The following is a 57,671-nucleotide window of genomic DNA, read 5'->3' on the forward strand; positions in this document are numbered from 1 at the left end:
GGCTTATTTATTTATGCCTTTTTTAAGTCACTAGATACGCATATCAAGGTTACTGCTCCCTATAGTAAATATGAAGTTTGGAATGTTAATTCAAGTCTTTTCACAGAAAAAGGCTATTTTATCCTTATACAAATGAGTGAGAACATACTGTATTTCATGCTATTTATCTAAGAAAATTTAACTGGGAAATGGATGTTATACACTCCCTAGTCATCTATTATTTGATTCAACTAATGTATAGAAATTAGGTGGATTCACCTCAAATTTTATATACATTTATATATTTTCTGGTATTATCCCTCCTTCTATATAAATCCGATAGCACTTCTTATTAGATATCTTTATAAATAATGTTAGTCCTTGTTCTCTTTCTGTCACTTTTGCAGTCCACTTTAACGCTTGTGCCTCTTCTACTTCTGATTTTCACTATTCACAAAAAGCACAATTGTTCAAGTTCTAGAAATGTTATTCATGTTCTCACTTAGCATTTACTTCTCCATCCAAATTCTTTTAGACCGATGTAACAAATAAATTGTAAACACTGACAGACCCTTTTCTAATGTAATTTCCTTTGTGAGAGTAGTAATACGCTCTTACTCTTTACTAATCATTCTGCATTCCCTTGGTCAGCAAGAAACAAGACGTTTCACCAATACATTTCCCCTCTCAATTATGCAAATGAATCGTACTTAAACTAGCCCTTTATGAATTTGTTTTTTCCTTTTTCTTCTATGTATTGAAATTAAATAAAATTTTTCCGCTAAATCATTTTTATATGCATAATTATTCCTACCAGATTTCTAATTGCAATAAAAAAGGAAGCTCCAAGTATACATATCACTTAGTTCTTCCTTTTCCCCTGTATAAACTACCATCACATGATTTATATCGTAGTTCTTCATTTGTACTCCCTAATAACTTATCTATATCAATCAATATATCATCGGGCTCTTTAGATTACTCTTTTAGATCAACTAATACTATTCAAACATTATTTTATATCTTTTTGTTATGTTATGAATCATAAATAATCCCACCTGCAACTTGAAAACAACATAAAAAGGACTTCTTCAAGTCGATTAAAAATGTGCATAACAAAATTAGCTATATATGCACTAATCGGCTCAAAGAAGCCCTTTCAAAATTGAAACAAGAACACAACTTGCTTCTGCAACTCAACCACAACACATAAGGCGTGGGAATAAACGGAATTCAACAAATAACACTATAACTACATATTATACAATTTAGATTTTTGTATCAAGAATTTTTTTATTATCTTTAGTCATTTGTCAGATTTTATACAATCAATAGTATCATCTAATAAGTTAATCCCAAGATCAGATATTTTAATATTAATAGTAATCACCAGTGAAGTTTCACTAATGATGATAAATAAAAGACGCCAACTAGCGTCTTTTATTTTCCCTTCTATATTTTGGTTTTTCAATAATTTAAATTTCTACCTATAAAATGTACTCCTCGTACCATTTTGCTTTTTTAGTTTCCACTTTACTCTCTTTTTCTTCATCTCACTCTTGTATTTCTTCGTACATACGCTGCTGCTCCTTTTGACACTCCCACGGCTAAAGCCGCAAGTCCTATACCTTGCGGTGTAACGGATGGGATTCTTGAATGACTAAGCATTCGCAGTCCATTTCTGTTTTGAACAGCCTTCAAGATGAGAGTGTGCCATCACCCCTCCTAAGACAGACCATATAGGTTCTTAGGCTGATTGACTATTACCGCCAACCACAGTTGCGTAGCGGATATTCATCGCCCCAACGATATCACGATATTTCTCAAACCCACATTGACACTTGTATTTTCTGTCTTGCGCCTTGTTCTTTCCAGAACATTTCGGACATGTTTGACTTGTATAAGAAGGGTTCACATATTCGACCTTTATGCCAACTAATGTCGCTTTGTACTCGATGAATTGTGCTAAACGATGGAATGACCAAGTGTGTAGATTTTTTTCGTTTTTACGGCTTGTTCGTGCCGTCTGTCTAATGTTCGTTAGTTGCTCTAATCGAATGACAGAAATATTATTATCCGTTGCAAAATCAACGATTCCACGACTTACTTTGTGGTCTTGGTCTTGCATCCATCTTTGTTCTTTATCATCAAGTTGACGAAGGGCATTCAGTTTCTTAGCTTCTCCTAATTTCTTGCGAACACTACGAAACTTACGTTTCATAAATTTATTTTGCCTACCGTTCCCGAAGAAACAAACTTTATCATCATCTGTGATGGCTACCGCAGGAACTTTGAGACCTAAGTCTACTCCTAAAATCTTTGTTCCCGTTTTTTCGTTTGTAGGAATCGTGACAGATATTTGAGCAATCCATTTAGCAGATTTCTTCGTGATACGAAGTGTACCTAACTTGTGCTTCAGCAATTCGAAATTGCGATTATATTTGTCGATTAATAAAGCGCGAACCTTTAAACGAGTTGACTTTCCGTTTACCATAAACGGAATTGAAATGTGTGTGAAGTCAAATGAATAGTTTTGGTTATTCCATACACAAACAGGTCTTTTTAGAATCGGAACGATTTTGTATTTACTCTTTTTACCTTTGTAGAAAACACACTTTTCGCATCTTTAATTGCTTGATTTTTCGCCGCACTTGGGATATTGGCCTCAATATCCTTTGTACTTTTCTTCGTGCTTTTCTTTGCTTCAACCATTTCAGATACAAGAGCATTAATGACTTTTATATACTCGTGGCTACTTTGTTCCAATAGCATGATTTGTTCTTTTGTTGGAAGCAATTTAACTTTAACCGTGATGGTTTGTGGCACAAGTTTCACCCCCTCGTTTTTTGATTTTCAACATAATGTTTTATTGTCTCACTTGATACACTTCCAGCAATAGAAACAAAATAAGAACGCGTCCATAGGCTCGGCAAGTGTTGAAGATGTGAAAATTCTTCTCTCAAACGTTTTGATGTCACTCCTTTAATTTTTGCCATTGTATCAGCAGGACTAAGTGTTGGTGGTGTATTTAAGAACAAGTGAACGTGGTCTTTGTCGCATTCCATTGCAACAATAGAAATATCCAATCCTCCGCATATTCCTTGAACCAACTCCTTGAAACGTTCAATAAGTGATATGTAAATTTTTTTACCTTTTCACTATATGAATTACTTTATATTACATTATAATAATGTTTTTTCAGTCTTTTAGCAAATATTGTTAATCCGTTCAACGTTGATTTAAGGGTGGAAAATGAATAATTCGAATTTTTAAGGAGTAAAGATAAAATTTCATTTGCGAATTCACATAATTTTCACGCATTAAAACTCTGCATGTTGATATTTGTTATATAATGAAACCAAGCCTTAAGTAAGATAGTTTCCCTGTTACGAGTAATGAGATAGTTTGTTTCACCTTTCTATATTATCTAAAAAAGAACTTGTAGTGATGCCTACAAGTTCTTTTTGCATTTTTTATCATTTTAGCCAAGAAGACACATACCAAAATGAAGATGAATCAAGTGATGATTAATAAAGCCTATAAATTTCGAATCTACCCACATCTTGCACAAGCAATTCTAGGCAACAAAGTTAATGTTATCTCTTTACTATCAAGCGAAGGTTTTATAGTACCCTCAGAACGAAATTTTGTGCTAACTTGTAACAAAACAGCTCATTTTTTCGTTTTAAGGTATTTCAAAATATGGGCTGGATGGGTATGTATAGTGACCTCCACTTAATTATCAGAAAAACCTTAGCCTCTAATTGCATACACGCTAATTACGATGATTTCCCAATTCCAGCACCATAATGAATCTCTCCTTCTCCTCTTTTCATCAGTATTGATAGGTAATAGAGGGGCCAGTCACAAAAACAGGTTGTGAAGAAAGTCTTCTTCACAACCTGAGAGTAAGTTCTATATCCAAATATGACCTGTTCTTTTAAGTATTTAGTCTTTTATAATCTGTTATAATCGATATAACTAGAGTCATAATAAATCCACTGACCTGTTCCAATTCTTAGCCAACCATTCTTTTCTTCATATACTGTAACTTTTTCGCCTTTACTTGTCTTTCTAACAATAGAATAGTTTGTACCTGACCCGCTTCGAACATTTACCCCAATACCATTAATTTGAGCCGTTCCAACTACCTTTTCAACACTGCCATTTTCAATTACTTGTAGCATATTTAGAATGAATGTTGCTGTTTCACCACGAGTTGTTGTTCCTTTAGGGTCGTATTGATTTTCACCCTTACCTTTGACAATACCTAAGCCATACAATCTTTGTACATCTTCTTTATAGCTAATTTGGTCTTTGTCTGAGAATGGTAGGTTTACAACTGGTCCCCATATACCTTTATACTGTAAAGCCTTGTTTACAATAATTGCTGATTCTTCTCTTGTAATAGGTGTGTTTGGGTCAAAATAACCATCTCCTCTACCTTGAATGATACCTGCACTTGCAGTACGTTTAATACCATCTCGTAAAGTTGAATTTGCATCGTTTAGGTCTTTAAATGAAGCATCTCCAGCTGGCAGGTTTAGAGATTTAGAGATTAATTGAGCAAATTCGGCTCTTGTTATCGCTCTATTGGGTGCGAAAACTCCGTTTCCTTCCCCTATCATAATACCCCTTCTATTTAACTCTCGAATAGCTTCTTCATACCAACCTCCTGTAATGTCATCTTTTGGTTGATAAAGATTATTATAATATCCCTCAACGCTATTTACGAATACATCCCATTGCCCATTATTAATCATGTTAGCAGGGCAGATTTTACCGCTCCATTTTTGGTGTTTTACAATGTTATTTAACGGTACACCAGTTTCTTTCATTAAATAAGCTACAAGTTTCTTAGCGTTATCTACTGCTTTACTGTAGTTTCCGTCACTGTTAACTGCGATTTCAATTGCAATAGATTCTCTATTACCTGGACCATCACCGTCTCCTGCGTGCCATCCGTTCTCGTTTAATGGTAGATGTTGATAAATCTCTTTATCGTCTACTGTAAAATGCCACGATGCAGCTCGGTCCGTGTTACCTACTGCTTGGTTATATAGGTATTGAGCATGGTTTCTAGCACCTGCTCCTACACTTGTATTATCAGTCTCATGAATTGTAATATACTTTGGACTCATGTAGTTTTGAGGACGAATATTATCGTTACCTGTTGGAACAATCCATTCAGTGAATGGAACACCGTTTATTGTACTAGAGGTGCTAGGTGATATGGGAGACAGACTACGTTTTGTTCTGTTTGAATTGTTAGGAACAGTTAATGTGCCTGTTTCTTCATGAATACCCTCTGAGCGTTGAAGACTATCTGCTTTCTTATTGTCGACAGTACCTCCACCACGTCCGTCTACCTCTTCAAAACTAGCTTCAATACTTTTTAAAGCCTGTTCATCTGTTGTTTGAATTTGGTCTGTGTTCTCTTGCACTTGAAGGCTTGTAGATTGCTTATTGTTTACTGATTGTTGTTCCTCTGCAAACGATACCAATGGTGAAGATAATACCGTTAATCCTGCCGTGAATGCTACTACTTTTTTATTAAATTTAATGTTCATTTCTAATTTGGTATACCTCACTATTTTAATAGATATACCTTCCTCCTTGTACTTCTTTTAGTGTGAATGTTAGTTTAAATAATGGTAGCCTGAACCTTCAAAATGACGGATTGATTTTACATTTCATATGTCAAACCGACATCTATAAGTCCTACATGAAATGTCAGTACTTTAGAATTATAACACAGCACGGTTGCAATAATTCCAAGACTCTTGCAAGTAATCTCCTAATCTTCGACATGCTGATAGGATGACTCTAAAAAAGGGCATTATCAGTATGGAAAAGGGAAATTTGTTTAAATGGGGCATTATCACAGCGCTATCAAGCTAAAGTTTTATACCACCCATAAAGCAAAAAAATGTTATCCTTTCTGTAGAATTATAGGAAGGGATAGCATTTCTTTATGAATTTTTAAATGCTTACGTTTACTGAAGAATTACAGCGGCATATGCCTCCCCAGGTTCTATAAAGGACGAAGCACTTGATTATCAACATGATTGATCGCATCTAGTTTCTCAGGATAACATTTTAAGAGTTCCTATTTCAAATGGTGAAGATTACACTATAGATGATAAATTTACAACTTCACTCTTATTATTCATCTGCATAGTTTATCATAATGGAATAGCATTCAAAAAATTCCCTAACAATATAAATCCCCCTCTCCAATTCCTTGAATCTGAGCAATCGGTACATCCTTACTGGTCTTTTTGTTTTTATCGTCACCCTTTCAAATCATCTTCATATGTTGTATATAGATATCTCCTTTCGAATTGACAATGATGCCTCTTTCAAGTCCTTAATGGTACGCCTTACAAAGAGCACTTTTGAAAAGTGCTCTTTGTACTTTGTAATACACTCAATCTATAATAAAGTAATTTTAATGTATGAATAATTTACACCTGCCTCTTTGTATGAATTGTAATTATTTGTACACACTATAATTGGAAGGCTTGAATCATTGTCATTGAAAAATGTTCAGCACTTCCGCTCCTTAAGAGAACAGTCTACGCAACTGTTCTCTTTCCTTTTTTAACAAATATAACAGGACAAGCATAGTTAACTATCCTACGATCGATTGCATTGCAACAGTCTCAACGTTTCCTCAACAATTTCTCAATATTTTTCATGGACAATAGCACACTTCCTCACCGTTATTAATATCTTAATATTAAATACTGAAAGGAGGTGCTAAAAAATGACTTGGTTCATTATTTTAGGATTTATGCTTATTTTAAGTATAGGCAGCTTTCATACACATAGTATTCATATCATTTTCAAAATAGATTCAGACATAAAAGCTATGCCAAGTTGGTCTTTCATTAATAAAATAAACTTTCAAACATTTAAAGAATTTTTAAAAAACCCAAACAGGAATAAACTCAAAAGCCTTACCATAGGAGAGCTGTTTATCCCTTTAAGTCTATTCAATAAATTATTTGGAAAAACATTAATTTTTCTACTCCTATTCTTCTATTCTCAATACTTCAATTAAATATAATATGAGTTGAGTAAAAGAATAGCAGTCGCCAACCATAACAAACAACAGACCGTCTATTACAGACGGTCTGTTTTAAAACAAATTGACTATATCAACAGAATAAGGACACTTTAAATATTCATTATATTCTTATTATTAATGAAAAAAATGGTAGTAATAAGTGCATTAGCATATAGCACGAATAGTTTACATGCACCTCAACAATCTTCTTCTAATGGTAGAGATACACCAGCACCAACAATTCCTAGTGTCTCTGTAGAAGTATCTATTAATTAATGTAATACATTTTTCTTAGTTATAAAATCAGAAAATTCAACTTTTTATAAAAATGGTGAATACACCGGATTGAATATTGAACCCTTAGTCCGAAACAAATTTGTTTCGGACTATTCACGTTACTATAATTGTACGTAGAATGATAGACTAAAACTTCCACTTAGTCTTGTTCTGTAATTTCTTCTCTTTTTGAAGTAAGGCCTTTAACTTTTTTAAATAATCGATTTCCATACGTAAACATTCATTTTCATCTTTTAATGTCTCTATACCCCCTTCAATAGTTGCATTATTTAACTTTGATCTTGTCTTTTCCATAACTGCCCACCTTTCTTCTTTTTATATGAGAATTCCACGCCTTTTAAATCATATATTTCCCTTTACCTACTAACTATTCCAATAAATTCTTTAACACAAGCAATTCATTTATTTCATTTGTTTTTATTTTATTTCTCAGAATTTCAAATATATCTTTTGAAAAACTCCTGGTATTCCATTCATATTTATCTCTCCTAAATAAATCGTAATACATATTATACCCAACAAATTTATAAGCTTTAATCTTATTTTTAACAAAACCTTCATAATTTTAAATACACATAACACTTCATGCTGTCAACTCCCCCTATATTGATAAATGTGAAACATCTAATTTACTTGACATTTCAATGACTTATGACAGGAAAATATATACATTTAATTAAACCTAATGTATCTTTGGTTTGTAAGTCTTAGTTAGTTGGCCAACTTTTAATACAATTTAATAATTAAAAATAAGGGGGATTTAAAAATGAATCAAGTATTAAGGAAAAGTAAGAAAAAAATGATGTATCTAGTCGGTTCACTTCTAATTTCTCTATCAATGTTTTCAACTACAAGTTTTGCAGCTACAGAAGGTGCTGTAAAAAGTGTTACAAATAGTAATTATACTGGAATTGCAACTGATATAAACCTACCAAAATCAGTTGTTGTTAAGGATGGATATGTGAATTGGTATTTAGGTATTGGAGCATCTAAAGTTGAAGGTGGTATTTCAAAAACACCAAGTGGATATAAAGTATTTCTTAATTCAGGATATAATGAATCAGGTCAAAACAATAAGTATTGGAACACACAATATGATACATCAATTAAAGATGGTGATCGAGTAAACCTTAAAATAATTAATAACGGCAATGGTACGGTTACTATGTATGTAAATGGAATCCCTAGATATACAAATCAGCCTGTATATGGCTCATTTTCTCAATACGAACCAGTAAAAATGGTTCAGGGCGTTGAAGATACTGGACGTAATTCATTTAGCCAAGCTAGCTTTTCAAACGTACTTCTAAGAGCAGATACATCTGGATCTATCTACACGAGTTGGAACAGTTCTATTTCTTCCACATTTTCTAAACATGGTACTTATAGTGACAATTTCACAATTTATTCTCAAGTACCATTAAGCGCAAGTTTACGCTAAGGTTGCTCTTGTATACGAATGATTTTGTAAAAAAAGGTAGCTGTACTTTTTGTACAGCTACCTTTTTCATATGGTGAATTTTTAATAGATATTCTATCAGACATAAGTTACATTCTTCATATTTTAGCTTCTTTGAATTAAATAGTACTTAATCAGCTTGTCTTATTACTTCACTTAACGTAACGAGATTCAGCTTATAGCAACTACAACACGCTTTATTATTAATAATACTACTCTTCTTATTTTAACTTTAATTCCATTGCATTGATTTTTTAATAATAAATATACAACTTAGTAATGTTAATAGATATACAATAAGAATAATATACAACTGTTTTGGTTCAATGCTATTCATATAAAGACTCATAATTGGATATGACCAAGGAAATAGTATCCAATAGTTTGTATGAGAGATAAAAAAACTACCCAGTCCACCTATAACTCCTACTAATAATGAAAGTAGAGGGATTTTATAGAATATTATATTTATTAAAAAATGTAGATTCACTATAATTAGAGAGCTAATTACCATAAAAAGTATAGAAAAACTTAAACTTTGATAAACAGTCCCGAGACTATCAACCGTTAATACTATAGGTATACTAGTTATGACTAAAGCACATATTAAATAACAAAAAGTAATTATTGAACAAAACAAAAACTTATTACTTAATATAGTTTTTAAAGTAACTCCATGATAAATAGCAGACATATATCCTTTTCTTCTGAATTCGTTTACAAAAGAAAATGACACTAATAGACCTATTGCAATTGGTAAAAATAATCTACAAAAAAGACTTAGAATCGCTATATGCATGTCAACGCCATCTTTTACTTGAGACAATACAGTTAAAAAAACTTGAAAACTTATTGGTATCAACAAAAATACTAGTAACAGGATATACAACCCATTATGAAGACTTTTTTTATATTCACCTAAAATACCCACTTATTTCACCCTTTATTATTCATATGTATAATATTTAAAACTCACACTTAATAACATAATTCCTAAAATATATATTGAAGAACTTGCAAGATATATTAAAATAGTTGGTTTTTTAATCATTACGTCACTTACTATATTCAATGCATAAAATATTGGAAATGTCTTTGTGAATATTGCAGGGAATAATCCATATGTTACGCTAAAGAAAATCCAAATAACTGACAAGGATGCTGCTAGAATTCCCTTTTTTATAATTAAATGAAAAAGCAATTGAGAATATGGTATTGCTAAAGATAAAATGGTACAAAGTAACAACATTTTTAAAAAATACAGTATGGGTATTTCATATCCATTTATAAAAATATAGATACCTACAACTGTAAAATTTAAAATATTAAAGATCAAATAGAGCAGTATAAACAATAGATTTTTAGCTACCAATAACTTGAATTTTGAAATTGGCTTTGTATAAATAATAGCCCAAGTACCATATTTATTTTCAGAAGAAATAATAAAATACCACATACAAGCAGAAAAAATGCTTAACGTTAGTGTATTAAAGTTAACTGTAATTGCTATAAGATTTGTAGATTGAAACATGTCAGGGTTATTCTTGTTAAAAATAAAATAACTTATACACAAAAAGCTTGATAATAATGAAAAAAACAAAGAAAATAATAATAATTTTTTCCCACCAATTTTCCTCATCTCACTATTCACACTTTTAAAGATAAATTGCATTATTATAGTAGCTCCTTTTGTTTAGTTAAAGATAAAAATACTTCCTCTAACGTTGGCTTTTTAGGGCTAACTTCAAAAATATCTATATCATTCCTAATTAATATTCTAGTTAAACTAGGAACACTGTTTTGATCTATTATTAGCTTGAATACCCCTTCTTTTTCTATGCTATAAGATATACCCTCTGCATTCAAAATTCTTTCTGTGACAGTTGTATCATTAACATGAATAATATATTCTCCAGAGGTAATAATACTGTTTAAATTCCCTTCATAGAGTAAGCTACCCTTATGTAGTAACGCTATGTGATCTGCTATCATTTCAATTTCAGCTAAATTATGACTAGAGATAAATATAGTCTTCCCCTCATTTTTTACTAAATGAAGTAACAAGCGTCTAATCTCATGTACTCCCTCTGGGTCTAATCCATTTGTCGGCTCGTCCAGAATTAGTATTTTAGGATTATTAAGAATAGCAAAGGAAATACCTAGCCTTTGTTTCATTCCTAAAGAAAAATCTTTCACTTTTTTATCCTTTGCTTTATATATTCCTGTAGTTTTTAATACTCTATCTATTTCTTCTAAAGGTTTATTAATCATTTTTTGTACATAGGCTAAATTTTCATAAGCTGTTAAATTAGGATAATAGGTAGGTGAGTCAATAAAACAACCCACATTTTCAAATAATTTTTCTTTCCATTCTTTGATATCTTTGTTATTAAATAATATCGTTCCTTTATCTAATGGAATTAATCCTAATAACATTCGCATTGTTGTTGTTTTCCCTGCACCATTTGGTCCAATAAAAGCATATAAACTTCCTTCAGGAACAGATAAGCTTAAATCTCTGACAATGGATTGATTATCAAAAGATTTTGTTAAATTTTTAGTTTGAATTGCTAATTTCATTTTGTTCCTCACTTCCTCATTCCAAAATAAAAGTAAGTATCTAATAAGTCCTCGACTTATTAGATACTCTATTTATCCTTTACCTAATGTTTGCAACTTGGATTTCGAAAATATTTCTCGTTGTTTTAATTTTTTATCAGTAAGCTCATAAACTCTATCTACACGTTCTAAAATACTTTCGTCATGAGTGATAATAATCTTAGTGGATGATAAGGAAAATATATTTTCAATAACAGTATTTGCTGTTTCTCTATCTAAATGGTTAGTTGGTTCATCTAAAATAAGAATCGGATATTCTTTCATGAACAGGCGTAACATTGCTAACCTTTGTCTTTGGCCACCGGAGAAATTTGTTCCTCCCTCAGATATAAAAATATCAGTTACACTTTGAAATTGAATATAATTACTTAAATTCAATTTATCTATAGCATTCTGGGTTTTTAAAGGGTCATAATTTATATCAAAGTAAGATAAATTCTCAAATAGACTTCCTCTAAAAAGAACTCCATCCTGGGTCATTAGTCCTACCTTTTTTCTTAGTTCCTCACTGTTCCAATCTTTAATATCTCTATCGTCTATTAATATATTACCCTTATCGGGAGTATGTAATTTTAATAATAAGTTAGCCAAAGTGGATTTACCGCTGCCACTTTCTCCAACAATAGCAATACTTTCGTTATTTTTAATGTTTAAACTTAAGTTTTCTATTATTTTTTTATCATCAAAACTAAACGAAATATTATTGAATTGAATTGAGCCTCTAAGAATGTCTACTTCGGTATCCGATCCATTTTTTTCTAACACCTCTTCCAAGATATCTAAAGTTCTTAATAAAAGAGGTTTAACTGAATTCCAATTTAAAATTGATCCTATAATCGTTGAAACCGGAGAAAATATAATACTAGATATGGCAATAAAGAAGAAAATATTACTTAAATCCCCTTCTCCCTTACTAAAATTATAAAATCCTACAGCAAGCATTATGATAATAAATATTGTTGATAGGGAGCTATTAAATGATTCTAAAGCATTTTGTTTTAGCACTCTTTTATGTACCGTATCTAGATATTTATTATAATCTTTTTTCCATACAGATTTAATTCTAGAAAAAATCCCCGTGGCCTTTACATAATACATCGCTTTTAATGATTCATTAATTTTCCCTCTATGTTCTCCTAGGTAATACGTTTCGACTAAATTAGCATTATATATAAATTTTCCTAAGGAAATATTGATGAATAGGGAACTGGCAATAAAAAACATCAATATTAAAGTATAAAAAGTCTCAGTATATAATAGATACATCAATAATGGAATGATAACTACTATTGATATAATCATTTCAATTAGATCTTCTAAAATATATCCTCGTATTGACTCTAGACTCATGATTCTTACATTTAAATCACCTGCGTGACGTGTAGTAATCTTTTCTATGGGGATATTAAACATATGCTCAAAAACTTTTGTTGTACTTTTTCTATCAATTTCTTTTTGAAATTTTACTTTTATAATTGAAGTTATAGATTTTATCCCTATAACAACTATTAAACTCCCCAAAATAATTAAAAGATATTTTACATCAACTTCCTTTGAAGCATTCAAAATATCCATAAACTTTTTCAAAATAAAAGGGAAAGCAAAAATTGAGATTTGTGCTAATAATACTAATAGTGCTAGTAAAAGAATCTGACTAGGGGATACAAAATGATCAATATATCTAAGTAGTATATGTTTTTCACGCTTTTTAATATTTGGCTGTATATCTTCTTTGTTTTCTATTACTAAAATATAGTTACAAAACATCTCTTCAAAACTTCTTATATTGATTACCATTGGCCCTGCCTTAGGATCTACAATATAAAATTTATTTTCTTTAACCCTTTCAATAATTACAAAATGATTAAAGCCCCAAAATGCTATCATCGGCTTTTGTATCCTTTGTAAATCAGTTATATTTTCTATCCTATATGCAGTTGCAGAGAGTCCATACGATTCACTAACTTTTTTTATGTCCAACAAACTCCATGACGATTTTTTATTAATAATTTTACTGTTTCTAATTTCCCAAGCTTGTACTGCTAAACCGTAATAATGCATAATCATTGCTAGACAACTAGGTCCACAATCAAAAGATGTCATTTGCGGTATAAACTTAATTTTCTTTCTTAACATATTTATCACCTATTCTAGGCATTAAAGTATAAAATGCTATTTAGTTTATTATTCTCTAACCTTTGTAAAAAATACAAAATACTTCCTAAACCTGTAAATAATGAAATTTTATGAGGATTAAAATCTTCTATATCAAAATTATTCAAAAAGTTATTTGTTACTTTCATAACAATTTGTTTTTCATTTCGCTCTAGCATACCTCTATTTTCTAACTCCAATAAAAAGTCTAATTTCCCCATTAAACCATGACATAAACAATAATCACTGTTTTCATTTAATGTACTTAAGATTTGATTTTTAAAAAAGATTAAATCCGATTGTATATCTTCATTTTGATATGATTCTAAAATTTTAATTCTTGATATTCCCATTCCACTAAACCCTTTACACCAGCTATCAGTATACTCATATTTACTCGTACTCATTTTCTCACTTTTATGTATACCATGTATTACTCTATCGTACTTATTGGTTTTTAATATGTCTTTTAACTTATAAAATGCGAGAAGTTGACCTGATAATCCATGAACAAATCCCTTTAATGAATCTTCTAAATTTAGAGTATCGTGAGCTTTCCAATATACAAATTCATTATCTGTTTGCATATTATTGACAATGTAGTCACCGAGATTTTCAGCCACTTCAAGCAATATTTTATACTTAGGATTAACTTGATAAAACTTAACTGCAGTTAAAACTAGACCGGCTGAACCACCTAATATATCAAAATGTTTATCGTTATATCCACCTTTTTCGATATCTGAGTTGATACTCATAAATATTTGCAATATCACCTTTTCATTGAGAGAGGTTATATGCGGTAAATTTGTTAAATAGTAAGAAACAATAGCATTAACACCATTTACAAAACCATAATTATTTTTATTTTTGGTTAGAATTTCTAACAAGGCTTTTTGTTCGAGTTTATTTATAAATTCAATGTAATTAGGATCAGCATTATTTCTCAATAATGAACTTATTCCCAATAATCCATCATATATTCCATTATTCAAATGGTTTATCTCGAGCTCCCCTTGCCAATTTGTTTTTAGTCCAATAAAATCTACATCACCGCCTTTTGATATATAACTACCATCCAGAATTTTCCCTGTAATTGCTTCCTTTATTTTATTTGTAGATAATTTAGTCTGAAAATTAATTGTTTCCTTTACTGAATTCAGCTTATATAGATTATCATTTTGATTGGAAAGGGATATTTCTATAATTTTTCTTTGTAATAAAAAGTCAGCATATGAAATTTTTTGGAATTTCATTTCTAAATCTATTTCATTACTTGATAAACTCTCGCAAGCCCCCCATTCATACTTATTAAAGAAATATGGAACATCATAGGATAATAGTGCCTCTATCTCTTTTTGAATAATATCTTTCCTCGTAGCCAAATATGTGTTTTTTTCGAGAATATTTCGTAAATATTTTATAGTCTTTAATTTATTCTCTAATAAATCCGGAACATTTAGTCTATCTAATAAAAGAGTATAGACTTTTGTATTTCGATATACTTTTCGATAATTCCATTTAGAAATACTGTTTTTTAAAATATACATATATTCCTCTTTATTTTTTAAAACTGAATTATATGCATCTTCGAAACCTTTAATAATATCATTTATATAATTATCATACTCGTATATATCATTGTTAAAAAAAGGTAAATTCTGAACTGTATCTTCTATTATTGTCTCTTCTCTTATTTCAATTGGATTGGATGTAAATTCATTTTTTATTTTAATTGTTTTTACCAAAGTCTTCATTACTCTCCCAATTGCACTGTAATCCCTTATTACCTCTCTACCTCCACTAAACCTTATAGGTAGCATTCTAGAATTTAATACTGAATTAGATAATATAAAACTACTGTTTTCTTCAGCGATACTTGGATTTAATGTACTTCCTAATGTCTCAAAATCAATTATGACTGGTGAGGATCCTTGAGCTATAATATTTTCATTATGTATGTCACTTCCATTAATCAGATATATTACAGAAAGCACGACGCCTAAATTATAATAATAATCTTTAATTTGCTCATTAGATTCACATGATTCATGATTAATAAATTCCATATATCCATAATTTTTTTTATTAACTACTTGTGGAATAAAGATATCTGTATTTAAATCTTTATTCAGTTGATTAATTAAACTGTGATATAAAATAGAATTTTTCAAATCAACTGGTTTTAAAATTATCTTATGATTAAATTTATCTTCTAAAAGGATTGTTCGCTTTCCATTATTATGATAGTCACCTAGGTTAGTAACTTTTTCCAGATGCATAATATTAAAACCCGACATTTTATGAATTTCTTTTTGATCTTTTTTAAGAGCTCCTTGTAACCACATCAAATAATTTATTTCATTTTCAATTATTGTAAAAATTTTTTCATTTAGTAAAGGTAACATTTTAAAGAAATTCACATGAATTTTTTTAAAATGAAAGAAATTCCTCGTAAAATACTTATATTCTTCATTGGTATCCATTCCTATTAAAGCTTTTTCTACTCTAAGTTTATTTATGTATACAATTAAGGATGGTCTTAATACTTGATATAATCTTTTTTCTAAATCCAACATTATCGATTCAGAAATCCTCTCAACATTACCAAAAAAATCAATTTTATTTATTATCATATTTTTAAAGAATGCTACATATGTTTGTATTATTTTTTGAAAGTTATAGTTTTCATCATTCTTAATAACATCGTTACATGAAAAATCCTCTAAAAAGATAATAAAATTTTTTTCTAGGTCTTCTTTTGTTACTAAAGAGGACACATTATCTATTGTATTTAAAATTCCACGTGAATTATTTTTCATAATAACCTCTTCTTTTTATAGGTAGGAGAAATAGTTAGAAATTCATTATCATTAAAGAGAGTAAGGCCTTTTGCCTTACTCTCTTTAACTATTAGTAGCATCTTTTACAAGTCCAGATTCCATTAATTGGTACGCATATTTGAGGTGTCACTCTTGGACAATCTTTAGTTAAAGTTTCAATATAACCAGGTCCTATACCACCAACTAATTGTTCAAGCTCTTCATCTTCTACAACTTGTAAATATTTTTCATTCTCCATTCCAATACCTACCTTCTTATTTTTTTGAAAATGTTGTTATAAATTCAATAATCTACCACAACATTGTCTGAAAATAATATACCATTAAATGTTAATTAAAAAAAGATATATTTACAAAAAATAAAATAATAGGATATTTAACTATATTGATATAATAAAAAGAAACGTGCTTATTATAGCGTTAAAATTTAAACACTATTTTCTTAACTGATATTTTTTTATTTTATAAATTTGTTATAATCGATGCTGATTATTAATTTAAATAATTCTTCTAATACCTAAATAACGATTAAGAATTGTAATTACACTTATGAAAAAAATTAGATTTATAGAAGATAACTATCAAGAATATTTTACCATAAAAGGAGATAATCGACTCTTTTTCTTTAATTGTATATGAACTCGCCAATAAATTTCAATTATGAAATAACTTTAATATATTTAATTTCTCTTACAAAATCCACCCTGCCTAAAAGGCTTTGTCAGAATCTAATATCAAGCTTGAATTGCAAAAATCGTGTCAAAAATAAAAAGATGAAATTGTAAGTATGTTCACTTCTCAATTCCATCTCTTTTAAAAATTGTATATCATCAATTCTCTTGTTCCTCGCTATTCTACCAAATTAATAGCAACACATTATGTAGATATAGGTTTATACTATTCTACATTTAAATACATGTAATATTGCCTATACTTTGTTATTTTCATGTGAAACTAATTCACTATATATCTCTTTCTCTATATTTTTCAAGAGAATTTCCAACCTATTTTTTGTAGCTAGATTAAAATGTGGATTTAATTCTTTTATTATAAATTCAAGTATCTCAAAGCTTATGTAATCTCCTAATTCAAGTGAATATTGATCACCCAAGAAAGTTTTTAATTTTTTAGAGATCTCCACTTTATCTTTTTTGGTAATATTTACCCCATCCGATAACAAACCTCTCTTAGATTAGTCTTAAATACTAATTCAAAAAGTTTTTATAACATAATAAAAATATTTTGGAATTAATATAAATCATATAATGAAATTTTTACAAATAAATAAAAAATATACATCATAATCATTAAACAATATATTAAGCATCATAAACATATATTGGCTCGTCATAAAGGCGTAAACATTTTGACCAATTTCCACATAACGTTTCCCATTCACCAGCAGGATATACTTCCGTACGCAATATATGAAGTGGTATACGTAAATTCAATAACCGACCACTAAGCGTCGTACGAGTAACTCCCGCTGGCATTAAAAACTTTGCTTCAATTACCTTTTTCAGTTCCATCAACGAGTATTCTGGATAACTCATCAATATTTCATTTGAATGAGGCCAGACCTCAGTATCATTTGAATGACGGCGTACCGTATACTCATGTTGATATAAGCTGACAATACGATGCCATATCTCTAAATGATTAAATAAATCGCTATTTAAATCCCTTGCATATAAAAAATGTACTTGTTTATTTGCTTCTGTAATTTTTGCAAGCAAACGTTTATTAGCAATAATCTTACCTGACCAAATTATTGTAGGTTCTTTCTTTAAATTATTTACCCATTCCCCCATTGGTAATAAATGATTCCAAGCACGAATTTTTATTTTTTCATCAGGTACTACCTGTACAGCAACGCGTTTACAACCTAATGCCATCATAGCCTTCATACGATGGGCACCATCAAGTAACAGATAATTACCATCACTAAGCTCAGAGACTAAGGGAGGATTCCGTAAAACACCTTCACTTTCCATTACACGACAAATTTGTTCCAATCGTTTGTGTTCATATGATTCATGAAAGCGAATTTGCTTGGGATGTAAGAGATCTAAGGCCGAAATAATTTCACTCATAAAAACAGCTCCTCAAATAATTACATAAATTCTAAGCTTATCAAATAACTAATTTTCTATAATGATTAGTTGTGTTTACTGATATTTAGCAGCTATTAGACAATTATTTCAAACTACGTTTAATAATTTTACTAGTCTTCTAATAAAACACCTATTTCCTTTTCCCTAGCCCTTTGATAGTAATAAGCAGCAATGGCTACATCAAAAATGGCCATACCCATTGGATTAAATAATATTGCTTTGTCATAAGGGAAGTTTTGCAGTGCTCCTCGGATTACAACGTCAGCAATTGATACTGTATCTTCTTTTTGTAAACCTCTTTCAAGGTGCATCCTTTCAACATCAGTTTTTTCACGACAGACTTCTTCCCAATTATCAACAACTAGGGATTTTGTATATTCTAAGATATCAGGCTTAAAATCACGAAGAGAAACATTGAGTAGTAGCGCTCCATCTTTAGGTTTCTTATCAATATAACCTTCTGCAGAAACAGTACAAGTAATAAAAATATCAGCATCATTATAGGCTTCTTCATAAGCATTAACCTTTTGAGTTTTAGAATAAATATCCTCAGGAATTAATTCGTCTTTAATTCCATTGATATCATATAGGTAAACACTTTCGATTTTATCGCCTAATAGGGCAGTTACCATCTTTAAATGCATCTGACCAATAGGTCCAAATCCAATAATTCCAACTTTAACATTATTTAAATCTCTTAACTTTGCAAACTCTCGAATCATTAACCCTGTTACAGAAGCTGTTCGTATTACACTGACCATTGCTGTATTAAGCGTCGCAAATGGTTTTCCAGTCATAGCATCATTTAATATAGTAACTGAATGGGCACGTTGAATACCTTTCTCAATATTCTTCGGAAAACTAGCTATCCATTTGATTCCTGAAACCTTAAATTCTCCTCCAATATAAGCTGGCATAGCAATAATTCTATTAGCCGGATCATCGAAACGTAAGTATGGCTTAATTGGCTGAGAAAAATCTTCTGAATCAAGACTTTTTACTGCCTTTGAAATGACATTTATTGTTTCTTCCCAATTAACACCCATTTCATTGATATGTTTGGTATTTAAATACATCATAATTGCTTCCTCATTTCTATATCATTTTTATAAAGAAACTAATTGGTCTTCTACTGATTTTTGTGTATTAAGCCATTCTACCCATTCTACGTTGTAAATAGTTGATGTGTAAGCTTGTCCATTATCAGGACACAAGAAAACAACATTAGGTGTATTTTGAACATCCTTATTTTCAAAATACTTTTGGATTGCATAATATGAAGTCCCTGATGATCCACCAGCAAATATTGCATGTTTATTAAATAGCTCATAACAACCTGCAACAGTATGAACCTCCGGTACAATCATTACATCATCAATCAATGCTTTTTTAACCATACCAGGCACCATACTGGCACCAATTCCTGGTATGTACCGTTTACGAGGCTTATCACCAAAAATAATGGACCCTTGACTATCTACCGCAATAATTTTAATATTAGGGAATTTTTCTTTTAATCGTGTAGATACCCCAGCGATAGTTCCTCCAGTACTCACTCCAATGAAGGCATAATCTAACTGTTTAAAATCATTAGATATTTCTCCACCAATTCCTTGATAATGGGCTTCAAAGTTATCAGCATTATTATATTGATTTGTCCAGTATGCATTAGGAATAGTATTTAAAAGTTCTTCCACCTTATTTAAACGCGTTAATAAATAGCCACCTGTTTCATCTCGTTCACCCACTTTAGCTACTTGATAGGAAGTTGCTCTCAAAAAATTCTCATAACTATCATTAATATTTGGATCAATAACTGGTATGAATTTCAGGCCGATATACCTACAAAGAGTAGCAAGAGCAACCGCAAAGTTACCAGATGAAGATTCAATAATTGTAGAATTTTCAGTCACTTCACCTCGACTTATTGCTGATTTTAAAATATGGTGAGCAGCACGCACTTTAACACTATTCATTAAATTGTGATATTCTAGTTTTGCATACAGGTTAATCTTTTCATGCTCTAATTTAATCATAGGTGTGTTGCCGATTACCCTTTCTAAACTCTCTAATTTCTTGAGCATAATTTGCTTCCTTTCTTGGTTAAAATCTAAAAAAATAATTAAAGATAAATAATTGTAAATGTTCTTTCGAATGTATTTCAAATAGAACTTATACCTGAAAGAAAATAAATACTAGATTCTTTAGTATCGATAAGCTAAGCACCATTCAAGTACTGCCATAGCACTATTTAGCTTGTTTTCGGCCTGGGTAAATACAATACTTTTCGGTCCATCAATAACTGTTGCTGCTACTTCTTCCCCCCGGTGTGCTGGGAGGTCATGCATGAAAGTAGCTTCCGGATATAAAGTCAAAATTCTCTCTGTCACTGCAAATGGATTAAATGCATCTTTCCATAAAGGATCTATTTTGCTTGTCCCTGTTGTTTGCCACCTTGTTGTATATACAACATCCACTTTACTAGGTAACATTTTTATATCATGACATTCAATAACTTTAGCACCAGATAATCGGGCATATTCTTTTGATTTTTCAAGCACACTTGGAGACACTCCATAACCAGCAGGTGTAAAAAGATATAACTCCGTACCTGGAAAACGAGATAAAGAAAGAGCTAGAGCTGCAGCACTGTTATTACCTTCTCCCATATATAAAACCCGTAATCCAGCTATTTCACCAAATTTTTGTTTCATTGTTGTTAAGTCTGTTAGCGCTTGTGTTGGATGTTCTTCCGTACTCATTGCATTAATGACTGCCATACGACTTTGAGATGCCAGCTTTTCCATTTCCTTTTGACTATCTGCAGTTCTAGCTACTAGTGCATCTAGCATTCGGGAAAGTACTTGAGTAGTGTCTTCTATAGACTCCCCTGTATTTTCTTGCAAATCATTGGGACCATACGTTACAATTTGTGCACCCATCTTTAATGCTGCAACAGAAAATGCCGATCGAGTTCTAGTCGATGTTTTACGGAAGTAAATCCCAATTATATTTCCCGCTAATATTTGATTAGGTTGCGATTTACCTGTGGCAAACTCTACCCCACGAGTTACAATTTGGTTAATATCACTATCAGTAAGATCCTCAAGAGTAATTAAATGTTTTCGAATAGCCATTATTATATTACCTCCCTTTTGAATAATTGCATGTAACAAAAATGTATTTACATATGTATGTAAATACAAACTACTAAACAGCTAAGGTAAAAATAATAGATTGCAAATATAATTCATGTGGATCCATTATCACACTTTTCTATATTTGTTTTTAAACTAATGTATAGCAGTTGATAAATAGCCTATATGAACTCAATACTATTTTTACTCACAAATACTTACACATAATTCTATTTTTAGTCTATAATCCTATTTTTTATGATATAGCTCTGCTGAATATATTACACACTACAACGCTAAAAATATACTTAAAATACTGAATTTTCAGCTTTCTCAATTCTTTTATCAATTTTCTGTCAATTTATACTATAATTTTCTTTTTTACACATTCTATACATAAAAATATTTTCTATAAAGATTTCATGCTTTCTATTTTTTTAACATCTTTATTACTATTCTAAAAGAATCCGCCCATTCAAAAATCTCGTTTTCCGGATCAACTAATAACGGTAAAGGCAAAAAAATTTCTTGTTTTTCCAACCCATCAAAAGTTATATATTTATTAGGTTCTCTAGAAGAATACTTGTATTCTTTCTTAGTACCTATTACCTCAATACTAAAGCCACAATCTTCAGGGAATGAACTTTTAGACGTTGTAATATTAACAAATACTTTATTGGTTAATTGACCATAAACCTCTGCATAATCATCTACAAATACTTTTTGTTTTTCTTTAACATTTGTTTTAATTTTAGTTCGAACAGTATCCTCTCTAAAATCACTTTCAAATAAAAACCAAAGTAAATCTATTAAATGAATGCCTAAATCCCCCAATGCCCCACTAGTTTTATTACTTTGAATGTCATCCCGCCAAGTAAACAGAGTTCTTTGAAAAGCGCTATTCTTTTTAAAATGTAGCCTTATAACTACTGCCTCTCCTAATTCCCCATTTTGAATTAAGCTCTTCAAAGCCTTAATATAGGACAAGTAACGATAGTTAAACCCCATTGCAGCAACTACAATAGTATCCTTTGCTATTTTCATCATATATTTTGCTTCTTCACAAGAAATTACCATCGGTTTTTCAACTAAAACATGTTTGTTTTTTAATAACACTTGAACAGCTTGAGGCTTATGACAAAAATTAGGGGAAGATATTATTATCCCATCAACAACTTCAAGTAACTCTTCATAACTATTAAAAACTTCCCCATCATAATCTTTTACTAACTCTCGAGCATTCTCGTAATTAACATCATATACTCCAACTAATTTACAATTATCAATTGTTGATAATGCCCTAGAATGAGCTTTTGCAATACTATCTGCACCTATAATTCCAATATTCATTATATGAACATCCCTTTAATTAATAATGTGCTTTAGAGTATTTAAAATTCCAATTGAGTATTCACCTTGAGCTAGCATTGCGTGTGTATGTTTAGCCTCTTCCGTTGCATTTTCTACTAAGTAACCATGTCTTACAGCTTGTAACATCCTTAAATCATTTCCACTATCTCCAAAAGCAATTGCATTTGCTTTATCTAGTTTGTACTTATCTAACATAAATTTCACAATTTCATCTTTACCTGTTCCAAGTGGAATAAAATCTACATCATAGCAATTTTCTGGATCACCAGCTAATGGATTACATTTGTTAATATTTACCCCCACTTTGTATAACTTCCCGATTTCTTCTATCTGTTCTAACTTTTTTGAATCAATAGCTTCATTTTGCTCTTCATAATAAAAATTAAATTTGTACTTAGAACTTCCTAATTGTGTCTGAGGTCTTAAAAAAATTTCATATTTTGTTTCAAGTGATTCGATAATTCTTTTAATTTTCGCAGAATCAAAACCTCCCTCTACTATTCTCTCTTCCCAAACTTGATCATCCATAGTAGTCCCATTGCTATCAAAGTACGTTATTTCCGTACCTAATCCACTCGCCACAAAATGAGGGAAATATTTAATACCACCTTTTTTCATTTTCTCAACAATTGATTCTAAACTACTTCCAGTTACCCAACCAATGACCAAATCTCCTTTACTTGCGTGTTCATACAAGTATTTTTCTAATAATTCCAAAGTGCTTCTTCTAGAATTATCCATATTATGAGGATAATAAGTTTCATCAAAATCACAGAACACTATATATTTAGGATTTTTAACCTGTGGTAACCTTTCAAAAACTAAAGACTTTAAAACTTCATTACTTATTGACATTAATTAATCCCTCCAAAACAAAATTTTGTTCCTCTAACAACAAGTTTGGATGTAAAGGTAAATGTAATATTTCCTTATGAACTTGCTCTGTGTTTAATAAAGTATCCTGTATATAATTTTTCTTTACCAGCTTAGTATTATGTTTATGAGATAATACTGGATAATAAATATCTGTTTCAATGTTATACAACTGGTACAATTTATTTTTCACCTCATCTCTTCTTCCATTTATAATTCTAATAGGAAAAAGATGCCAAACATTATCTTCTGTCATCCTAGGTAGCTTTATTAATTCTCTATCCTCTAATTCTTTTAAATTGCGTATATATCGTTGAGCCAAAAATACTCTCTTTAAATTGTTATACGATAGGAACTTAATTCTCTCTAAATCAATAACTGCTCGAAGGTTATCAATTTTAGAATTAAAGCCAAAATCTAATACTTTTTTATTTTTTTATCAACTTCAAATCCATGATAACTATATTGATTACAACGAATTTCAAGATTTTCATTATTAGTAACTATTGCACCCGCCTTACCACATGCACCAAAGTTTTTATATGGATTAAAACTCAGAATAATAATATCTCCATATTCTCCAAGGTTTTAGGAACCAATAGCCTGACATGCATCTTCAATAATTCTCAACTGATAAACATCTGCAATTTCACGAATTCTTTTCATATCACATTGTTTACCATACAAATGAACAGGTAAAATGCATTTTGTTTTTTGGGTTATTGCTTCTTCTATTTTAAGTGGATCAATACAATAACTCTTGTGATCAATATCTACAAATACAGGTTTTGCTCCAATTGCTAACACTGCATTTTCAGTAGCAGCAAAACTATTAGCTGGCATAATCACTTCATCGCCTGGCTGAATACCAATAGATAACAAAGACACCATAAGTGCGTCTGTTCCACTACTTGTTGCAATTACAAACTTCTTGTTTAAATAGTCCCCAATTACTTCTTCTAATTTTTTAGAAAATGATCCACTTGTGAATTGACCTGTCGGTAAAACCTCTTTTAAAGTTCCTATTATTCCGTCAATTTCACTTTGAGAAATCAGCCGATTAACTGGCATAAATTATATTTTCTGAATATTTTTTCTGCTATAATTGAAAATATCTTTTTCTATATCAATATCTATTTTCAATTTATTTTCTCTAAATAATTTCTCTTTCATTTTGTGATTCGGTAATACATTACTAATTTCAAATTCTTTCTCTTTCGTTTCTCCCTGCAGGCACTTTAATAAAGCTAAATTGTCTTTGCTATGGCCAGAAATTGTAATAAGAGTTTTCACGTTAAATCACCTCTAAGAAATTATTTTGAAAATCATGAGTAGACTATATTTTATGTTATCGATTACATGTCAACATTTTTTTCGGAGGGATTCTTTATGGTAACAATTAATGAAATAGCTAAATTATGCAATGTTTCAAATGCTACTGTTTCAAGAGTTTTAAATAATCATCCTTATGTAAATCCAGAAAAACGTGAGAAAATAATACAAATAATGAAAGAATTAAACTATACTCCTAGTTCTATCGCTAGAAATCTTAGGGTGAATAAGACACAAACCATCGCTCTATCGATTCCAAATATAGATCATCCTTTTTTCGGAAAATTAGCTAGAGAAATTTCTAAAGAACTTCTAAAACACAATTACAAATCACTGATTTATCAGACTTTTTATGAAAAAAAAATAGAGCTTGAATTACTTTCATTACTAAAGAATAAAGCGGTAGATGGTGTAATTCTCGCATCCTTAGAAAATGATTGGGAAAATATAGAGCATTATTTAGCATATGGCCCAATATTACTTTGTAATGAATATGAGGAAAATGCACCTATTCCGATAATTTGCTATGATGAATTTGAAGCCGGATACAAAGCTGTAAAACATTTAATAAGTAAAGGACACAAAAAGATTGGCTTTTGTTTTGATTCCCTTAATAGTCAAGCACAATTAAAACGCAAACAAGGATATCTGCATGCATTAAAAGAACAACAATTATCTTACAAAAAAAGTTGGTTATTTGGAGATGCAATTACTATTAAAGATGGAATTCGAATCTTTGAGAGGTTAGATAAATTAAAAAATAGACCCACTGCGCTCTTTACTGGAAATGATCAAGTTGCTGCTGGAGTAATTAAAGGTGCTTCTTTAAAAGGATATACTATCCCTACTGATCTTGCCGTTTGCGGTTATGATAATCAATTAATTTGCACAGTTACAACTCCAACAATTAGTACAATTGATATTCCAATCGTTGAGCTAAGTAAACGAACTGTTAGTGAGATACTACTATATATAAATGAAGAGGAATCTATTAAGCGTAAAATTATCGAATATCCAGCAACCTTAATTATTCGTGAATCCACATAAACAAATGAAAAGCGTCATTTTAAAATTGAAATGACGCTTTTCTATAATACCCCAAAATTCCCACAAACATTTTATATAATATTCTGATTTTATTTTCTAAAAAGTTCATTTAACTATAGGAACATAAGCTATTTTAAACTAAGTAGAAGTCTTTATTTTCGATAAAATAATAACATAAATCAACAAAATCAATTTCAATTATTGATTCTGGAAAACTATCTAAAGAAGCACAACAAGAAAGCTTATAATCTTTACCAATAGTAAACTTTTTATAGTAAACCTCATTAGATAGCATGTCACCATAAAATATTGTATTTTTATTAATAACAAAAGAGTTTAAAGGTATAGTTAGTCCTTTCCCTATCCATTTAACAAAGCTTTCTTTTATAGTCCATAATTCATAAAACACATCTAATTGTCGTTCTACATTTAATGAATTTAAATAATTAAATTCTTCCTCAGTAAATATATTTTTAATCATTGTAGTATCTAAGGGCCGTACTTTTTCTACATCTATTCCTACTTCTTCCTCATGAATAACTCCAACAACCCAACTTTCGGAATGTGATATGTTAAAATGAAAATTATTTAACTCATCAACATAAGGCTTTCCGTATTCATTGTATTTATATTTAATATCTTTATTTTCTTTTGAGAAATTTGTAGTAATTAAATATCTTATTAAAATATCTCCAATTAAGGCGCTATATTGATCGGGCTTTCTTTTATATTTCTGTATTTTCATCTGCTTTTCTTTCGAGACCAGACGTATAAGCTTCTTCATAATATCATGTTCTATATTTACTGGCACACGTACCTTATATATATTCATTATATCCTTCCCACCTAATCCCTTATATAGATACAAAAAAACTCACAATAAATAATTCCCATTCATTTTCTAACCTCTTTATGTCTATTATTGAAGGGGCTCAAAGAAAAAAGTCTCATAATATGTTATACACGAATTTATGAGACTTTTAGAAAACTAATAGTGTACAATTTCAAATAATATTTCACTTATTTACATGTGCTAATAAGAGCATTTGTTTAAAACTCTTTTTTATACTCTTTACCAATTCATGAATATGCGGTTTCTCTAACATACTCAGATGGGAACCTGGCACTTGCAAAGCGTATACCTCCCCTGATGTATATTCATTCCATCTGTTATAATCTACTAGTGGGTGAATGTCATTAATAGATGCATTAAATAGAAAGATATCTGCTTTTATTTTTTGTTTACAATTATATTTTAGGTATGCATATCTATTAGCTATCATTACTTTTAACTTATTCATCATTGGATCTTCAAAATTTTGCTGACAACTATTTTCATTCAATGTAAATTTTTTCAGTAAAGATTCTATTAATTGTTCTTCACTCATTTGCTCAAAACTATTTTTCTCAATCCCTAACTGATCATTGAATTTTTCCAATTCTTCAAATGCATTCCTAATATTTAAACTAAGAATCTCCTTACCTTGTTCAATAGGATGAACATCAAGTAAACCTAGAAAACTAACTTTATCACCTAGTTCTTCTAATTTTCTAGCCATTTCAAATGCAACTATCCCTCCAAAAGACCATCCTAATAAGGTATATGGCCCTTCCTTTTTTACTTGTTTAATCTCTTCTATATATCTTACCGCCATTTCCTCTACAGATAAGTTTGGAAATCTACAATCATCATATCCTATAGATTGTAACCCATATACAGTCTTATTCTCTCCTAATTCTCTAGCCAAATCATAATAGTTTAATATACCCCCGCCTTGCCCATGAACAATGAACCATTGACTATCCTTGTTTGTTCCATTTTGAATTGGAATTAAACACTCACTGTCTATTCCTTTATTCCTACTTATTACATCACTTAATTGTTCAATAGTAGCCTTTTGAAATAATAAACTTAATGGCAGTTGCACATTAAACATTCTCTTGATATTTTCGAATAACTTTAATCCCTTAAGAGAATGGCCACCTAATTCAAAGAAATTATCATTTATACCAATATTATTTACGCCTAATATACTACTCCAAATATCAATTAAACTACTATCTATTTCATTTCTTGGTGGTACATAATTACTATTGCTCATTGTATTTAGCTTTGGTAACTTGCTTCTATCTATTTTCCCATTTTGTGTTAATGGTATATTGTGAATTGGTATGAGTTGTTGAGGTATCATATAATGTGGTAACTTTGTTGCCAAATATGCTCTTACCTCTGGAATAGGAATATCTTTTTCTGTAACTACGTATGCACATAAATACTTTTCCCCAGCTTCATCTTCTTGATCTATTACTACGGCCGTTTTGATTGTCTCATATTTTAACAAACTCGCTTCTATCTCACCTAGTTCTATTCGATATCCCCTTATTTTTACTTGATGATCGACTCGGCCCAAGTATTCAATGTTACCATCAGGTAGCCACCTTGCTATATCCCCTGTTTTATATAGTTTCTCACCTCGTTCAAATGGATGATCAATAAATTTATCTGCTGTTAATTCTTTTCGATTGATGTATCCTCTAGCTAACCCTATGCCAGAGATACATATTTCACCTGGAACACCTATAGGTTGTATCCTATGAAATGAATCCAATATATAAATTTTAGTATTTAACAATGGCGAACCTATCGGTACGTTTTGTGTTGTAATTTCTTTATTACTCTCATATCGATAAGATGTACAACAAACTGTAGCCTCTGTAGGTCCGTATCCATTTAATATTTGGAGGTTCCCCCTAAATAGATGATCGTATTTTGCGAGTAATTCTGTTTTAATGGGTTCTACTCCCACAAGTAGCTTATTTAACACTATCTTCTGGTTATCTCTAACAAAATAATCATATATTTCATTTAATAAAGTAGGTGGAATATATGATAATGTAACCTGTTCCTCAAGAATGACTTGTACAAGTTTTGATACATCAAACTTCTCACCTTGATAAATAGTCATTCTTGCGCCATATATCAATGGGACAAATATCTCAAAAATAGTAACATCAAAAGAAATACTACTTGAGAATAGAACGTTATCAGTTATCCCTATATCTTGAGAGAAATCTTCATACATTGCACACAAAAAGTTAGTCAAGGATCGATGTTCAATCATTACTCCTTTAGGTTGTCCTGTAGAACCTGATGTATAAATAACATACGCTAAGTTGTGAGGTTCTATCATCATGTGCATGTCTTCTCCTGGTTCTTCTTCAAAAGACATATCCATTAGATCTATTACATTACCTTGGAATTCTATCCCCTTTATAATAGAGTTTTGATGTACTAATACATGTGAACACCCACTGTCTGTCAGCATATATTCCACTCTTTGTTTTGGTAAGTCGGTATCAATTGGTAAATACGCCCCACCTGCTTTTAAGACACCTAATATACCTATAACCATCTCGATGGAGCGTTCCATCATCACACCAACAATGGATTCTCTTTTAACTCCTTGGTCTAATAACCTTCTCGCCAACTGATTAGCTTTTATATTTAATTCATTATATGTAATTCCTTTTTCATTACATACAACGGCTATTTGATTAGGGTTCCGTTTTACTTGTTCTTCAAACATTTTATGCACTAATAAATGATTAGAATTTGAATTCTCTTTTTTGTTAAATTCATTCATAATACAATGTTCTTCTTCTATAGATAACATATTAATATTACGCAATCGTACTCTAGGGTTATTAGTTACTTCCTCAACTATATTTGTAAAATGTACCATTAACCTTTCTATTGTCTCCGCTTTAAATAACTTAGTACTATATTCTACTTTTAAATGAATGTTATTATCTATTTCCGTTGCTACTAATGACAAATCAAATTTTGAAACTGACTGCTTAAACGGATACGGTGTAAATTCTAATTCACCAATAGATATTGGATTCATATCCATGTTTTGAAAAACAAACATGGTATCAAATAATGGATTTCTACTTGTATCCCTATGCAAGTCTAAACCTTCTAATAGTTCTTCAAAAGGATAGTCTTGATTTTCATAAGCTTCTAATGTATTGAGTTTTAATCTACTCAAAAACTCAATAAACTCATCGTCATTTTCTAGATAATTTCTCATTACCAAAGTATTAATAAACATACCAATCATATGATTAGTATCAGAATGAGACCTTCCAGCAATAGGCGAACCTACAATAATGTCTTCTTGACCTGTGTATCTAGATAAAAGTATGTTATAAATGGCCAATAAAATCATATATGGCGTGGTACCAGTTTCAGTTGCTAGCTTATTTACTTTAAAAGTTAAATCTGTTCCCAAATTAAAAGAACAAACATTACCTTTAAAGCTTTGTATAGTCGGTCTTTGAAAATCGGTTGGAAAATTTAAAACCGGGAGTTCTCCTTTTAAAGTTGTTAACCAATAATTCTTTTGTTCACTAATTAGATTCTTATAGTAAGGTCCATTTTGCCACATCACATAGTCTTTGTACTGCACTCTCAATTTTGGAAGCTCATTTCCTTTATACAATTCTACAAACTCTTTTATTAATATCCCCATTGATAAACCATCAGATATTATATGATGCATATCTACTACAAGGATATGTCTTTCTTCTGCTATCCTTAAAAGCAACACCCTTAATAATGGAGGTTTTGATAAATCAAATGGACTTATAAACTCATGTATTAAATAATCCGCATCTTTTTCATTTACATGAACGTATTCAATATTGAAATCTACATTAGGCTCAATTTTCTGCACTAATTCCCCATCTAAAATTTGAAAAGAAGTTCTTAATATTTCATGTCTCTCAATTAAAGATTGAAATATATTTTCAAACTTATCTTTACAAATATCCCCTTCTACTTTAAGTATTGTGGGCATATTATAAGTTGTATTTGTACCATCTTCTAATTGATCTACTATAAACATTCTCTTTTGTGACGTAGAAGCTAAATAATACTCTTGTTGTTTTACAGGTTCTATGGAAATATAATTACTTTTTTCCATTTCTAATATACATTTTGAAAAATCAACCAAAACAGGAAACTTAAATAGGGATTTAATAGATAATTGCACATTAAATTCTTTATTAACGATAGAAATTAGCCTAGCAGCCTTTAATGAATGACCACCTATCTCAAAAAAGTTATCCTGTATTCCTACCCTTGGAATTCCTAAAACATCTTTCCAAATTTCAACTAATTTTCTTTCTGTAGAAGTTGTCGGCTCTATATGACTAGATTTTATATTATAAATAGGTTGAGGTAATTTTTTTCTATCTATTTTTCCGTTTTGTGTTAACGGTATGTTTTGAATGGGTATGATCTGTTGAGGTATCATATAATATGGTAACTTTGTTGCTAAATATGCTCTTACCTCTGGAATAGGAATATCTTTTTCGGTAACTACATACGCACATAAATACTTTTCTCCACTTTCATCTTCTCGCTGTATTACTACGGCGGTTTTGATTGTCTCATATTTTAACAAACTTGCTTCTATCTCACCTAGTTCTATTCGATATCCCCTTATTTTCACTTGATGATCAACTCGTCCCAAGTATTCTATGTTACCATCAGGTAGCCATCTCGCTATATCTCCTGTTTTATATAATTTCTCACCATGTTCAAATGGATGATCAATAAATTTATCTGCTGTTAATTCTTTTCGATTGATGTATCCCCTAGCTAACCCTATGCCAGAAATACATATTTCTCCTGGAACACCTATAGGTTGTAGCCTGTGAAATGAATCCAATATATAAATTTTAGTATTTAACAATGGCGAACCTATTGGTACGTTTTGTGTTGTAATTTCTTTATCCCTCTCATATTGATAAGATGTACAACAGACTGTAGCCTCTGTAGGTCCGTATAAATTTAATATTTGGAGGTTCCCCCTAAATAGATGATCGTATTTTGCGAGTAATTCTGTTTTAATTGGTTCTACTCCCACGAAAAGTTTATTTAACGATATCTTCTGATTCGCCCTTACAAAATAATCATATATTTCATTTAATAAGGTAGGTGGAATATATGCTAACGTGACCTGTTCCTCAAGAATGACTTGTACAAGTTTTGGTACATCAAACTTCTCACCTTCATAAATAGTCATTCTTGCGCCATATACCAATGGGACAAATATTTCAAATATAGTAACATCAAAAGAAATACTACTTGAAAATAGTACATTATCAGTTATCCCTATATCTTGAGAGAAGTCCTCATACATTGCACACAAAAAATTAGTTAAGGAACGATGTTCAATCATTACCCCTTTGGGCTGGCCTGTAGAACCTGATGTATAAATAACATATGCCAAGTTGTGAGGTTCTATCGTTATCTGCAAATCTTCTACTTGTTCTTCTTCAAAAGGAATATCCATTAGATTTATTACACTACCTTGGAATGCTACTCCCTTTATAATAGAGTTTTGATATGTTAGTACATGTGAACACCCACTGTCTGTCAGCATGTATTCCACTCTTTGTTTTGGTAAATCGGTATCAATCGGTAAATACGCCCCACCCGCTTTTAAGATACCTAATATGCCTACAATCATCTCAATAGAGCGTTCCATCATCACACCAACAATGGATTCTCTTTTAACTCCCTGGTCTAATAACCTTCTCGCCAACTGATTAGCTTTTATATTTAATTGCTTATATGTAATTTCTTTTTCATTACATACAATCGCTATTTGATTAGGATTCTGTTTTACCTGCTCTTCAAATAATTGAGGAGCTGTTACAGTCTCACAAAGTAATGTTTTATGAACTCTAGTCGTATGATTGAAATCATATAATATTTGATTCTTTTCTGTTTTAGACATTACATCTAGATCCATTGCAGATTTATTTGGATCTTTCATTAATATATCTAAAATATTATATAAATGATTAACTATTCTCCTAACTAATCCTTCACTATATAAAGTAGAATTGTAATCCACTTGAACCTTTAACTGTTCTTCATTTTTCATAAACCTAATAACCATATCAGAGTTTATTTTATCTGTACTCTCATAACAATGAATATCATCTAACATTACTATTGTATTTAATACGGGAAGATTATTACTCTCTCCATCTAGACTTAATAATTGAGTAAGTTTATTAAAAGGAAAATGACAATGTTCATTTGACTCTAAAATTGTTTCTTTAATTTTATATATTATTTCTTTGAAATTATCTTCTTGATTTATTTGAGTACGTAATAATAAAAAGTTGTTTTGAAAAACCGTCTCTTCTTGACCTTGCTTAAAAACTGGCATTCCAATTACTACATCATCCCTATCGGTATATCTACTTAAGAGATATTTCACACCTGATAATAAAATAGTGTACAGTAACATATCAGAATTATTGCTAATTGCTACAGCTCTCTTCGCAATATCCGATGGGAATTGACAATAATAACTTTCCTTAGAAGCCTGAATATTATTTAAAGACAGACAATCACAAGGAAATCTACTTAACTCAACATCACCTGATAACTTGTCTAACCAATATTCTTTTTCTTTTTTAAATTTTTCACTAGATAATAAAACCTGCTGGGTAAATTTATCAAGCATTTTTTCTTCCCACCATTCTCTATGATATTGATACTAAATACTACATATTTAGTGGTTATGTTCCCCATAGACCCATCCGTTTTATCATGAGGGAGCACAATCATACTCGTCATTGGGAGTTTTCTTCCTCGGTAATAAAACTCCCAATGACGACCAGTTAGATTGCTACTTTAACGATAGAAGTTTCACATAAAGCATAGAAATGCACTTTTCTCTTACTCAGATACATCTCTTAATTTTTTTACTTCACAGATTTTACCCTATCTAGTATTTTCATAATTAACTCGCCCACGATGTCAGCTTGATGTAGTAAAAACATATGACCACCATTAACTGTTAGAAAATGAACCTCATTGCCCCATTCTACCCACTTCTTAGCCCCTTTTACTGTATAATTAGAGTCTGTTGTTCCACTAATAATATATAGGGGCGCTTTCAACAATGTTGTGTCATCATTTATATAATTCTCAATGGCATGAAAGTCTGATCGAATAACTGGAAGGATATAGTTTAAAAGCTCCTGATGTTGTAATACTTCATCCGGTAATCCTCCCAAAGACTTTATATAATCTATAAAGTCTTTATCATCTAAATGATTTGTTTTTCTTCTTATTTCCGGTGGATTCATAGCAGAGATAATAACATTTTTAGGATTTATGCCCTTACTTTCTAAAATTTGAGCCATACGGTGAACTATAATTCCTCCCATGCTATGGCCAAATAATGTAACCTCTCCCTCTAAAATTGGTTGCATCTCCATTAAATATAAATTAACAAGATCATCTATGTTATCAACTAGTGGAGAAAGATTAGGACCATGGCCTGGAGGATCAAATGAAATAAGCTTTATATCTTTCGGTAAATAATTCTTTAAAGGTAAAAAAGAATTCGAATAGCCCCCAGCATAAGGAACACAAACCAAATATTTGTTACTATTCAATCCTGGCGATAAATCTTTCATTAATTTTCTCAAGTGACTTCTCCTTTATTAAATAAAATTTTCATCAAATAGTTGTTTAATCAAACAAATTATCAATTTCTTCATCACTAAGGTTTAAGGTTTCAAAATCTGATGAAGTAAATTCTTTTGTTTGCATTTGACAACAGGATTGGATATATATCTGTAGTCGTTCTAGATAATCTGAAAATAAATTTTCTACAAAATTCTTTTGAAAATGACTTGTACTAAATGTCACATGAATTTCTAAGCTTTTATTCTTAACCATGGCCACAATATCCAATAATGCAGTAATATGATTATCTTTTGATTGTTCACTGCCACTTTGATAATCAACAATAGTAAACCATCCATCCCCGAGAGAATTATCTATCTCTCCTAAATAGTTAAAACGAATTATATTTTGAGTTAAATCTTTGCAAGAAGGAAACTTCTCTTTAAGAATTCCATATCCAATTCCCTTATTAGGTCTTTTACGAACCTCTTCTTTAACACTCTTTATTTGATTAGCAATATTATGCGAAACTTGTAATACAATAGGATACATCGTTGTAAACCACCCTACTGTACGTGAAATATCAAGATGCTCAAATAATTCCTCTCGACCATGACCTTCTAACTCAAATTTAATTTGATCTTGGTTTGTATATTTACCTAAATTTTCTGTCAACACAGCAAGTAACAACTCCATTGGTTGTGTATTGTAAGGCACATTTGCAGTAGTTAATAGTTTTCTTGTATCATCTGCATTCAATGTAAAGGTAAGAGTCGTACAACTTTCAACAGTACTATTTTCTTTTTCTCTATTAATTTGAAAATTATTATCTAGCGTGTTATCTATGGATTCCCAATAATCTAATTCATCATGTACTAAATTAACTCCTCGACTATTTAAAGCTTCAGACCAATCTTGGAAAGAGTTAGTTTTTAATGGTAGCGATGGAACTTCTCCTAAATACAAGCTATTCAAACATCGGTTTGCATCTTCAATTAAAATACGCCAGGACACAGCATCAACAATAAGGTGGTGTGCAGTTAATAATAACAACTGTTGATCATTTGAAAGCTGGAATAAGGCCCCTTTAAATAATGGTCCTACATTCAAATTTAAACTTCCTTTTAACTCTTCACCTTTTATATGAACCTGATTCAAAGCTATTTCAATTGGAATTTCAGACAAATCAAACATGGTAACCTTAGAATCAACAATGGACATATCTTCGTCATAATAGAAGTAATTCTGCTTATCCTCATACCTTAACCGTAACAAATCATGATGATGCATGATCGTATTTAACATCTTATTAACATATTCTTCTTTAACCGGCTTCTTCAAAGACAGTAATACCGATTGATTCCAATGATGCGGGTTCTTAAACTGTTGATCAAGGAACCAACGCATAATAGGAGTAGGCTCTACCTTTCCTGTTACCAATGTTTGTGAGACTGTAACATCTTTTTGTTTAACTAACATTGCTGCCAATTCACTTACAACTGGATAATTTAGTACATCTTTAACTCTAACTTTCCATCCCAGTTCTTGTAATCTAGCGCTCACTTGGATCGCTTTAATAGAATCTCCACCTAAATGATAAAAATTACTATGCAATTCGATTCTATCAGTCTGTAATATTTCCTTGAGAACTTCACTAACCATTCCAGTAACATCTTCATCTACTTCTTCTAAATGAGTATGATTAGAACCGTTATTTAACATCGGATCTGGCAACGCTTGACGATCTACCTTTCCATTGATAGTAAGCGGTAGCTGATCCATATAGATAAAAAATGAAGGAATCATATAACTTGGTAGCATATGCGAAATAAAACTGCGTATTTCTATATTTTGAACACTGTCTTTCAAAACAATGTAAGCAACTAGATGATTTGAATTATCCTCACCTTGCCAATTCACCACTACTACATCTTTAACAGACTTGTGTTGTAACAGTGCATTCTCAACTTCCCCTATTTCAATACGATATCCTTTAACTTTCACTTGAGAATCCATCCGTCCTTGATACTCAATTAATCCATTTGGCAACATGACAGCTAAGTCACCACTTCGATACATCTTCTCACTCGAAATAAATGGATTGGATAAAAAACGTTGCGCTGTTAAATCCGGACGATTTAAATAACCTTTAGCTACCCCATCACCCGATATATAAATTTCTCCTTTTACACCAATAGGAACCGGCTGAAGATTCTTATCCAATAAATATATTTGAACATTATCAGCTGGTGTACCAATTGGTACGGATGCTCTTCGATCTAGATCTGGATCATAACGATGAATCATACATCCAACCACAGTTTCAGTTGGTCCATATTCATTAATTATTTCAACTTTACCGCTAAAAAGATCATATATCTTTTCGGCTACTGAGGTTTTCAAATCCTCTCCACCCACAATCAATCTGCGAAGAGATGAAACTCTTGGGGGTGAATAGTTATTTAACAATGCTAAATGTGAAGGCGTAACTTTCAACACTGTTACTACATTTTCCTTGAGTATTTTTGACAAAATAAACTCATCTTCATTATCATGATATATTACTAACAATAAACCACTTATTAAAGGAGTGAATATTGAAGTTACTGTTAAATCAAAAGAAACGGATGAATATAATGCAAAAACATCATTTTCACTACTAATATAGTTCTTTTTAGCCCAGGAAATATAGTTAACCAATCCACATTGAGTGATTACAGTTCCTTTAGGATTCCCCGTGGTTCCAGAGGTATAAATTATATATATTGGATCATTGGGTGCATTTACTAGGTTTAGATTGGCATTATCTCCTTCATAAAGTTTCTGATCACATATATTAATTTTCTCACCTAAATATTCTAAATTACCCTCATTTGTATAGTCAGTTAAAAGTAATGTTGTGCCGCTATCATTCAAAATATAACGAATTCGGTCCTCTGGGTAGGAAGGATCTATAGGTAAATATGTACCTCCAGCCTTAATAACTCCCCAAATTGCAATTACTATCTCAAGTGAATGTTTAGCTAGTATACCCACGACTTGACCATTTTTGACTCCTTTTTCTCGTAACTTTCTTGCTAACTGATTAGATTTCTTATTTAATTCAAGATAAGTCATTGATCTATCAGCATGTTGAATTGCTATTTTTTCTGGTGTCTGTTTTACTTGTTCTTCAAATAATTCTTGAATAGTTTTTTCTTTCGGATACACAACAGCTGTATTGTTAAATTTCTCTAACATAAACTTTTGCTCATCATCCGATAACAAAGATAATTCTTTTATCGATTGATCTTCATTACGTAAAACTTGTTCTATTAAAGCTAAAAACCTTTCATGCATACAATTGATTTGATCTTCTTCAAAATCCGCGACTTTATAATCATATTGAATTTCTAAACCTTCATCTGCCCATTCCTTAATAACTAACTGCAATGAATAGGCTTGGTAACCACTGTAAAACTCCACGTTTTCTAAAGAAAATCCATCAATAGTATTTTTAAGTTTTGTATTATAGTAATTCACACTATATTGAAATAAACCATCGTATCCTTTACTAGTCAATTGCAAGTCTTTTACCAATAAGTTATAAGGATAACGCTGGTGAAATAGACATTGTTTTATTTCATGATTTACTCTTTTAATGAAAGATAGAACACTCTCATCTTCATCCACATTTAACCGTAACGGCATTGTGCTAGTAAACATACCTACTATTTTCTTTTCTAGTACACCGGAACGATTTAGTACAGGAGATCCAATGATTATGTCTGATTGATCATACATTTTATGAATATAAATAAGCATAAAGGTTGAAAATAATGTATTCATAGATATTCTATGTTTTTGTATAAAAGACTGTAGAGCAACCGATTTTTCTTTTTCAATTAAAAATATCTTTCGTTTCCCTTCTAGAGAATGAGATGTTTTTGATAAAAAGAAATCTGGCAGATTCATAAATTTCTCATTCCAATAATTCTTATTTTTTACGTATCGAGGGGATTCCAGATATTTCTCCTCTGCTTGTAAATAAGACAGATAAGTAGATTCAACCGTATCATTTATATGCTCATCATTCTTTAACTTAGAGTAAAAATCGATAATTTGACTCGTCATAAGTTGGATTGTCCAACCATCAGCTATAATATGATGAAACTTAACAAAATAGGAGCTTTCTACATCACTTATTTTCAAGAGCACAAATTCAAACAGAGGGCCTCCTTCAAGTGGAATTTGTTTTTGAAATTCATCCTGGGCCCATTTTCTAGCTTCTAAACTTGGATTATGATGATTAGAAAAATCAATTAAACGTATTGGTGTAGGTTCAAATGGTGATATATATTGGTGGGGTTCTCTATGTTGTTGAAAAATCCGTAGACGTAAACCATCATTTTTCTTAATGAATAATTGAATTGCTTTTTCTAAAATTGTAAAATTAATTTCCCCATTAATAAGAACCATCCCTCCGATGTTATACATAGATGTGTTTGGATAAATTTGTTCATTATACCAAACTCTTTTTTGTGGATGCGTAAGAGAATGCTTTACAATTGTTTGTTGCATATTTCCACTTCCCCTCTATCCACATCCGTTGGTGTTTCCGGAAATTGTATATTAATATAGTGAGGATAAGGATTTATATTCTCAAGATTATGTTCTAAAATTAATATTCCATTTTCGTTGCTAGTTTCCTTAAATCCAGCTAATCGGTACGTAACAAACATCATACGGTTACGGTCAGTCTGTCGAAACTCAGCCAAAAAGCGTTTACCTGCCTGTTTTGTCCTTTCCATTAGATATGTGAGGAGTATAGTACCAACGCCACGGGACATTACACGACAAGACATGAGAAGAAGTTTTAGACAGTCGGCTTCCTCCGTCCTTTTTACAAGTGTTAAACCAATCTTCCCATAGGAGCCATATTTGTCTGATAACTCACAAACTAATAATAAATAATCTGGATGATTACGATAATAGTTTAATTCATCATAATCATAGGTAATACCAGTCGAATTTAATTGATTCGTACGTACTGTTAACTCCTCTGCACGCTGCAAATCTTCCTCACGAGCCTCACTAATCACAAAATTCATCCCAAGTGAAGCTAAAAATTCTTCTTTTGGGCCTTCATATTCTTCTTCATCCTTCGTTCTCTTAAGATTTTCTAAATACATCAGTCTTCGACGACGTGAATCTTCTGTAATTCTTTTTGGTTGTAGTCGTGGCAAGTCTAATAACGACTTATATTCATTTACATGTATACACAGAATATCATTATGAACACTCTGTACTTCTTCTAATTCAAAAGGTTGGTCATCAATGAACACAAAAGTATCAATACCTATGTTTAAATTTTTTCTAATTTTCTCAATGGAACTAGATTTAGAGTTCCAATGAATCTCCGGATATAAAAAATACTCTTCTATTCCAAATTCCCGTAATTTAGCTATTGCATCTTCGTAGTTATTTTTACTAGCAACTGATTGCAGTATTCCACGTCGATCTAATTCACATATAATTTCATAAATTCCAGGTTTTAAAGTAACTGTACCACTCTCTAATAAAACACCATCCCAAATTGTACAATCTAAGTCCCAAACAACACATTTAATTTCCTTACTCATGATAATGCCTCCTTTGTTTTATTCATTTTCACAGTTCCCATCTCCATCACTATAAGCTTATCTGCCAAATGAAAATATTGATCGTCGTGAGTAATAGCAATAATACATTTACCCTTCGCTCGCATTTGAGGTAACAATTCTTCATAAAAGAAGCGTCTATAACCAGGATCTTGATCTGCTGCCCATTCATCAAATAAAAGTATAGGTCGATCTTCCAAATACGTAACCAGCAATGCCAACCTTTTCTTTTGTCCAGTTGATAGTTGCGTAGTAGTAAAGCGCCCATTCTCAATGCCAACCTTGTCACTCAGTTGGAGAAGTTCTAAATAATGATCGATTTCTGCTTTCATTCCTTCTGTATTAATTCCATATAGCCTATCAAAAACATGAAAATCACTCAGGATAGCTGAATAGTATTGATTCAATTCCTCTGGAGCTATTTCTTTTCCATTTAATAAAATGTTACCTTCATTAGGTTCATATAACCCAGTAATCAGTTTTGATAAAGTAGATTTTCCACTCCCATTACCACCAGCAATAAAGACTATTTCTCCAGAATTAAACTCCATGTCTATTGGACCAATACCAAAACCAGTAAAATCTCCATCTTTATTCTTATACTTATAACTTACATTTTGTAGCTGCAAACAAATTGGCACATCTAAGTACTCTTTTGTTGTCGCGATTTGCTCATTTGCCTTTATATGATCTACACTCTTCACCATTTGTTGAATACGTTGCCAAGAAATACGTACATTTACGAGCTGAGGGATACCGCCCAGTATTTCATTAACTGGACCTGTCATATACAGAAAAACGATTACATAGTTACTTATCGTCTCTTTCGGCATATTAACAAAAATTTCTGGAAATACGAAAACTACAATACCAATAACAAAAATGAATAATAGTTCTCCCAGAACAAACACATTTGCAAATTTAATATCTCCTATCGTTCGTTTAACACGATAGTTATTACAGCTTTCATTCATAACTTCTCGAAAATCGTTTCGTTTTCCAGTATGAAGCCTAAGCTCTTTGAAACCATGTCTTAGATCACCAATCAAACGAAAATATACATTCTGAATATCTCTTGTTTCATTCCAAACTTTATCTGCTTGTCGTCCGATCAAAGAATATACCCCTGCAGTAATAAAGATGATACACAAGGATAGTAAAAAGGCATACATATTCATTACACCAAGATAGAGAAAACAAAATAGTAACGTTAATAAACTTGTTCCAGCAGTAACTAATAGATTGAGAGAACGAGAGATAACTTCCGTATCGTTATTTAATGTCGCCTCTATTCGGCCCTTCTCAATCAACTCCAATTTGTAATAAGGAGTCTGTAACAACTTATCTGTTAATTCCATCCTTTTTTCATAAACTAGCTCGTTTGTATACGATACAATGCTAGTTCTAATAATACGTTGTGAAAAGACATACATAACGATTCCAAGTACAAAGTAAAATAACAAGCCATTTTCCAAATTATTTGATCTAACAAACGTTTCATTAATCACAAAAATGAGAAAGGCATTACCAAATCCTGATATTAATCCCAAAACAATTAAAGTCAAAAGCGACTTTCCCTTTTGTCTTGGAAAACAAAGATTTAAGAATGTATGGATAACATAGGCCAAACCCACCCCAGCAATTGCATATATTGCAAGTACAACAGTTGAAGGAGCCCAAACTTTTATAAATGCCCACGGAAGCCCCCCAAACAAGAGATTTGGTAGTTGATAAAGTGCATAAATCATTAGCCCATATATCGCAACAACTAATACCATATGTAACCATGTTTTTCCCGTTGGTAATATAAACTTTCTTTTTCTAAAAATAATCTCCCTGATTAAATGAAATAACATGACCAATAACGTTAGTAAACACAAAGATGAGATCACAAATAAGGCTGTTCCTATTTGATCCGTTTTCTTATATTCATCATAGAGTAACGGTTTAACTTCTTTATCTATCATCATATTTAAAAGACTGCTACCGATATAGTAAGTGTAATTACTATTCAGATTTGCTAATACTACGACCCCTATCTGTTCCTCATCACGGAAACCAATATACGATGAATAATTTGGGTTACTTCCACCATGTGAAATTTCCCCTCCACCACTTTGATAGACCTCCCATCCAGCTGCATATGAAGCTCCATTGCTATCTGGGGCAACCTTTCTATTCGCTTTATGAGAATCGTTAATCAATTCCTCCGGAAACATCCTAGGCTTTTCAACCCCAAGCTGTAATTTTAACCATCTTTCCATATCATTTATATTTGAAATAAAATATCCAGCCGGTGTATTCCCCCTATAATTAGGAGCGTCATAGGGTAATGATTGTAAGAAATTACGCTTGTAACCTTGGGCCATGTTATCTAATGGGGCCATCTCACGTCCAGCGTATGTACTCAATAAATCCAACTTTGATAGCACATGATCTTGAACATATCTTTCAAATGATTGATTAGTTGCCTTCTCGATTACTAAGCCTAATAGATCGTAGTTAACCGTAGAATATTCAAAACTGCTACCCGGCTCTCGGTTTAGTCCTATTGGCATAACATTCCTAATCGTTTTCTCAATAGAATCTTTGCCATTGGTTATAGGAATATATCCAATGGCCTTTTCCGGTATTCCACTAGTATGGTGTAATAAGTCATAAAGTGTAATTTCATAAGGTTTGCCTTTATACTCCATTTCAAACCATGAAACATATTTAGTTAAAGAATCACTAAGTTTAATTTTCCCTTCTTTTTCTAGCTGCAATACAGCTAATGCCGTAAAAGCTTTTGAAGTAGAACCTAGCTCGAAAAGCGTCTCATTCGTAACTTGACGTTTATTGTCTATATCGGCATAACCATAATTCTTCTTATAAATCGTTTCGTTTCCTTTTACAATTACTACTGAAAGTCCAGGAATACCCGCTTGAGATATTTGTTCTTCTATATGCTTCTGTATTTTCTTCTCATTAAACTGTACCGTTTCCTGCGCTTCCACCTGTCGATAAGGGAGTACTATTAAAGTCATTAAAATGATAAACTTCAACCATATGTTTAACTTCATATTTTTAGCCCTCTTTTAGTTAACTTGGATTAACTTTTCAATTTTCTTTTTAAATGGTTGCACAACATTTTGACCAATACGTTCAATTTCATGCTCACTAATCTGAGAAGTAATAAGAAAATAATTTGCCCCTATTTCCCAAAAATCAGTTAACGTCGAGATGACTTCCTCATAGCTACCAACTATAGAAATTGAATTAGATGGGTTAACTAAACTTAGACCTCCCCAAAGATGATCATCTATCCACATACTATCTTTTGTAATTAAATCTTTATATCGGCGAAGTCCAACAGAATCTGCATTATCTAAAAATAGCTTAGTCATCCTCTTTAAGGCTGCTGGTGTTCTCTCAAGTAATTCATATGCTTCTTTATATGCTTCTTCCGAAGTCTCACGAGCAATGATGTCTACTAAAATAGCACCTGGAATTTTCTCGCGCCCATATTGCTTAGCGTAATTATTAACTGTTTGATAGTGTTCTCTAAGACTTTTGCGGTCTGTTGCATAAAGTATATAAGCATCACCATACTCTGCAGCTACTCTCATTGCCTCCTCGGAGGACCCCGCTACAAAGTAGCGGGCACTTCGAGAGAGATCTTCCTTTGGATAAATATCACTATTTTCTACTTGATAAAACTCACCTTTATAGCTAGTTACTCCTCGTCTTAATTGTTGTAACAGCTCAATATATTCTTTTGTCCTAGCATATCGAACATGGTGCGGTTCTGGTAATCCATCACGCGCAAGGACAAGCGAGGCACTTCCAGTTACAATGTTAATATCTGCACGATTACCAATTAAACTATTTAAAGTATTCAATGCTTTTGCTGTTACGGTAGGAAGCATCTGGTTTGTATTTTGCGCAACCAAAATCTTTACAAACTCCGTATTCATTCCAATCATAGACGCTGCTATCATTGGATCAACAGATGTTGGTGCAATGGAAACCAATACCGAGTCAAAGTTATTCTTCTCAGCTCTTTTAGCTTGATTAACATATTCCTCTAGAAGTTCTTTTGTTTGTGGTGTTGGAATAACAGGTAATCCCCAACAAAACTCAACTTTTGACGGAACTACTTCTTTATTAATCATGTTGTTCCCCTCCCTTTACTACTTTCTATTTTTTAAAGCAGATAATGTATTTTTCATAACCGATTTCGCTTTCAATAACTCTTTTTTATTTGTTAAATTGTTATTTACTTCTTGATTACTTAAATATTTAGCAAGAGATTTAATCGACGTATGCTCATAAAGAACAACTATAGGTAAGTCTCGTTTAAAGGCCTCTTTTAATTTCACATTAATACGAACAAGATCTAAAGAACTCATTCCTAGATCGAAGAAATTATCGTAGATTCCTATTTCTTCGATTCCAAACATATCTTTTAATAATTCGTATAATTGTTGTTCAATTTCATTAGTTGGTGGTCTATATGTTGTTGAAACATCTGAACGATTCTGCTTTAATCTATTCTTACTTCCTTTTTCCAATAGTTCATTATAATAGTTGGCACCATTTAAAAGTTTCCAATGTAAATCTATTGGAGAAACCACAACTTGTTGTTGATTTCTATTGATAATACTACGGAATACTTTTAAGCCCTCTTCTACAGTTACACCATCATGTAATACACTTTCCATATCCATATTAAATTGCTTTGCCCATATTTCAGCAGACTTAAGTGACATACCCACCTCTTGCCAATCTGGCCAGTTAATAGCTACAGTGAACACTCCATCATGAGCCCGCTTATAAAATGCAAATGCATCTAAAAATTCATTCGCTGCATTATAACCACTCTGACCAAATTTCATATGATACGCCACATTACCAATTGATGAACATAGTACGAAGAAATCAATTGGTTCATCTTTTAATAAAGCATCGAGCACTAGTGTACCTTTAATTTTCGGAGCTAAAATTTTATTATTAGATTCTTTTTCACGATTCATCATAATACCTAGATAATCAGCGACACCGGCTGCATGAATTACGCCATTAATAGAACCAAAACGAGATTTAGCCTTTTCAATTGCCTGTTTCATATCATCTTGATTGGAAACATCAGCACTTAGGATCATGTATTCTGCACCTTGAGACTCCATTGTCAACAAATCAGAAATAATTCGGCTTATACGCTCGTCTTTATTTTCTAGGTACTGTTCCCATTGATTACGAGGTGGGAACTCTGAGCGGCCAATCAATATAAGTTTGACATTTTGTACTCTATTAGCTAAATCTTTTGCAATTTCAAATCCAATTCCACCAAGTCCACCAGTAATTAAATAAACGCCACCCTCTCGTAATCTATCAATTTCTACATCTTCTTCCTCAAAAGGACTTTGAATAATCGTTTGCGCCCATCGATGACGTCCTCGATAAGCTACAACTATATCAGTAGAATCCACAAAACTCTCCATTAAACCCGCTTCTTCAAACATTTGTTGAGAATCTGTATCCATATCAATGGTACGACATTTTATATTTTGAAACTCAAGATTGCATATTTTTGAAAAGCCTAGAATTGTAGCTTGTTCTGGCTTTAAGTTCAGCTCTGTACCTGTAACTTCAAACATACGGTCAGTAAAAATGTTTAACTGTAATGCTCCCTCATAATTAATTTTCCCAATTGCTTGTGCAATATAAAGTAACGAATAATATCCTTCATCCATTGATCGTTCAATTCTCTCTTGATCGAGAATAACCTCATTAACTGGATTAAAGCTCCAAGCATGTATAATCTTATTTGGTAATAAATCTTTTTGTTCTAATTCTGAAAATAGCATTTCATAATGCATTTTTTGAGATGGACATATCGTATATAAACCGTCGGATTTTTCAGAGAAAATACCACCTGTTTTAACTTCAATTACATCATGACCTTCTCTTTTTAATTTTTCTATCAGTCGATTGAATCGATTTAGATGATCATTGAAAATAAGCCATTTATATTTTTGTTCTTTCTTTATTTGTATAGATTTTAATGTTTTGCGTTCCCAAGAAGGCAAATAAAACCAGTCTTTAATATTAGCCTGTTTATTATGGCCTCTTGTTTCCTGAGTTAAACTCTGGGATTGAGTATTAAAAAATGGATCAGCTTTAAATCGTTTTTTTATGAAAGGATACGTTGGTAAATCTAATAACCTTTTATTCTCACTGTTATTAAAAGTATTCCAATTTATAGTTCCACCTTGCATCCATAACCGTCCCATTTGCTTGCATAAATGCTCGAAGTCATTTGATTTATCCAGAGGATGACGTAACATGTTTAAAGCCAATTGATCTTTACTTCTATTTAAATGTTTTAATACAAAAGTTGATAATGCATTACCTGGGCCAATCTCAAGGCAAATTACATTTTTCAAATGAAAAATTTCAGATAATCCCTTTGAAAATTGAACAGTACTTCGTAGATGCTGTGCCCAATAAGAAGGTGATGTGGCTTGATTTGCTGTAATCATTTCACCTGTAACATTAGATATATAAGGTATTTTAGGACTTGATAATTTTATATTTCCTACAGCTTGCTCAAATGCATCTAGAACTTCATCCATCATTCGAGAATGGAAAGCATGCGAAGTAAATAGACGCGTTGTCTTTACTCCATGATTTAAAAGTAATTCCTCAATCTTATTGATTGAAAGTACAGTACCAGAAATTACTGAATGTTGAGAGGAATTTACAGCTGCTATATCTACATCATCTGTTATATAGGTTTTTAATTCTTCAACAGATAAATTTACACTTAGCATAGCGCCTTCTGGTACGCTATTCATTAACTTCCCTCTAATCATTACTAAATGTAATGCATCTTCATAAGACATTACTTCTGCTAAACAAGCTGCTACAAACTCACCAATACTATGGCCAAACATGACCCTTGGATAAACTCCCCAATTCATTAGAAGCTTGGCTAATGCATATTCAATAGTGAATAGTAGAGGTTGCGTCATTGAAGTTCTATTTAACTGTTCAGTTGCTTTATCCTCTGTCTCCTTTGTAGGATACAAAATATTTTTCATGTCTATATCTAACCAATTTGAGAGTAAGGCTAAACCTTGATCAACGTGTTCACGAAATACAGGTTCATTTTCATATAAATCTCTACCCATATTGATATACTGTGATCCTTGACCTGAAAAAAGAAAGGCTAAAGGTCTACTCTCCATTGCGTTTGTTTTCTCTAGTCCCGTATCACCAAGTTTTTCTATGGCATCCTCTATTCCATTAGCAACTACAGCAGTTCTATATGGAAATTCACGACGACCTTTTTGTAATGTATAAGCTGTATCAGATAGTGATATCTCTGGATTCTCCTTCAAATGCAATAATAGATCGTTAGTAGCTTTATCTAAGGATTCCTCTGTTTTTGCTGAAACAGTTAATAAGTTCCAAGATTGTTTTTCAAAATTCTTAGCATTGTCAGGAACAGACTCTAACACTATATGTGCATTAGTTCCACCCATCCCAAACGAACTAACACCTGCTCTTCTTACCTCTTCTTTCCATGGGATAAGTTCCGTATTTACACGAAACGGATTTTTTCCAAAATCAATGCTAGGGTTTGGGTTATTATAATGAAGGCTCGGCGGAATTTTCTTGTTTTTCAAAGCTAAGACCGTCTTTATAAATCCTCCAACTCCTGCTGCAGCATCTAAATGTCCAATGTTCGTCTTCACTGATCCAATTAAAACTCTACCTGGTTCTTGCTTACCAAAAGCTAACTTCAATGCTTCTACTTCTATAGGATCACCTAGTTGCGTACCAGTCCCATGAGTTTCTATATATGAGATTTCTTCAGGCTTAACACCAGCTATTTCATGAGCCGATTTTATAACAGCAGCTTGTCCATCAACCCCTGGCGCTGTAAATCCAGCCTTATTGGACCCATCATTGTTTACTGCAGCTCCTTTAATAACTCCATGTATTAAATTTCCATCTCGAAGAGCGTCCTCCAACCTTTTCAGTACTACAATACCAGCACCATTTCCACCCACTGTTCCTTGAGCATCCTTATCAAAAGCTCGACAATGACCATCTGGTGAGAAAATCATACCATCTTCATATAAATATCCTGTTTTTGTTGGATAAGTTATACTTACTCCCCCGGCCAAAGCTATATCGCATCGTCCATCAATAAGATCTGCCCATGCGTTTTGAATAGCAACTAAGGAGGTAGAACAAGCTGTTTGTACTGTAATCGCTGGTCCTTTTAGATTTAATTTATAAGCCAATCGAGTAGCAAAGAAATCTTTTTCGTTTAACAACATTGCTTGGAAATCTTCTAATGTATTAGAAGATTCACTAGCAATAGAACGAAGCCAGTGGAAATTTGGTGATCCTCCAACATAAACTCCTGTATCCATATGAGAAGAATTAACCTCACCTGCTTGTTCTAGTGCTTCCCATGCGCATTCATGAAGTATTCGCAGTTGTGGATCCATCATTTCAGCTTCTTTTAGACTGTAATCAAAAAATTCATTATCAAATGCATCTACATCTTCTAAATACCCTTTAGATTTTATATAATTAGGTTTTTGAATCACTTCTTTTGGTATGCCCATCTCACTAAGTTCTTCATCTGTAAATGTACGAATGGATTCTATCCCTTGTTCTAAATTTGACCAGAATTGCTTAAGATTAGAAGCGCCTGGCATACGAACCGCCATACCAACCACTGCTACATCATTTTTATTCATAGATAAAAGATTTTCTTTCTTAACTTCTTCAGGTTGGTGTTCCATAGCATTATCACTTCTAAAGTAGGAAGCTTGATCATGAACCGTTGGGTATCGGAATAACATAGGCATTGTAAGTTCTTTTTCAAACTTGCTTCGTAAACGAGAAAACAATCGAACCATTTTTAAGGAGTTCCCTCCAACATCAAAGAAATTATCATACAACCCTACTTTTTCTACCCCCAAAACTTCCTTCCAAACATCAGCTACCGTTGTTTCAAGCTCATCTAGTAAATCATTTGGTTGTACTAACTTAGTAGGCTTAGGTAAAGCACGACGATTAACTTTTCCATTCGTAGTTAATGGCATTTCACTTAAAAGTACAAAATACATAGGTATCATATACGAAGGTATTTTGTCAGTAAGATAATAACGTAATTCATTTTGAGATATATCTTGATCAGTTAGTATATAAGCACACAGTTCTTGTTCCTCTCCAAAAGCAATAGATAAAACTACCGCTTCCTTCACATCCGCATGCTGTTGTAAATGATGTTCTATTTCTCCTGTTTCAATTCGATAACCACGTATCTTCACTTGATGATCACTACGACCTATATACTCCATTTCGCCATTTTCAAGAATACGGACTAAATCTCCTGATCTATATAATCTTTCACTTGGATTATAAGGATTCTGTATAAAACGTTCACTGTTTAGTTCAGGACGATTTAGATATCCCCGCGCAACTCCATACCCTCCAACATAAAGTTCCCCTTGCATTCCCTTAGGTGTAGGATTCATATGTTTGTCAAATACATAGCACGAATACGTAGGAAGAGGCACGCCTATAGCACTAAGATTACTGTGCATTTCTTTTTCTCCAATTTCCTTATAAGTAACATGTACTGTCGTCTCAGTTATTCCATACATATTTACTATGACCGTATTAGGTGAACGCTTAAACCAACTTTGCAGTAAACCTGGCTTCAGCATTTCCCCTCCAAATGTAATTAACCTAATTTTAAAAGCAAGTTTAGGCATCTCTTCAACTACTTGTTGAAAAACATAGAATGCAGATGGAGTTTGATTCAATACCGTTACTCCCTCATCTGCAATCAACTGGGCAAGTTTATACGTATCACGGATTGTTTCTTTTGTTGCCAGGACAAGACGTCCACCATAAGTAAGTGATCCAAATATCTCCCAAACTGACATATCAAAACAGAAAGAATGAAATAGTAACCACACATCATCACTAGAGAATTTAAAACTATTTGGTTGATGCATGACAAGTTGTATTACATTACTATGTTCAATCATAACCCCTTTAGGACGTCCTGTTGTTCCAGAAGTATAAATGACATATGCTAAATTATTTGGGGCAACATCTACTCTCTCGAAATCTTGCATAGGTGTCTCATTGAGTTCTTCAATAAAAAGCTTTGTGCTATCAAATTTAACTTTATCCTCAAATAAATTTGAGGTTATTATTACATTCGAACCACTATCTTGAAGAATAAAATCAATTCGTTCCTGAGGATAATCAGGATCGATTGGAACATAAGCCCCACCTGCTTTTAAAATACCAAGTAGAGAGATAATCATATTAAATGAGTAATCCAACATTACAGCTACTGGAGAATCTAAAGTTACACCTTCTTTTAGAAGAGCAAATGCCACTTTATCCGCACGCTCATTCAACTCTCCATAAGTCATCTCACTATTCTCAAATGTAAGTGCCACTCTCTCAGGATGCTTTTCAGCTTGCATCTCAATTAATTGATGAAGTGTTGTGTGTGGGAATGTAGCACTTTGATTTTGACCACCTTGAAGCAAAAACTTTTCTTCTGCCTCATCTAACATTTTAAGAGTTTGTATTGGTTGTCCTTCATCTAAAAGCATTGAATCTAATAGCTGTATAAAATGGTTAGTTATACTGGTAATAATGGATTCATCAAATACATCTTCAGGCCACATCATTGCAAGTTTAATAGAATCGAAACACTCTATTGAGACGGTTAAATCATAGTTGGTCATTTCATTTACTTCATAACCTGAAATTCTTACACTTTCATCAATTTCTTTCAGCTTTTCTATATCAAGAGGATAATTCTCAACTACCATAATAGTGTCAAATGACACGTTTAAATCAACAATTGGAGTCGTTTCATATTCAGTTCTTCTTTGGACATCACTTTGAATTCTTTGTAAAAGATCTGAAACAGTCATTCTCCCATCAGCACTTACACGAAGTGGTGGTGTATTTATAAATAAACCTACCATTTCACTCAGACCGTGCATTGGAATTGAACGCCCAGATACTGTTGTACCGAATATTACGTCCTCTGAATTTTTGTACCTTTGTAATAATAGACCCCAGGCTGTATAGAATAATGTAGCCAATGTTACACCTTGATTACTTGCAAAACTTCGAAATCTATCACTTCGCTCTTTATCTATCTCTTTTACATATGTTTTTGCTTTTTTTAGTTGATTAGAATTTTTATTGGATAAATTTATTTGTTCAATTAATCCATTTAAATATTGTTCCCAAAAAAGCCTTTGTTTTGATTTATCTTGTTTTTGTTGCCATAGTATATATTCTTTAAATTTCTTTTTATTTATAGATGATGGTACATCTCCCTTTATTAACTCTCGATATACCTTAATAAACTCTTGTAAAATAATACTATTACTCCAACCATCAAACAAAATATGATGATGACGTAAAACCATTTCATATTCGCCTTCGTTCAAATGGCACAGTTCGATAGAAAAGGGAACTGTTTGTAAATCAAAGCTTTCTGTATCATTAGATACTTTGCCATCACTATAAATAATGTTCGGAGTATGCTCTTTTAGTATAAGTTGTACAGGTTGTTTAACTTTTTCCCACCGAAAAATTGTACGCAGCATTTCATTTTCCCGCGTTACATAATTCCACGCCTCTTCAAACTTTGGAATATTAATTTTTCCAGTTAAGCAAAGTCGAAGTTCTTCATGATATAGCTTTCCTTCGGGTTCTTTCAAATAATGATAAAGAATACCTTCCTGCACTGGTGTAAGGGCGATTACATCTTCAATATCTTCTTTATGAATCTTTACTGCTTTCCTCATTAACAGAACCTCCTACAAGTGTGGTATGGTGTGAATATTTATCGGAACCTAATAAGGCAAGTGCTTTTCTATCTATCTTTCCGCTATCCGTTAATGGCATTTCATTTACACGTACAAAACTGTTAGGTATCATATAATCTGGTAAAAATAAGCGTAGATATTTTTTTAACCTCTCTAACTCAATATCATTTTCTGACTCATAGAAAGCTATTAACTTAACTACCATCTCAGATTCTTGTCTTACAATTACCGCACATTGTAAAACTCCTTCACAAGACATTAAACACGATTCTATTTCCCCTAACTCAATACGAAGGCCATTAACTTTAACTTGAAAATCAATTCTTCCATGAAACTCAATATTCCCATCCGATCTTATTAAAGCTAAGTCACCGGTTTTATATATACGGGTATCAAGGGAATATTGTACAAACTTTTCTGCCGTTAATTGCGGCCTATTTACATATCCACGTGCTAATCCTATACCTGAGATACATAATTCTCCTATATGGCCTTCCGGAAGTTTATTACCATATTTATCAACAACAAACATCTCAATATTCCTAATTGGTCGCCCTATTGGAACGCTCCCTTCTGTAATCTCATGTGTCGGACAATCATAAGCAGTCACATCAATGGTTGCTTCAGTAGGTCCGTACAGATTAGTGAGAAGTGTACCATTAGAGAAATTTAGTAGCTTGTTAAAACGGTTTACATGTTGAGACAGTAATGCCTCACCACTAACAAATACTTGTTTCAACGATTTTATTCGGTTAGTTTCACCTGTCACATCAAGATAATGTAAAAATGCACTTAACATAGATGGTACAAAATGCATAATTGTCACGTCATTACTTTCAGTTGTCTCAATAATGGCCTGTGGAAACTTCTCCATCCCTGGCGCAAGAATACATACTCTGGCTCCAACTATGGCCCACCAGAACATCTCCCATACGGATACATCAAATGTATAAGGGGTCTTTTGTAATATAGTATCCTTTGAACTAATTGGATAAGCCTCTTGCATCCACTCAATTCGATTTATTAAGGCCAAATGCTCAATCATAACACCCTTAGGTTTCCCGGTTGAACCGGAAGTGTATATTACATACACAAGATCAGAGGGTTTGTTAATACACTCTAGATTTTCACTCTTTCCTTCATAGGAAATCGAATCTAAAGCCAACATATCAGCTTTCAAACTATCTTGAAAACGATGTAGGATTTGCTTTTGCGTCAGTATTAATTTAGCACCGCTATCTTCTATAATGAATTGTACTCGTGATGATGGATGATTCGGGGAAAGCGGCAGATATGCTCCGCCCGCTTTTAATATCCCGAAAATTCCGACAACCATTTCGATAGATCGCTCTACCATAATACCTACAACTGTATCTGGTCCAACTCCACCTTCACGTAAAAGACGAGCCAATTGGTTACTTTTTTCATTTAATTCCTTATAGGTTAATGTTTCCTTTTTAAAAATAACAGCAACCTCATCTGGCGTACGGACTACTTGTTCTTCAAACAGCTTCTGTATACATGTACTCATCCGGGTTGTATCACTCCTTTAGTTACAGGTATTTTTTCAATGGCGCGTTTTGCTTTTTTAGCAAATCCCTTACCAAGTAATAGCTGATGAATCTGATTACTCCCCTCAACGATCTCCATTGTTTTAGAATCTCTAAAACACCTTGATATTGAATAATTATCATTACAACCAAGTGCTCCCATAATCTGTACAGCATTCGTAGAATGCCTTGTACCTGAGCGCGATGCAAAATATTTTGCAATCATAATCTTTTCAGTAGCATCAGCTCGATGTTCATTTTTGGCCTTACAAGCTTCTAAACTAAGGAGTATAGAAGCTTCTAAATCTACTCCCATATCCGTAACCATATGTGAAATCATGCCATGATCAATTAGAGAGTTACCAAATGCACTTCTATGTAATACATGATTCCCACAGATTTCTAAACAAGTACGTAATACACCAAGAGCAGCAAAGGCAATTGAAATACGCCCAAATTCTAAAGCATACGGTGCAAGGTAAGTAAAAGCAAATCCTGGTCTACCAATGATATTTTCTAAAGGTATTCCTACATTATTGAATTCAATTTCTGCCAAATATGCAGCTTTAAATCCAAGCATATCTCTTATATGAGTAACATTTACACCCGCACTATCTTTTGGTACTAAACAGGCAACTGGTTGTTCACCATTTAGTTTTCCAAATACCAAAAACACATCAGCAGCTGCACCAAAAGTGATCCACTTCTTCACTCCATTAAGTATTAATTTATCCCCGTGTTGATCGAAGTTCGTTTTAATCATATTTAAATCTGATCCTGCTCCAGGTTCAGTAAGGGCTAATGCAGCTATTTGATTACCAGATGCAAGTAATGGTAACCACTGATTTTTTTGATTTTCTGTTCCCCATTTTAAAATCGTTTCTGTTACCATCGTATGGACATTAAATAATCCCGAAAGAGAGACACTACCTCTTGCTATTGCTTCAGTAAATAACCCATACGTTACATAATCCCATTCTAATCCACCATACTCTGCTGGAAGTGTTCCACCTAAATAACCATTTTTAGCACAAGTCTTTATTATGTCTGATGGAATGCCCTGTTCAATCTCCCAACTATTAGCGTAAGGTTCTATATTTTCATAAACAAAATCCAAAAAATTCTGATACATTTTATATTGAGATGGCTCTAAGTATTGTTTCATGTCCATTACCGAACCATTTGCTTATTTCTTATAAAATTACCAATAGAATTTACAGATTTATAGTTATCCATATCTAAGTCATCCATAGTTACCTTTATGGCAAATTCTTTTTCAAGAAAAGTCATCAATTGGATTGCAAATAAAGAATTAACTAATCCTTCTTCAAAAATCTCAGTATCATCATTAAATTCAATACCTACATGATCTTGAATATACATATGAATAATTTGTTCTAAATTTTTATCTTGCATTTTATACACCCCTATTTGTATTTTTTAATTTTAATAAGCGTAAAAACCTTTACCACTCTTTCTACCACATTCACCTGCATCCACCATCTTTTTAAGTAATGGACAACATCTAAACTTTGGATCTTGATATTCCTCATAAAGTACATTCAAAGAATGTAATACTGTATCTAACCCAATTAAATCTGCTGTTTCTAATGGACCCATTGTATGTCCAAAGCATTTTTTAAATATATCATCTACCTGTTTAGGCGTTGCTACACCATCCATTACAACCCAAGCCGATTCATTCATGAATAAGTGGGAGATACGGTTAGAAACAAACCCAGTCTGATCATTAACCACAATTGCATCTTTATCTAATTGTTTGAGGAAAGATTGAGCTTTTTCGACCGTTTCATCTGAAGTTAAATACCCTCTAATAACTTCTATAGATGGTTTCATATATACCGGATTCATAAAATGCATTCCTATTATTTTATCTGGACGCTTTGTTACTCCTCCTACTTTTGTTATTGAGATACAAGACGTATTGACTCCAAAAATTGTATCCTTTTTACATATCTCATCTAATCTTCTATAGATCGGCTCTTTAATTTGCCAGTTTTCTGGAACATTTTCTACTATATAATCACATTCAGCCACTTCATCAAGATTAGTAGAGCTACTTATTAACGAAAGTACTTCTTCCTTATGCATTCTAGGAAATGCTTTATTAATTAGAGGAGCAAAGCGAACTGTCTCTAATATTTTCTCTTCCGCTATTTCTAACTGCTCTTCTGTAACATCAATTAATACCGTTTCTAGACCATGCAGCACTAAATCTACTGCCATGCCGATCCCCATTGTTCCAGCACCTACAATACCAATTTTCTTGAACATTTATCCATCATCGCTCCCTTAATATATTTATAATTTATATCTAAAAACTTTTACATTGAAGAACTCTTTTCAGGTAACGTTTTTGTTCTCTCTCTTTAATCTGTTTTTCAGTAAGTGCTGTTTTCATCATTTGGATTGCTTCTTCTACATCACTTTTCTCCACTGAATACCCCGAATTAATTTTTTCTTCCAATTGACTTTGGACCTTTTGAAATGGGAGTACTACCTTTTTCTGATAATCACTTAAATCTGTATTATAATTTTTTGTACTTACAACTACAGTTAAACACCCTGATATAACTTCTTCATAATCAGATTCTTGTAATGTAAAAGAATTTTTTGTATTTAGGATATCTTTCTCCCTTTCATAATTAAATGTCGATATAGCAGGGTTAATAGCTTGCAGAAGATACTTCAAGACTTCCTTTGGTCCCATTTCAATAGCTTTAATAGACCCTTGATTCATTAGATAGTGAATCATGTCCAACCATTTCACAGGCTTTATTAATTGTAAGTAAAGGTTTTCTCTTATATTTTCTACACCTTTATACATTGAACTATCATGATTCGCTATGACAGGTACTAATGGCTGTTTCATATCTATATTTTCTAGTACACTCTTATATTTTTCAGCAGCAGGTTGCATCATAGGAGAATGAAATGGCCCACTTAATTTAAGGGGGATTGCAATTCCCCCATGCCCTACTACCATTTCACAAGCTAACTGAACCGCAGAGTTTGTACCAGAAATTGATGTTTTATTTGGAGTGTCATAAGCCGATATATATACTTCCTGTCCCTTGGTTAACAATTCTGAACAAATACCTTCAACAATTTCTGGAGCAAGATTGTTAACCCATGCCATAGTTCCATCTATAGTCAATGCATAGCTACTCAAAATCGTACTACGTTCTTGTACTAATTTTAAGGTATCTGAAAATGCAATTGCTCCAGAAGCACATAGAGCTGTATATTCTCCCAAAGAATATCCAATCATTGCCTCTGGTTTATTGCCTATTTCCTGTTCAAAAACTCGAAAAGCTGCCATGCTAGTTGTTACTAAAGCAGTTTGTGAATTTTGTAACTTTTCAAGGTCAGCTTTGTATATCTTCTCCATACAAAGGGAAGCCATGTCTATTTTTAGAGTGTCACTTGCTTCTTCAAATATCTCACGTGCTACAGGGAAGTTTTCATAAAGGTACTTACCCATTCCAGAATAATGGGATCCTACGCCAGGAAACATAAATACAATATTCATCTTTTTATCTCCCTTTTTTTCATCTTAAGCTATCTTCAACTCTATCTAATAAAGCTCGTCCCTCTTCAGTTTTTCTTAAATTCACTAAATCAACTACATAGCGAATATCTGATACATCATTCCATCCTAAATCCAGTGCAAGATTCATATGCTTTAACGAAAGATCGATTCTATCAATTAATGAATAACCACATGAAAGTAAAAAGTGATGCCATGCATTTAAATCTCCTACAGTCCGAGCTTTT

General features: G+C 32.0%; 33 protein-coding genes and 5 pseudogenes (1 of these 38 running past the window's edge). 5 read left to right on the plus strand and 33 right to left on the minus strand.

The annotated features are described in order from the left end of the window. Nucleotides 1–1,527 precede the first annotated feature (1,527 nt). The 3 genes and pseudogenes from MR168_RS07235 to tnpA all read right to left on the minus strand — a co-directional run. Nucleotides 1,528–1,680 (minus strand): hypothetical protein, encoded by a 153-nt coding sequence (locus tag MR168_RS07235; protein ID WP_165851671.1) that lies wholly within the window; start codon nucleotides 1,678–1,680, stop codon nucleotides 1,528–1,530. Between the two features lie 46 nt (nucleotides 1,681–1,726). After that, nucleotides 1,727–2,805 (minus strand): annotated as a pseudogene (locus MR168_RS07240) (RNA-guided endonuclease TnpB family protein). A gap of 5 nt (nucleotides 2,806–2,810) precedes the next feature. Continuing rightward, nucleotides 2,811–3,107 (minus strand): annotated as a pseudogene (gene tnpA / locus MR168_RS07245) (IS200/IS605 family transposase); the annotation flags it as partial. 392 nt (nucleotides 3,108–3,499) lie between these two features. Here tnpA and MR168_RS33885 point away from each other — a divergent pair. Beyond that, a pseudogene (locus tag MR168_RS33885) lies at nucleotides 3,500–3,568 on the plus strand (helix-turn-helix domain-containing protein); the annotation flags it as partial. Between the two features lie 367 nt (nucleotides 3,569–3,935). Here the strand turns inward: MR168_RS33885 and MR168_RS07250 are convergent. After that, entirely contained in the window at nucleotides 3,936–5,549 is a 1,614-nt protein-coding gene (locus tag MR168_RS07250) for an S-layer homology domain-containing protein (RefSeq protein ID WP_086412047.1), read from the minus strand. A 1,199-nt stretch (nucleotides 5,550–6,748) separates the two neighbouring features. Here MR168_RS07250 and MR168_RS07255 point away from each other — a divergent pair. Both MR168_RS07255 and MR168_RS07260 read left to right on the plus strand, forming a co-directional pair. After that, the gene (locus MR168_RS07255; RefSeq protein ID WP_000219741.1) at nucleotides 6,749–7,045 is read left to right on the plus strand and encodes a hypothetical protein; all 297 of its coding nucleotides are present in this window, start codon (nucleotides 6,749–6,751) and stop codon (nucleotides 7,043–7,045) included. 153 nt (nucleotides 7,046–7,198) lie between these two features. Further along, the gene (locus MR168_RS07260; protein WP_001988227.1) at nucleotides 7,199–7,327 is read left to right on the plus strand and encodes a hypothetical protein; all 129 of its coding nucleotides are present in this window, start codon (nucleotides 7,199–7,201) and stop codon (nucleotides 7,325–7,327) included. Nucleotides 7,328–7,474: 147 nt separating this feature from the next. Here MR168_RS07260 and MR168_RS07265 read toward each other — a convergent pair whose 3' ends face one another. Then, nucleotides 7,475–7,642 (minus strand): hypothetical protein, encoded by a 168-nt coding sequence (locus MR168_RS07265; RefSeq protein ID WP_000416174.1) that lies wholly within the window; start codon nucleotides 7,640–7,642, stop codon nucleotides 7,475–7,477. Between the two features lie 472 nt (nucleotides 7,643–8,114). Between MR168_RS07265 and MR168_RS07270 the strand changes: the two genes are divergently transcribed. After that, entirely contained in the window at nucleotides 8,115–8,789 is a 675-nt protein-coding gene (locus tag MR168_RS07270) for a hypothetical protein (protein ID WP_086412026.1), read from the plus strand. A 250-nt stretch (nucleotides 8,790–9,039) separates the two neighbouring features. Here MR168_RS07270 and MR168_RS07275 read toward each other — a convergent pair whose 3' ends face one another. The 14 genes and pseudogenes from MR168_RS07275 to MR168_RS07340 form a co-directional block, all read right to left on the minus strand. Then, the gene (locus MR168_RS07275; protein ID WP_086412027.1) at nucleotides 9,040–9,738 is read right to left on the minus strand and encodes an ABC-2 family transporter permease; all 699 of its coding nucleotides are present in this window, start codon (nucleotides 9,736–9,738) and stop codon (nucleotides 9,040–9,042) included. Between the two features lie 15 nt (nucleotides 9,739–9,753). After that, nucleotides 9,754–10,479 carry an ABC transporter permease gene (locus tag MR168_RS07280; RefSeq protein WP_086412028.1) on the minus strand — a complete coding sequence of 242 codons (726 nt, stop codon included), beginning with the start codon at nucleotides 10,477–10,479 and terminating at the stop codon, nucleotides 9,754–9,756. Between the two features lie 2 nt (nucleotides 10,480–10,481). Further along, a complete protein-coding gene (locus tag MR168_RS07285; protein WP_086412029.1) occupies nucleotides 10,482–11,387 on the minus strand; it encodes an ABC transporter ATP-binding protein in 906 nt (301 codons plus the stop codon). Between the two features lie 72 nt (nucleotides 11,388–11,459). Beyond that, nucleotides 11,460–13,562, minus strand: a complete 2,103-nt coding sequence (locus MR168_RS07290) for a peptidase domain-containing ABC transporter (RefSeq protein WP_242291215.1) — start codon at nucleotides 13,560–13,562, stop codon at nucleotides 11,460–11,462. A gap of 14 nt (nucleotides 13,563–13,576) precedes the next feature. Beyond that, the gene (lanM, locus tag MR168_RS07295) at nucleotides 13,577–16,402 is read right to left on the minus strand and encodes a type 2 lanthipeptide synthetase LanM (RefSeq protein ID WP_086412031.1); all 2,826 of its coding nucleotides are present in this window, start codon (nucleotides 16,400–16,402) and stop codon (nucleotides 13,577–13,579) included. A gap of 91 nt (nucleotides 16,403–16,493) precedes the next feature. Further along, nucleotides 16,494–16,661 carry a type A2 lanthipeptide gene (locus MR168_RS07300; RefSeq protein ID WP_000426726.1) on the minus strand — a complete coding sequence of 56 codons (168 nt, stop codon included), beginning with the start codon at nucleotides 16,659–16,661 and terminating at the stop codon, nucleotides 16,494–16,496. A gap of 689 nt (nucleotides 16,662–17,350) precedes the next feature. Then, nucleotides 17,351–17,602: a DUF2164 family protein gene (locus MR168_RS07305; RefSeq protein WP_000947505.1), complete on the minus strand. Its 252-nt coding sequence runs from the start codon at nucleotides 17,600–17,602 to the stop codon at nucleotides 17,351–17,353. A 139-nt stretch (nucleotides 17,603–17,741) separates the two neighbouring features. Further along, nucleotides 17,742–18,515 (minus strand): ParB N-terminal domain-containing protein, encoded by a 774-nt coding sequence (locus MR168_RS07310; RefSeq protein ID WP_001289608.1) that lies wholly within the window; start codon nucleotides 18,513–18,515, stop codon nucleotides 17,742–17,744. 131 nt (nucleotides 18,516–18,646) lie between these two features. Next, entirely contained in the window at nucleotides 18,647–19,615 is a 969-nt protein-coding gene (gene sbnB / locus MR168_RS07315; RefSeq protein ID WP_086412032.1) for a 2,3-diaminopropionate biosynthesis protein SbnB, read from the minus strand. A 27-nt stretch (nucleotides 19,616–19,642) separates the two neighbouring features. Then, nucleotides 19,643–20,620, minus strand: coding sequence for a 2,3-diaminopropionate biosynthesis protein SbnA (gene sbnA, locus MR168_RS07320; RefSeq protein ID WP_000914211.1), 978 nt, complete (start codon nucleotides 20,618–20,620; stop codon nucleotides 19,643–19,645). Between the two features lie 120 nt (nucleotides 20,621–20,740). Beyond that, a complete protein-coding gene (locus MR168_RS07325; protein WP_086412033.1) occupies nucleotides 20,741–21,673 on the minus strand; it encodes an ornithine carbamoyltransferase in 933 nt (310 codons plus the stop codon). Between the two features lie 456 nt (nucleotides 21,674–22,129). Further along, nucleotides 22,130–23,023, minus strand: a pseudogene (locus MR168_RS07330) (Gfo/Idh/MocA family protein); the annotation flags it as partial. A gap of 15 nt (nucleotides 23,024–23,038) precedes the next feature. After that, on the minus strand, nucleotides 23,039–23,899 hold the full coding sequence (locus MR168_RS07335) for an HAD-IIB family hydrolase (RefSeq protein WP_086412035.1): 861 nt from the start codon (nucleotides 23,897–23,899) through the stop codon (nucleotides 23,039–23,041). Continuing rightward, nucleotides 23,886–25,210, minus strand: a pseudogene (locus tag MR168_RS07340) (DegT/DnrJ/EryC1/StrS aminotransferase family protein). The gene MR168_RS07335 and the pseudogene MR168_RS07340 overlap by 14 nt, the downstream one beginning before the upstream one ends. 96 nt (nucleotides 25,211–25,306) lie before the next feature. On the opposite strand from MR168_RS07340, the gene MR168_RS07350 reads away from it, so the two are divergent. Continuing rightward, nucleotides 25,307–26,296 (plus strand): LacI family DNA-binding transcriptional regulator, encoded by a 990-nt coding sequence (locus MR168_RS07350; RefSeq protein ID WP_000256368.1) that lies wholly within the window; start codon nucleotides 25,307–25,309, stop codon nucleotides 26,294–26,296. Between the two features lie 133 nt (nucleotides 26,297–26,429). Here MR168_RS07350 and MR168_RS07355 read toward each other — a convergent pair whose 3' ends face one another. The 14 genes from MR168_RS07355 to MR168_RS07420 form a co-directional block, all read right to left on the minus strand. Further along, on the minus strand, nucleotides 26,430–27,128 hold the full coding sequence (locus MR168_RS07355) for a 4'-phosphopantetheinyl transferase family protein (protein ID WP_001028937.1): 699 nt from the start codon (nucleotides 27,126–27,128) through the stop codon (nucleotides 26,430–26,432). 184 nt (nucleotides 27,129–27,312) lie between these two features. After that, nucleotides 27,313–33,849, minus strand: a complete 6,537-nt coding sequence (locus tag MR168_RS07360) for an amino acid adenylation domain-containing protein (RefSeq protein ID WP_086412037.1) — start codon at nucleotides 33,847–33,849, stop codon at nucleotides 27,313–27,315. 241 nt (nucleotides 33,850–34,090) lie between these two features. Then, nucleotides 34,091–34,822: a thioesterase II family protein gene (locus MR168_RS07365; protein ID WP_228497266.1), complete on the minus strand. Its 732-nt coding sequence runs from the start codon at nucleotides 34,820–34,822 to the stop codon at nucleotides 34,091–34,093. Between the two features lie 43 nt (nucleotides 34,823–34,865). Then, nucleotides 34,866–39,362, minus strand: a complete 4,497-nt coding sequence (locus MR168_RS07370; protein ID WP_242291217.1) for an amino acid adenylation domain-containing protein — start codon at nucleotides 39,360–39,362, stop codon at nucleotides 34,866–34,868. Further along, a complete protein-coding gene (locus tag MR168_RS07375) occupies nucleotides 39,344–40,423 on the minus strand; it encodes an HAD-IIIC family phosphatase (RefSeq protein WP_086412039.1) in 1,080 nt (359 codons plus the stop codon). Before MR168_RS07375 ends, MR168_RS07370 begins: the two co-directional genes overlap by 19 nt. Then, on the minus strand, nucleotides 40,420–43,503 hold the full coding sequence (locus MR168_RS07380; RefSeq protein ID WP_000773395.1) for a cyclic peptide export ABC transporter: 3,084 nt from the start codon (nucleotides 43,501–43,503) through the stop codon (nucleotides 40,420–40,422). The genes MR168_RS07375 and MR168_RS07380 overlap by 4 nt, the downstream gene beginning before the upstream one ends. A 15-nt stretch (nucleotides 43,504–43,518) precedes the next feature. Beyond that, nucleotides 43,519–44,595 carry an LLM class flavin-dependent oxidoreductase gene (locus MR168_RS07385; protein WP_000608549.1) on the minus strand — a complete coding sequence of 359 codons (1,077 nt, stop codon included), beginning with the start codon at nucleotides 44,593–44,595 and terminating at the stop codon, nucleotides 43,519–43,521. A gap of 18 nt (nucleotides 44,596–44,613) precedes the next feature. Beyond that, nucleotides 44,614–52,302 carry a non-ribosomal peptide synthetase/type I polyketide synthase gene (locus tag MR168_RS07390; RefSeq protein WP_153578884.1) on the minus strand — a complete coding sequence of 2,563 codons (7,689 nt, stop codon included), beginning with the start codon at nucleotides 52,300–52,302 and terminating at the stop codon, nucleotides 44,614–44,616. Then, nucleotides 52,277–53,854, minus strand: coding sequence for a zwittermicin A synthase ZmaJ (gene zmaJ / locus MR168_RS07395; RefSeq protein WP_242291218.1), 1,578 nt, complete (start codon nucleotides 53,852–53,854; stop codon nucleotides 52,277–52,279). Before zmaJ ends, MR168_RS07390 begins: the two co-directional genes overlap by 26 nt. Continuing rightward, a complete protein-coding gene (locus MR168_RS07400) occupies nucleotides 53,851–55,044 on the minus strand; it encodes an acyl-CoA dehydrogenase family protein (RefSeq protein ID WP_086412042.1) in 1,194 nt (397 codons plus the stop codon). The genes zmaJ and MR168_RS07400 overlap by 4 nt, the downstream gene beginning before the upstream one ends. Beyond that, entirely contained in the window at nucleotides 55,044–55,289 is a 246-nt protein-coding gene (locus MR168_RS07405; RefSeq protein WP_001152970.1) for an acyl carrier protein, read from the minus strand. Before MR168_RS07405 ends, MR168_RS07400 begins: the two co-directional genes overlap by 1 nt. Nucleotides 55,290–55,319: 30 nt before the next feature. Beyond that, the gene (locus MR168_RS07410; protein WP_000473347.1) at nucleotides 55,320–56,168 is read right to left on the minus strand and encodes a 3-hydroxyacyl-CoA dehydrogenase family protein; all 849 of its coding nucleotides are present in this window, start codon (nucleotides 56,166–56,168) and stop codon (nucleotides 55,320–55,322) included. 40 nt (nucleotides 56,169–56,208) lie between these two features. Further along, nucleotides 56,209–57,426 (minus strand): ACP S-malonyltransferase, encoded by a 1,218-nt coding sequence (locus MR168_RS07415; RefSeq protein WP_001028179.1) that lies wholly within the window; start codon nucleotides 57,424–57,426, stop codon nucleotides 56,209–56,211. Between the two features lie 19 nt (nucleotides 57,427–57,445). Then, on the minus strand, nucleotides 57,446–57,671 hold the 3' portion of the coding sequence (locus tag MR168_RS07420; RefSeq protein ID WP_000638854.1) for a GNAT family N-acetyltransferase. The gene runs 902 nt beyond the window's last position; the window shows 226 of its 1,128 coding nt (coding positions 903–1,128); its start codon lies beyond the right edge, outside the window; it ends in the stop codon at nucleotides 57,446–57,448.

It is taken from the genome of Bacillus cereus group sp. BfR-BA-01356 (assembly GCF_022663635.1).
Classification (GTDB): Bacteria; Bacillota; Bacilli; order Bacillales; family Bacillaceae_G; genus Bacillus_A; species Bacillus_A cereus.

Bases quoted from the DNA above. Each gene is read 5' to 3' on its own strand.
- MR168_RS07265 (WP_000416174.1), bottom strand. From the start codon at position 7,642: ATGGAAAAGACAAGATCAAAGTTAAATAATGCAACTATTGAAGGGGGT.
- MR168_RS07290 (WP_242291215.1), bottom strand. From the start codon at position 13,562: ATGTTAAGAAAGAAAATTAAGTTTATACCGCAAATGACATCTTTTGAT.
- sbnB (WP_086412032.1), bottom strand. From the start codon at position 19,615: ATGATGTATTTAAATACCAAACATATCAATGAAATGGGTGTTAATTGG.
- MR168_RS07280 (WP_086412028.1), bottom strand. From the start codon at position 10,479: ATGCAATTTATCTTTAAAAGTGTGAATAGTGAGATGAGGAAAATTGGT.
- zmaJ (WP_242291218.1), bottom strand. From the start codon at position 53,854: ATGAGTACATGTATACAGAAGCTGTTTGAAGAACAAGTAGTCCGTACG.
- MR168_RS07370 (WP_242291217.1), bottom strand. From the start codon at position 39,362: ATGCAACAAACAATTGTAAAGCATTCTCTTACGCATCCACAAAAAAGA.
- MR168_RS07285 (WP_086412029.1), bottom strand. From the start codon at position 11,387: ATGAAATTAGCAATTCAAACTAAAAATTTAACAAAATCTTTTGATAAT.
- MR168_RS07390 (WP_153578884.1), bottom strand. From the start codon at position 52,302: ATGAGGAAAGCAGTAAAGATTCATAAAGAAGATATTGAAGATGTAATC.
- MR168_RS07360 (WP_086412037.1), bottom strand. From the start codon at position 33,849: ATGCTTGATAAATTTACCCAGCAGGTTTTATTATCTAGTGAAAAATTT.
- MR168_RS07310 (WP_001289608.1), bottom strand. From the start codon at position 18,515: ATGAGTGAAATTATTTCGGCCTTAGATCTCTTACATCCCAAGCAAATT.
- MR168_RS07250 (WP_086412047.1), bottom strand. From the start codon at position 5,549: ATGAACATTAAATTTAATAAAAAAGTAGTAGCATTCACGGCAGGATTA.
- lanM (WP_086412031.1), bottom strand. From the start codon at position 16,402: ATGAAAAATAATTCACGTGGAATTTTAAATACAATAGATAATGTGTCC.
- MR168_RS07260 (WP_001988227.1), top strand. From the start codon at position 7,199: ATGGTAGTAATAAGTGCATTAGCATATAGCACGAATAGTTTACATGCA.
- MR168_RS07270 (WP_086412026.1), top strand. From the start codon at position 8,115: ATGAATCAAGTATTAAGGAAAAGTAAGAAAAAAATGATGTATCTAGTC.
- MR168_RS07350 (WP_000256368.1), top strand. From the start codon at position 25,307: ATGGTAACAATTAATGAAATAGCTAAATTATGCAATGTTTCAAATGCT.
- MR168_RS07325 (WP_086412033.1), bottom strand. From the start codon at position 21,673: ATGGCTATTCGAAAACATTTAATTACTCTTGAGGATCTTACTGATAGT.
- sbnA (WP_000914211.1), bottom strand. From the start codon at position 20,620: ATGCTCAAGAAATTAGAGAGTTTAGAAAGGGTAATCGGCAACACACCT.
- MR168_RS07375 (WP_086412039.1), bottom strand. From the start codon at position 40,423: ATGAGTAAGGAAATTAAATGTGTTGTTTGGGACTTAGATTGTACAATT.
- MR168_RS07410 (WP_000473347.1), bottom strand. From the start codon at position 56,168: ATGTTCAAGAAAATTGGTATTGTAGGTGCTGGAACAATGGGGATCGGC.
- MR168_RS07385 (WP_000608549.1), bottom strand. From the start codon at position 44,595: ATGATTAATAAAGAAGTAGTTCCGTCAAAAGTTGAGTTTTGTTGGGGA.
- MR168_RS07405 (WP_001152970.1), bottom strand. From the start codon at position 55,289: ATGCAAGATAAAAATTTAGAACAAATTATTCATATGTATATTCAAGAT.
- MR168_RS07400 (WP_086412042.1), bottom strand. From the start codon at position 55,044: ATGGACATGAAACAATACTTAGAGCCATCTCAATATAAAATGTATCAG.
- MR168_RS07380 (WP_000773395.1), bottom strand. From the start codon at position 43,503: ATGAAGTTAAACATATGGTTGAAGTTTATCATTTTAATGACTTTAATA.
- MR168_RS07415 (WP_001028179.1), bottom strand. From the start codon at position 57,426: ATGAATATTGTATTTATGTTTCCTGGCGTAGGATCCCATTATTCTGGA.
- MR168_RS07300 (WP_000426726.1), bottom strand. From the start codon at position 16,661: ATGGAGAATGAAAAATATTTACAAGTTGTAGAAGATGAAGAGCTTGAA.
- MR168_RS07255 (WP_000219741.1), top strand. From the start codon at position 6,749: ATGACTTGGTTCATTATTTTAGGATTTATGCTTATTTTAAGTATAGGC.
- MR168_RS07355 (WP_001028937.1), bottom strand. From the start codon at position 27,128: ATGAATATATATAAGGTACGTGTGCCAGTAAATATAGAACATGATATT.
- MR168_RS07335 (WP_086412035.1), bottom strand. From the start codon at position 23,899: ATGTCAATAAGTAATGAAGTTTTAAAGTCTTTAGTTTTTGAAAGGTTA.